This window comes from Burkholderia sp. WP9, assembly GCF_900104795.1.
GTDB lineage: Bacteria > Pseudomonadota > Gammaproteobacteria > Burkholderiales > Burkholderiaceae > Paraburkholderia.
The window spans coordinates 169,409-226,232 of sequence record NZ_FNTG01000004.1 but is presented as its reverse complement, the minus strand read 5'-3'; the positions used below and the strand labels follow the sequence as shown (position 1 = coordinate 226,232).

Genomic DNA, 56,824 nt, shown 5'->3' with positions numbered 1-56,824 from the left:
GATTGCAGTGTGCGCTGCCACCTGAACCCTCGCAGCCCAACTTTGCGCACGACAATGCAGACGGCCCTGGGCGCAGGTGTCGCGAGCTCGTAGAGTTAAGCTCTGCTGGTTCCAGCGGAATCGTCAATCTGATCGCCCATGAGAGCCAGCTACCGGAAGCAGATTGCTACATCTGCGCCCCCATTCCGTTCATGCGGATACAACATGACGCACTGAATAACCCCTGCATCAGTGAGGAAAATATCCACAATGAGGCATTTGGTCCGGATCTGTTCGCGGAGTGACGACACATTCAAGGCAACTCACCCAACCCCGCCGACACAACTGGGGCTTATACAGAAATGAAAGACCGGTCAAATAGAATGCTTCACGCCGTCGTCCTCGGCGCCTTAACGATCACATCGGCAAGCGCACACGCCGCTCCGTTCAGCTTACAGCTTGCAGGCGGTGTCGCGGACCACGACGTAAAAAAGGCAGACCTTGGCGTCGTCTGGGCTCCTGGCCTGACGTGGTGGGAACTCGGCGGATACCATTTCACAGTGGTCGGTGAGGCCCATGTCGCCTACTGGGACATACAGGAAGACCATGCTGCTCATCCGGACATCTGGGAGTTTGGTCTCACACCGGTGTTCCGCTTCGTCAGAAGCTCGGGATGGTTCCGTCCATACGTCGAAGCCGGCGTCGGGGTGAGGATACTTTCGCACGTGCGCGAGACCGAAGACCGGACCGTGTCGTCGTCTTTCCAGTTTGCGGATATGGTGGGTATCGGGGCGCAGTTCGGCGCGCACCAGAACTACCAGGCAGGTTTCCGTTTCCAGCATCTGTCTAATGCCGGTCTCCGGTATCCGAATCCCGGCATTAACTTCAGCCAGGTCTATCTGCAGTACAACTTTTGACCAGATGTCTAATACAACAGCGGACCATAACCGCCCCCCTGTTGTTGACGCCTTTACTCAACCTTGCGCCGCCATCTAGTGACGCTTTTACACCGCCGCTAACACCCGGTAAGCGGACAAATCGCCGAGCCGATAGTCGAGTTGCTCAAGGCTCCGCGCGTATCGCGGCGTCTGTGGCACGATGATCCGACAGAGCAGCGAGATCTGTCGCATCCGTTGCTCCGCTTTTGCAGCGTTCGCCTGCCAGAAGCATCTGCGCAATTTATTCACGTAAGTTTGCAGCGCTTTCTTCGTGTACTGCTCGGCCTCGGACCGTGGCAGCAGACCCCTGACGATCTGTTCGGGATACCGCACCCGCATCGGGATGTGAAACCAGTCAAGGATCGGCGTTGCGCGCTCCGGTATGATCGGCAACAGTGCAGAACGCTGTTTCCAGATACCAGGGCGGCTCACAGGCGCACGACACAATGCGTGGGCTGCGGACGCTGACGGTGCCAGACACGGTGTCGACTTTGCGTTGTCGGTAGTCCTTTAGCGCCGCCCAGCGATAGCATCGTCGACAGATCCGCCGTAAGGCGCAAATTTCGTCCGCCCGGGCTGGGATCACCGCCTGTTGCAGGTTATGCAGCAGTTGCTTTCCGTCCGCCAGTGCGGAGCGATCATGCTGATCGCGCATCGTTTCCGGTACAGATCAGAAAGACGCGCGACAGCATGCTCTGATGATTCCCGAGGTCCTTATTCCGCAGCCGGCTTTACCGAGGCTCGCAGCGACGCAAGAGCAAAGAAGGCCGCAGCACCGAGCATCAGCGGGAAATAGAGCGTCGCGAAGCGCCAAAGGACCAGAGCCGTCGCCATAGCATCTTGCGGAACCCAGTTTGCAAATGCTGCCGCAAGCGCCAGGTCGCCGGCGGCCCCGCCGGCCGGTATCCCTGTCCAAAGCGCCGCATGCAGAACCACAGCCTGCACCGCCAGAACGAATCCGGGTGGCAACAGGTAGCCGAGTTCGAGCAGCACGAACCAAAGGGCGCCATAGCGAGGCAGCCATTGCAGCGTAGTGAACACCAGCAAGCCGGCAAACCGATGGCGAGGCCCCGTCATGAGCAGCGCCGCTTGCTGGCGCACACTCTGGCGGAACTTGTCCCACCGGACTCGCTGTGTCCCGAGCCATTGAATGCGGCCGCATGAGGCATCCAGCGCGCTCGCGACTTTCCGGCGGCACGCCCATAGCGTGCCTATAAGGATCGCGACACCTGCCAGCATCCCGACGACCATAGATACGTTTGCCCTCGGAACAACCTGAGCTAGCGGACCGACAGCGAACGCAATCGCGATCGGCACCGCCACCGTCAAGAAAGCCAGGTCGAGCGCCTGGTCGGCACCGACGACCGTCGTGGCAGTCGCCCACGAGGCTCCAGCGCGCTGCAGCAACCCGATATTGACGCCATAGCCTGCTGCACCCAGAGGCGAGACGAGAAAGGCAGAGTCGGTCACCAGGGCGATTCCATACGTGCGCATGAAAGAAAGACGCAAGCCCAGCGTCGCTTGCATCAGGTACTGCTTGCCAGCCTTACCCAGCGCGCTCGCAGCGGCGCTTGCCGCCAACACCAGGAACATGTGCACCGGGACGGTCCGCAGCCCGGCAAGCGACTGGTGGGAGCCCAGTATGAAAGGCGCGCCCACGGCCAGTCCGACGCCAAGCACAGCCAGCATCGTCGCTGCGTTACGTTTGCGATGGCTGCTCAAAAGAGCCGCCCCAGAACTGGCCGGGGGGCAACGGGGCCTGGTGTTCGCAGGTTGCTCTGCGCTGACGTAGGCGGAAGAATATGCATGCGGATACAGGGATCGTTCCAGCAGCGTCATTACCTGTGTGAGGGCGATGCGAGACAATGCGACGCTGCATAGCACGGCCGGCGGTCGCGATCGTACCAGCTTTCTCAGCGTGATGATGCCAGTCGTAGTGAGCGACATCCAATAACCGGTTGCGGTTCGGATAGGAGCCGGGTGCAGCGGCTCGGCACCGACCATGCCCGACGAATGGTCTTGTGTTCGCGCACTCGCACGACGCGTGATTAATCCCGGACAACGTCTGAAGGATGCGCTCAAGGCTCGCCTTCCCCGGCTGCGGCAGGCTGCGTGCGGCGATCTTGGGACGCTGGCCACGCTCGTGACGCGGACATTCGGACGACAGATAGCGCCCGACGCACCCATCCGATCTAACCGGGCTCCGATCCGCGTTCGGATGAACGTAGCATGCCGTTCCGGTCCACGTAAAAAGTGAAGCCGCGCCAGGTAACCCGGGTCGAACTGTAGCTCGCGAGGAATACCAGGAACAGCGCAATATCCCATATCGGCAGCAGCCACGGCCCGCGATCGGCGTGGCACAACGCCTTGTCCGCGCGAAGCTTCAGCCAGAGGCGCGCCAGCAGGGCGATCGCGGCAAGCGACCACGACCAGCTTGCGGCTCCCGACAGTACGATGGCCAGCGTGGCGAACGGGAACGGATGCATCAGCGCAGAGCCCAGATGGCCTGCCGGATCGATGGAGCGGATCGTGCGGCTCCAGCGCAATTCGTGCGAGACCAGCCTCGTGAAACTCGTTTCAACACAGGCATGGGAAATGGAGAACGGTGGAACCACAACGCGTTCGCCGGCCATGCGCACAGCTTGCCCGATCGCATGGTCCTCGGCGAGGTGATGGGCAAACTGTTCGAAACCGCCGATCTTGTCAACCGTTGCGCGGCGCATTGCGATCGTCGGTCCCATACAGGGTTTCGCCAGACCCATCGTCAGGCCGGTCACCACGCCGGGAACAAACTGATAGTTGATCGCATTGACGGCCAGGCGGGGCCAGAACCCCGGAGCGGCGTTTCCGCGATAGATGCAGGTCACGAGGCCCACGCCCGGCTTCTGCAATTCGCCTACGACGCTGCGCAAATAGTCCGGGCTCACACTGACATCGCTGTCCGCGAAGATCATCACATCATGGGCCGCCTGCGGCAGCATGTTCACGATGTTACTGATCTTCCTGTTCGGCCCGTACAGGCGGGCATCCGCTACCACCGTGATGTGCGCTTCAGGGTACAGCGTGCGCAGCTCGTCGACCGTCTTCAACGCAGGGTCAGCCGCATCATGCACACCGAACAGATATTGCACGTCACCCGGGTAATCCTGCTGGCAGAAGCTCGACAGGTTACTGAGCAGGTTCCACTCGTTACCGTGCAGCGGCTTGACGACCGTTACGGGCGGATAGCTGGAGGCAACTACAGTCGGGCGCGCAAAAAAACGCGAAATCAATACGCTTGCCAGCAACGTATAGCTGATGCCGCCTACGGCCGCCGAAGCCGAGATACCGAGCAGCGCGAGGCGCAGCAGATGGGCCGCACGCATCGGACCTTCGACTGCGACCAGCCCGGTCACGAGCAGCAGACCGGCCGGCAACATGATCCACTCAAGGCGCTTCACGTCGGCGCCTCGCACGGATTGCCCGACGCAGATAAGTGGCGCTCATGCCTGGTGGGCACGCAGGAAACGGAAGAATTCGACGCCTTCACGCAGGCGCCGTTTCATCATGTCCCAGCTCGTCAACATCTCGCGCAGGATCTCCCAGATCTTCGACGGGCGGAAATAGAAACGCTTGTAGAAGTTTTCGAGCTGATGGTAGATCTCGTCGCGCGACAGATGCGGATAGCCGATTGCCGCGAGCTGCACGCCTTCCTTGCTCACGAGATTGATGACCTTGTTCTCTTCGAGCCAGCCGTTTTCGACCGCCTGGTTGTAGAGCGTCGTGCCCGGATACGGCGCGGCGAGCGACACCTGGATCGTGTGCGGATTGATCTCCTTCGCGTACTCGATCGTCTTCTGGATCGTGTCCTGCGTTTCGCCCGGCAGACCGAGAATGAAGGTGCCGTGAATCTTGATGCCGAGCCTGCGGCAATCGTCGCTGAAACGGCGCGCGATGTCGGTGCGCAAGCCCTTCTTGATGTTCAGCAGGATCTGGTCGTCGCCGGATTCGTAGCCGACCAGCAACAGGCGCAGGCCGTTTTCCTTCATGATCCTCAGCGTGGCGTACGGCACGTTCGCCTTCGCGTTGCACGACCACGTCACGCCGAGTTTGCCGAGGCCGCGGGCGATTTCCTCGACGCGCGGCTTGAAGTCGGTGAAGGTGTCGTCGTCGAACATGATCTCCTTGACTTCAGGCATGTTGTCGCGAATCCACTTCACTTCCGCCAGCACGTTCTCGACCGAACGCGTGCGGTAGCGATGCCCGCCCACGGTTTGCGGCCACAGACAGAAGGTGCATTTCGAGCGGCAGCCGCGGCCCGTGTAGATCGACACGTACGGATGCTTCAGATAGCCGATGAAGTAGTTGTCGGTCTTCAGATCGCGCTTGTACACGGGCGCCACGAACGGCAGCTCGTCCATGTTCTCGAGAATCGGGCGCGCTTCGTTGTGCTCGATCGAGCCGTCGCTGTTGCGGTAGCTGAGCCCCTTGATCTGCGCGAACGGTTTGCCCTCGGCGACTTCCTGGCAGGTGAAGTCGAATTCCTCGCGGCACACGAAATCGATGGCCTCGCTGGCGGTCAGCGAATTGTGCGGATCGACCGCGACCTTCGCGCCGACCATGCCGATCAGCAGCGACGGCTTGCGCTTTTTCAGGTCTTCGGCGAATAGCGCGTCGGTCGGAAAGGACGGCGTGCTGGTGTGGATCACCACCAGATCGTAATGCTGCGCGATGTCGAGCGATGCCTCGACGGACAGACCGTCGGCGGGCGCGTCGAGCACGCGGCTGTCGCGCACGAGTGCCGCGGGCTGCGCGAGCCACGTCGGATACCAGAACGAGCGGACTTCACGCCTGGCCTGATAGCGCGAACCCGCGCCACCATCGAAGCCGTCATACGACGGCGCCTGCAAAAATAGTGTTTTCATAGTTATTCGGGCGGACTCTGTTGAGCCTTCTGGCTTGATGAATGAGCTGACAGGCGGCTTGAGTGCTGGGCATTGACCCTGAACGGACGGTCTGCGGACGATCCGCATTCCGGCATCACGTTTTTGCAGCACTCGATAATGCATGGCCCGATCGGGCCACGCTGTGTATAACGCCATCATGGCCTTTCGCATGTCGGGAGGTGATCGAGCCATTCTGGAATGCGTTGCTCGTTCGATCGACCGCCAGTGGCCGATCAGTGCAGCCGAAAAATTTTGACGTGTGGAGGAGTCGAACACTCTCGATGAGTCCGGTGTCGATCAAAAGATCGTTCCGGCTATCGTGAAAACGGCCATGTGTTCTGTCCAGCATGGAACAGGCTATCCTGAAAACTATCCAGGTCGTGGAGAATACGCCAAAACCCTTACATCTTTATTGCCGGATTCTTCTGCTCAGCTTGCGAAGCGTCCCTTAATGGACAAACCGACGCGCAGATATACCCGAGTTTGGAAAAGCGAGCGTCGGATCGACGCTCTCCTCATGCCATCAGTCACCCAGCGATTTTCGCCGCGAGTCCGGCGACGTGCTTGCCCTGATAGCGCGCGATCTCCAGTTCGTTCTGCGACGGTTGCCGGCTGCCGTCAGCGCCTGCCAGCGTGGTCGCGCCGTAGGGGGTGCCACCGGTAATTTCATTCATGTTGGTAAGACCCGCACAGGCATACGGTACACCCACGATCACCATGCCCTGATGCAGCAGGGTGCTATGGAATGACGTGATGGTGGTTTCCTGGCCGCCGTGCTGGGTCCCTGTCGACGCAAAAACGCTGCCGATCTTGCCAACAAGGGCGCCTTTCATCCAGAGTCCGCCGGTCTGGTCGAGGAACGTGCGCATCTGCCCGGCCATATTGCCGAAGCGCGTCGGCGTGCCGAATATGATGGCGTCGTAATCGGCCAGTTCGTCGGGCGTCGCCACTGGTGCCTTCTGGTCGAGTTTGGCGCCGTGAGCCGCAGCCTGTTCGGCCGGGATCGTTTCAGGCACGCGCTTGATCGTCACTTCGGTGCCGGGCACGGTGCGCGCACCCTCGGCAACCGCGTCGGCCATCGTTTCGATATGACCGTACATTGAATAGTAGAGAACGAGTACTTTCGCCATGATTGCTCCTGGAATGAGAGCCGTCCGACGGATTCGAACGGCTGTTACATATCGCCGCAACTCCGCGTGAGAGCCCCGGACACCTTGTGCCGGACACAGGCGAAGCCGCCGTTTACGTCGGTCAGTTCGCTGATACTTCGACGGCACGCAGGTCAAACACTAGCACCTCCGCATCCTGGCCGTCGACAAACGACAGGACTTCTTCTTTCCGTACCCGGGCGCCGTCGCCTTCGGACAGCGGGAGCCATTCATCGTCACATTGGCGCGAGGCGAGCCGGAGTCCACGTAAGACGGCGTTGCGAAGCAGCGATTCCGATATGTGGTCGAATGGCTCGGATGGCCGTCAGGCCGGGCAAACGAGATTCACAGGGAAACGCGATTCGGGTGTGCAGACTGAATGTCGGTTGCCGGCGTTAAACAGCCTGTCATCACGCCCCACCCAGTATCGCTTGCGAGTCGGGTCCGGCCTCACGCTTTTCTCGTAAGCGGCCGTTCGCCAAGCGTAGTCACGTCAAGGCACGAAGGTGCGAATGACAGGCCTCCGCGGCGGTCCGGAGCGAGTACCTTTCAGCAATCTATTCGGGCCGGTTGCGAGTTGCATGCAACCGGTCATCGCTGAAGTGAAGGCGTTGAAGGAGGATCTGCCGGGAATATCAAACAAGGCGAAAGGGATTCAGTTGCAACTATGACAGGCGTTACCGCGAAGCGATCGATTCCGACCAACCCTGGCAGCGTAAAAAAGACGTGTTCCGGCGCCTCTGTCGCGCGTTGCAAGAGGAACGAAAATCCCCTTGTGCAACGCGCGACATCCACCTTCGTTTCACGCGAGATAGCTCAGAACACCGACCCAGAAATACATCGGGACGTGTCAGGATTTCTGTGTGCTGAGGTCGTTATAAAAAAACTCAGCTCATGGCGCGGGTGAACCGCTCGCCGAACAGAATGGCGAACTGGTTGGCGGCTTACCGCCAGGTGATAGGCGGCATCTTCCAATCCTTTTCGATGTTGCGCAAGGCCAGATACAGCAGTTTGCTGGCGGCTTCGTCGCTGGGAAAGTGACCCCGGTTCTTGACGATCTTGCGCAACTGCATGTGCATGCTCTCGATGGCGTCGTATAGATGATCCTGCGTACCTCGGGCGGATACGCAAAGAAGGAAATCACCTGTTCCCGTTGGCGTTGCCACATGGCAGCCACGGTGGGGAACTTCCGGCCCCACCCGGCTTGCGCCAGCAATCATATCCACCCCCGAGCTTCAGGCGCTAACCCAGTCGAAATGTTTTGCTACAGCCTCTTCAGGCGGGGGCGGAGGTCAACAGCAGATCATTGTCCCTGGCGAAGTTCAGGACGAAGTCGAAAGCGTATGGCTCGAGGTCACGCAGCCGGGAGTCAAGCACGACACACTTCACGTTCCCGATGATCATCGGGCGAACGTAGGGCGAGTACCCGAGGTGACGGTCTTCCTTCCTGATACCGTCGGCCGCGGGCCCAAAACACGACATCGCTCCGGCAAGACGTTCCGACCAGTCGCTTGGCCGAAAAGTCTTTCCACTGTTCGTAATACCCTGAATGACGTATTCAATTGGACGTGCGTCGGTCATGTGCAGATCTGTTTTGCCCAAATCGTGTGGCGGCGGGCAAGGTACCCCAGAAAAGGCCGTCGCAATTGCGGCAGCCCGCTGTGCCACGGAACATGCCAAACGGGATCAATCCAGCTGCGGCAGCGCTGCGTGAGCCGAAGCGATTGGGACTCTACGGCACGTAGCGTGTGGATTGTTCCGTGAATGTGCGGGCGATTGAAGCCCCGCTGTCGTAATGGACTGTTTCCTGACGGGACGTTGACTTTTCCGGCCGCGCGACGAATCCCCGCGAGCAATTTACCTGGCACCTGAGCGAGCCACCTGAACAGATTACGTCGGAACGCGTTCGCTTGGCCCTGCATTGAGTGCCCGGACCTTCGAACGCGGTGGACAAGCCATGAAGCGCGAGCCTGGCCGAAACGCCGACGGCATGGGCCTGCGAGGCCCCGGAGCCAGACTACGGACAAATCCGCACTCCACGAGTAACAGACCATTACCGCTCCGCGACTAAATGTAGCGGTGCCGAGGACGTAACATGGCAGCTCATCGGGACAGGCCGCCGAACGGCAAGCAAGTTGCAGAGCCTCCTTTTCGTCACCGGATTCGAGCTTCGAATCGTTTTCGTCGCCCCCCGATGGCGAGCGGAATGAAATCGATGGATATGAAGGCGTTCGGGCAAGACCAGTCCGTGTGAACTTATGGCAAACATTTTGCGTATCAGCTAAGGCGGGTTGGCACTTTGAGCAAAACGACACGAAAAACGTTATCGGAGCAGACCATTTCTGGCACCGCTCGTCCCGGATTTGTCGCTGAGGTCGAGAAGGTCGACGTTCTCCTGGTGGGCGGGGGCATTATGAGTTCGACACTGGGTATCCTGCTACACGAGCTCGAGCCCGAGTGGTCGATGATGATGGTCGAACGACTTGGCAGTGTCGCCGAGGAAAGCTCCAACGGCTGGAACAACGCGGGTACCGGACATTCCGCCTTGGCTGAACTCAACTACACCCCCGAAATCCCCGATGGCGCAATCGATATCGCAAAGGCGGTCCGGATCAACGAGGATTTCCAGTTGTCGCGCCAGTTCTGGGCGTGGCAGGTGAAGCGGGGTGTATTGAAACAGCCACGGACGTTTATCAATTCGACGCCACACATGAGTTTCGTCTGGGGGGACGAGAACATCCGCTTCTTGAAGAAGCGTCATGAGGCACTGCAAGCGAATGCGCTGTTTCGATGCATGAAGTATTCGGAGCACCGTGACGAGATCGCGCAACGGGTCCCCCTCATGATGGAGGGCCGCGATCCCCGGCAGAAGGTTGCCGCGACCTGGTCCCCCATGGGTACTGACGTGAATTTCGGCGAAATCACGCGCCAATTTGTCGGCTACTTGCAGCGTCAGGCCAGGTTCAGCCTCCTCCTCTCCACCAAGGTTCGGAATATCACGCGCAATGTGGACGGCACGTGGCGCGTGTCGTTGGCCGATACCCAATCCGATACACAGACGCGGCAAGTCGACGCCAAGTTTGTGTTCATCGGAGCCGGTGGCGGCTCGCTGTCGTTGCTGCAGGCATCGGGCATCCCCGAAGCCAGAGAGTACGGTGCTTTCCCCGTGGGCGGTTCATTCCTCGTGGCCGACAATCCCGACGTCACGAGCCGTCATTTCGCCAAGGCTTACGGGAAGGCGTCCGTTGGTTCGCCGCCCATGTCGGTGCCCCATCTGGACACCCGTATTCTCAACGGCAAGAAGGCGCTCCTGTTCGGCCCATTCGCCACGTTCTCGACAAAATTCCTGAAGAACGGCTCCTACCTGGACCTGATCGCCAGCACCAACGCGAACAACGTCATGCCGATGGTGCGCGTGGGACTCGCCGAGTATTCGCTGGTCAAATACCTGGCTGGTCAGTTGATGCTCTCGGATACCGATCGCCTCAATGCGTTGAAGGAGTATCTCCCGCTCGCCCGGAAGGAGGACTGGCGCCTGTGGCAAGCGGGTCAGCGCGTCCAGATCATCAAGCGTGACAAGGCGAAGGGCGGCGTGCTCAAGCTTGGCACGGAAATCGTCAGTGCGCAGGATGGAAGTATCACGGGCCTGCTGGGCGCATCGCCTGGCGCCTCGACTGCCGCACCCATCATGCTCGCCCTGCTGGAGAAGGCCTTCAAGGACAAACTTCGCACGCCAGTGTGGCAGGCAAGGATTCGGAGGATCGTCCCGGGCTACGGCACACGGCTCGGGGCGAGTCCCGCCAAGGTTTACGAATCATGGGTCGCGACAAGCGAAGTTCTGCAATTGACGCCACCGCCAGCGATTGATCTGACCGCGCCCGCCGTGCAGAACTTCGATACGGCTTCCTCCAAGCCGACCAAGGCCGAAGTCGAGATGGCGCTTTAGGCGACGCCGGCTGGATATCGGTCAGGTAGGGGTAGGTCATCGAAGTGAACACAGCTGGCTGAAAGCAGCATTGGTGGTACGTTGACCTGCTGACCCAGCCTTGCTTTCACGTGCGGCAACTGCGTAACCCCGCGCAGGCAGACTCGACAAATTCGCGATGCGGTCAGAAAGATACGGTTGCCCCTGCATTTGGTTCGGGCCGTTATGTTCAAGGTAGCCGGTGTTGTGTTTTCAGGATCCGCCTTTGCCGGCCGATCTTACGTGAGTGGGACGAAGTTGGAATTTTTATCGACTGGGAAATCGTAATGGAAAATCGTATCCTTAGTTCACATCTCGCATCCAAAGTGATGCCAGCCGATCAGGCCGCGGCGCAAATTCTCCCGGGTATGACCGTCGGAATGAGTGGCTTCACCGGGTCGGGATACCCCAAAGCGGTGCCCTTGGCGTTGGCCGCACAAATCGAAGATGCTCATGCCCGTGGAGAAAAATTTGCGTTGAGGCTACTGACGGGCGCCTCCACCGCCCCAGAACTGGACGGCGCACTCGCCAAAGTGGGAGGCATCGACTTTCGATTGCCCTATCAGTCCGACCCGGACTTGCGCGCACGGATCAATCGAGGCGAGATTGAGTACATGGACATCCATCTGGGTCAGGTCGCGCAGTACACCTGGTTCGGGTTCCTGGGTAAGCTGGATGTGGCGGTAATTGAGGTTTCCGGGATATTGCCAGACGGTCGCCTAATTCCATCGACATCTGTCGGCAACAACAAAACATGGCTCGACCTGGCCGACAAAGTGATCATCGAGGTGAATTCGGCCCAACCTGCCGGGCTGGATGGCATGCACGACATCTATTACGGTACAGCGCTACCGCCAGATCGCAGACCAATTCCGTTGATCCGGCCGGGTGACCGCATCGGGGAGCCGTACCTGTGCGTCGATCCATCGAAGGTAATCGCCGTTGTAGAGACTCACGGTCCGGATCGTCTTGGTCGATTTGCCCCGCCAGATGAGAGCAGCATCCGGATTGCCAATCATCTGGTAGAGTTTTTCCGTCACGAAATCGCAATGGGACGGCTCGGGCAGCATCTGTTGCCGTTGCAGTCCGGCGTAGGGAATATCGCGAATGCCGTGTTAAGCGGACTGCGTGACGGCGGATTTGAAAAGCTGACCGCCTTTACGGAAGTGATTCAGGATGGAATGCTGGATCTGATCAGGACCGATACCATCCGAACCGCGTCGGCGACCGCGTTGTCGCTGAGCCCGGAAGGTGTCGAGGAATTCGGGCGAAATATCGAGCACTACCGTAGCCGTATAGTGCTGCGTCCCCAGGAGATTTCTAACCACGCGGAACTGGTACGCCGGTTAGGATGTATTGCAATCAACGGCATGGTCGAAGCGGATATCTATGGAAACGTAAACTCAACCCACGTGGCTGGCAGTTCGATCATCAATGGCATCGGCGGTTCGGGGGATTTCGCCCGCAACGGTTTTCTCTCCTGCTTCGTCACACCGAGTACAGCCAAAAATGGGGCGATCTCCTGTATCGTGCCGATGGTCAGCCATGTTGACCACACAGAGCATGATGTATCAGTGGTCGTGACGGAGCAGGGACTGGCAGACTTACGCGGCTTGTCGCCCACGCAACGAGCGCGTGTTGTTATCAAGAATTGCGCGCACCCGGATCACCGTCCTCTGCTTAAGGACTATTTCGAGCGCGCCCTCCGCGACAGTCCCGGCAAACATACTCCGCACCTGCTTGGCGAAGCCTTGTCGTGGCATGAACGGTTCGTCGAAACGGGACGTATGAAACCCTGATCGCGGCAGCTTGGACGGCGTCAAGCAGGAAGTCCTGTCGTAGACGAGGTGCTCGTCACGACTGACGGGAAGAAACACTGGCTGTGGCGCGCGGTAGACGAGTATGGCGCAGTGCTCGCCGTGCTGGTACAAAGCCGGCGCGCCCGGCACGCGGCCGGACGCCCGATGCGCAAGCTGCTCAGGAAGCACGGCCGAGCGCCGCGTGTGCAGATCACCGACAAGCTCAAAAGCTTTGCAGCGGCGAACCGGGATCCCGGTCTGAATGAAGAACACCGTCAGCATAAGGGGCTGAACAACCAGGCGAAAAATTCGCACCAACCGACCCGGCTGCGCGAGAACGTTATGCGCCCTTCCAAATCAGCGAGTCATCTGCAACGTTTCGCTTCTGTCCACGATCAGGTGGCTAATCTCTTTACGCATTGCCGCTACCACACCGGCGCACAGCAGAAGCGGGCGCTCCGATGTTGGAGCACCTTACCGATTGAGTTAGCTATCCTAAAATAACGCATGTTCGAACTGCAGAAGGCTGCCCGCGACAGACAGTGCCGCCTGATCTATTTCGACGATGCCAGCTTCTCGGCTTCGCCCCCGGTTTCACGTGGCTGGTCACCGCACGGCAAGCCGCATTGCGTCGCGCCCAACCCGCCTTGCCGGCGTTCAGTCATGGGCGTGCTCGATTTCGGCGCCATAACGCTGATCCATGAAGCCATCAAGCAATCGGTCAAGTGTCCTGCGGTCGTTCAATTCCTGGATCGCGTGGCTCACGATCAGCGCCCGACGGTCGTCGTGCTCGACAACGCGCCGATCCACCGCGACATCGATCACGAAACGCCAGAGCGCTGGCTTATCGAACATCGCATGATGCAGTTCTATCAGTCGCCCTACAGTCCCGAGCTGGATATGATCGAGATCCTGTGGACGCAGGCCAAATATCACGGCAGACGCTTCGTCACCTGGACGCGCGACACCATCGACTCCGAGATCGACGCGCTGCTCGGTGCCTACGGATCAACTGATCAAATCCGTTTCCGGCGAACACCTAGCTCCTACATGCAAAACATCCTCAAAGTAGAGAGCGTTTCAGACGGGCTCCACGTCGTGAAATTTATCGTAGTCAATCCGATGCACGCCACCCTCGTCAACCTGGATCAATTGCGGGTATCGGTGTTGCCATCGTATATCGCCTGCTGAATAGACATGGCGACTGCGCATGAATTGCTCCGTATTTTCGTCGACCCCGTCGATAGATAAGATAAGAAGTGAGTCGGAAGAAGCCATGGACTCAGCCGATTGATTGAAGAGCGGACTGGATGCATCTATCCGGTGCATGAGATTCCATCCCAAAACGAAAACCGGATGGTGACTGCGCATTAATGCAAGATCGTGAAATTCGCGGACCTGCTCGCCTTCCGGCCCACTTTCGATGCGCATGAGACGTAGCTGTGCAGAGGCCTCGCTTATCACATTAAGTCGCGCATTGGCCACCCGAATCATTAGGGTTTGAACTCCGTCAATAGGACGAACCACAGCCGTCCTCGCGAACAGCAGTTTTGCGTGGGGTCGCGAAAACCGCGCAAATACCAAACCGGTGATCAACGCAGTGCCAGTCATTCCAACAAAGACCTCTATTGTCACAATCACATGACCGTAGACAGTATTGGGGTGCATTGCTCCATAGCCCACCGTCGCAAGAGTTTCCACGCTGAAAAAGAACGCGCCGAGAAAACCCTTAGGCGACTCATCGACGATTGAATGTTGGCCGAAAAGGTATGCCGCCGCAAAAAGCGCGTTGATCGCAAGAAATGCTGATGCGACCAACGAAATAAAGGCCGGCCAGCGAATGGTGAGTAGATGATGATATAGATCTTGCCAAAACGGCTGTTCGAGTCCGCTTGTGACAAAGTCCAGATGTGCAATCGTATGGACATGCCGTCTTTTTGGATCGAACAACCGGTGGCGTCCATTGAGCGATTTATTTCGCATAAATTGGTCAATCATTGGTGCAAATACACGACAATGCAATCAGTCGTTGGATGCGAATCGAAATTCGCTAGAACCCTCTCTGAGCGAGGCACAATTGTTTCCGATCATTTAGCAAGCACAGGATCGTCGTCTGGCGCTACGTGGATCGCGATCCACTGATGTTAAAGGTTCTTCCTCGCCCGCGCATCGGGAAAGTCCGAATACAGTAATTTGATCCGCGAAATAATGAGTGTGATCGCGTGAACGGACCGGCGATGCGGATCGCACGGGGCAACCGCATCACCAGCGGGGTGTAGCGGGCAATAAAAGGGGAGCGCGGTTCAGCGTCGTCGCGCGACGGCCTGCAGCACGGCATCGCCATCGCGGGTGAGCCGGGGGCGCTGGTATCCGGACGCGAGCTGTTCGAGGGCTACCAGCTGGCGCTCCAGCAGGCTATTGAGTTCTGCGCGGGTGATGTCGATCTGGTCCGGCGCGGCCTTGACCAGCATCAGGGTGGCAAATTCATGGGGGCTCTTCGTCGGAAAAATATCGCTGTCGCACCACACATAGGGGTACTCCCTCAGTCTGGAGGTGCGGCATCTGAATCTGGCTTAGAGCGTGTTAGGCACTTTGCATAATAGGTCCGGCATGAACGAGCATGAGCATGGCGAAGACGACGAAGTGCAGGCCTGCCAGGGTTTCAGGCAGGCGTTCGTAGTCGCGTGCCAGCCGCCTGAAACGGTTGAGCCAGCCGAAGCTGCGCTCGACTACCCAGCGGCGGGGCAGCAGCACGAAGCCCTTCTTCGCCTCGGACAGCTTGATGACCTGCAGTTCAATGCCTTGCTCGCGTGCGGCCTGCGCGGCAGTGTCGCCCGTATAGCCCTGGTCAGCAAATGCAAGTTTCACCGTCTGACCGGTTACGTGCTGAACCTGACGCGCGAGCTCGGCCACCTGCGCGCGCTCCTGCTCGTTGGCCGGCGTAATGTGCACAGCGAGCAGCAGGCCCAGCGTGTCGACAGCCATATGGACCTTGCTGCCTCGCTTGCGCTTATAACCGTCGTAACCCGCACGCGGACCGCTTTCGCACGTGGACTGCAATGTGCACCCATCCAGGATGACCGCACTGGGCTGACCCTGACGTTGTTGCGCCACGCGCAGCACCGAACGCAAATCGTTGACCATCGCCTCGAAGCAACCTGCGTTCAACCAACGTTGCGTTTGCTGGTAGACCAGTTCCCACGGCGGGAAGTTGGTCGGCAGCATACGCCACGATGCACCAGCTCGCGCCATCCAGCGCAGCGCGTTGAACATTTCGCGCAGTCCGTATCGGCGCTGCGGTGCTTCTTCGTTCATCAAGGTCAGGTACGGAGCGGCGAAGCTCCATTCCTCGTCCGAAACATCCGTCGGGTATGGCTTGCGTTCTGTCATCCCGCCAGGTTACCAGGTCCGACCGGAAGTGCCTAACACGCTCTAGTACTCCCCCGTCATGTGCCGGCTTGGTGCAACAGGATTTCGCTGACGAAATAGTGGATCGGTACATCGCCCGGCGGCCGGCATACCACGGTTTGACCGCACCGCGCACCGAGTAACACGATCCCCGCGAGCGACAGCACGGACAGACGCCCTCGCAGGTAGTCCGCTTCATCCGGATAGACCAGCGTCCACTGATATGCGTCAGCACGGTCGACCGTTGTGCATTCGACGGTCGTGTTCATCGTGACGACGTGCGGTGGAATCTCGGCGGGGTCGACGATCACGGCTGTTGATTCAAGTGTTTCTACCCACGCGCGTTGCTGGGCCGACACGGTTGGCAGAAGCACATGCCCCGAGTCGATCCACGTCGAGTTCTGAAAGGATCGGAAAGACTTCGACATGTGCTTTCACCGTCACGGGTGACGAGGTTCTGGCAAATGACATGTGTGTCTCCGACAGGAATGCAGGTTACAGATGTCCGCGCAGTGGCTGTCATTCCATATGTCCAGCCACGAATCATCGAAAAAGATGAGACGGTCCATCACGCCGGACTGGACAACTTCGCGTACGACCTCGTAGTTGACGAACGCGCCGGGACGCTCATCCGCGAAAACGACCTGTATCAGGGGGCTGAAACGCAGGGTGACATCACTGAAACTCACAGCCTGTGACGGTTCGGGTATTCCCAGCCAGTACAGGAGCGCTGCCGCCGGAACGACCGGATCCCGAACCACGAAGCGCAATGTTCCCTCACTCCTGTATCCTGATATCGTCTGCAGAACGAAATTCCTCTGTTATCGGGTGCGGCATCAGGACTGCCGCTCGCCATCGTCCAAACGACTGGCGCTGCATGTGGGTTTTTTCAGCTGATGGTCGACCCAGATCCTTCCCCATCTGGTCGCATAACGCAGGGCTTGCCTGGCGTCGTAGAAGTAGTCCAGCGCGCTAAAATGACGTGATGGAAATCCTGCCCGCCCAATCACCAGATCAGCCGCATACAGCCCGTTGTTCGTCGGCCTGGCACAGGCATTAAGACGATAGCCTTCGTGATCAGCACAACAGTTCAGCGGGTCAGTGCGTCCCGTCTGCAAAATGATGGACTGCATAACAGCAGACCGACCCGTGACAGGAATAACGGGTGTCGCGCCAGGTTGCAGCGGCTCGTTTGAACGATTCGTTTGCGTTCCCATGGTTTTCCCGGTTGCTCGCATAGGCCCCCGTTGCGTTTCAGACACGCGGCAAACAGCCGCACATCCGCAGCGCAAAGGGGATCCGGTGGAATGCGTCATACGCCCACGCATGTGCATCCGGTCACGGGCGTCCTTAAGGAGCGACCGTGGATGGTCGTGGGCGGCCAGTTGAGGTTGGAAGCTCGGTCTTCGCTGTACCGTGTGGTGTTATGCGAAGAGCCGGGCAAAAAGAAGTGCCGACTTGTCCGCAGGACCACTGCGGCTCCGGGCGCGTCTCACCATCGCCGCCTTCCTGCGCCAACGGATGCCTCTTCCGGTCTGACCAGGAATAGGGAAGGACGCGAGGAAAGGGTTCGGGATGAAGGACACGGCTATGGTTTCAAAGGGCGTTGTCAGGTTGGCGGGCGGGTCGCGTAAGATGGCGTGATGAAGAAAGCAAAATCGCTTTACCACGGTCGCCGTTTCCCAGCATCGGTCATCTGCCATGCAGTTCGCTGGTATTTTCGATTCCAGTTGAGCTTGCGCGACATCGAGGAACTGCTCTTCGAGCGCGGTGTAACCGTGACATATGAAACGATCCGATGCTGGTGCGACAAGTTTGGTAAGGGCTTTGCGCATCGGGTAAAAGCAGCGCGCCGCAGAGTTATGGTCGAAACTGGTGTTCGGGGTGAGGCAGGGATTTGAAGGCGATGGCGGTTTAGCTGAGAATGTTGCTTGTCTAGAGTAACAACCAGCGAAACCGGGATCCACCACCAATGAAGAAGGTTACAGAAGAAACGAGCGCGGGTAAATCGGAAGCACGGCCCAGCGGCCTTGACGATTTGATTCAGCAAGGCGCGCGGCAGATCATCCAGCAAGCGATTGAGGCGGAGTTGACGACATTGCTTGAACGCTACGATAACGTGAAGACTCTCGACGGGAGGCGGGCCGTAATTCGCAATGGCTACCTTCCTGAGCGCGAGGTTGTCACGGCGATTGGCCCGATCACCGTGAAGGTGCCGAAGGTTCGCGATCGCTCAGGCTCGGGTGTGAAGTTCAATTCGAACATCGTGCCGCCCTATATTCGGAAGTCACCCCGCGTGTCAGCCGCGTTGCCTTGGTTGTATCTACGTGGCGTCTCGACCGGCGACATGAGCGAGGCGCTGAGCGTGCTGCTGGGTGAGGAGGCCAAAGGTCTTTCGCCGAACGTGGTCAGCCGTCTGAAGGCTCAGTGGGCCGAAGAGCACGCCCTTTGGAATCAACGTGATCTGTCAAACTCTCGCTGGATCTACTGGTGGGCCGATGGCATCCACACAGGGCTGCGCAGCGACGATTCGGATGGCCAGTGCCTGTTGGTCATCATCGGCGTGAAGCCGGACGGAACGAAAGAGCGTGTGGCGATCGGCGACGGCTTCCGCGAGTCGAAGGACGCCTGGTGCGAGCTTTTGCTGGATCTAAAGGCGCGAGGCCTACAAAGCGGTCCGCTGCTCGCGGCCGGCGATGGTGCAATGGGTCTGTGGGCGGCATTGGACGAAGTGTTTCCGAAGACGCGGCACCAGCGCTGCTGGTTCCACAAAACCGGAAATGTGCTCAACGCCTTGCCCAAATCACAACACGGGCGGGCTAAAGCGGGCTTGCAGGAGATCTGGCAAGCCGCCACGCGCGAAGAGGCGCTTGCGGCCTTCACCCGCTTTACAGACTCGTATTCAGCCAAATATCCTAAGGCGACGGAGAAACTCACAAAAGACCGTGATCAACTGCTTGCCTTCTATGACTTTCCTGCCGAACACTGGCAGCACTTGCGAACGACCAATCCCATTGAGTCGACCTTTGCCACCGTTCGACATCGAACAACCCGCACGCGCAATTGCGTCTCGCGTCCGACTTTCCTTGGCCTCGCATTCAAGCTGATCGAGTCGGCGGAAAAATCATGGCGGCGCATTCGTGCGCCAGAAAAAATCGCCTCACTGCTCGAAGGCGTCCCTTTCAAAGACGGACTACCGGTGACCGACAGCACACCGGCTCAGCAACCGCTTGCCGCCTGATCAGACCGACCTTCCCAAACACCACATTTGACTTTATCTCCGCGCCGCAAGCCGGGTAGCACGTGGCACCTCGACGAGATGTTCGTCACGCTGCGTGGCGAACCGTACGTGCTGTGGCGTGCGGTCGACGAGCACGGCGCCGAGCTCGACATCCTGCTACAAAAGCGGCGCGACAAGGCCGCAGCCAAGCGGTTCTTCAAGCGTGTGCTGCGCTCGAGCCCGATGCCGCGCAAGATCGTCACCGATCAGCTGCGAAGTTATCCGGCCGCGAAGGCCGAAATTCCAGAGTTGGTGAGCGTGAAGCATGTGTTCGTCAAAGCGGCCGCCCGCCTGAACAACCGCGCGGAGAACAGCCACCAACCAACACGCGAACGCGAGCGTCGCATGCGCGGCTTTCGCGACCCGAAACGCACGCAAGAATTCCTCTCGTGCTTCGGGCCGATCCGGCAACATTTCGCACTGAAGCGGCACCTGCTACGCGCCTCACTTTATCGCAAACAACTCGCAGCCCGGTTCGTTGCATGGCGCGAATTCGCCGAACTCGCCCAAAATCCGTCGACTACCTTCTGACCCGTCGTCGCATCTGCCATCGTGCCGTCTCGCAATCGGCAAGTTGACAATGCCCTTCGTCGGTGTGTCGGCACCGCATCGCGGATCTCCTGCCCAGCACAAACGGTAACCGGCGATCGTTGCAAACCTTGGCCGATAACGGAGAATCGCGACTGGCGTGTTCCAATCCGACCAGGGGCGAAGCAGCATGATTCTTTTGTCACCGCAGCGCGCGAATTCCCAATGGGTAACGTGTGCGGCCAGACATGTCGGCGCGTCTAACCGGCCCGTCACGCTTCAAGGATCTCAAGCCCGTTTTCGGCACACCATTGCCTCAGCGCCCTTTCGACAGAATCGGCTTCAAACGAATACCAGAGTTCGAGAACGCATTCGCGCTCCAGCAAATCCTTGAAGCGCGCGTAAGCCCCTTGCCGTCGAAAAAATCCATCGACCTGGTCGTAACACGCAGGCAACTCTTGTGCGACAAAGCGCAAGGCGAGACTTCTTCCAAGATCGAGCTTGCTCTTATGCGGTATCGCAAGGTAGCGGTCCGAGCTTTCAAGGTCGTCAGGAATATCCTCGTCGAACGCGTCGTTGGAATCGGAAGTCCAGTAGACTGTGCCCGTATCGAGCGAGACATACGCGTTATGCTCCATCGGCGCCGCAAAGCTAACGAAGTCGAAGGCCGTAGAAAGATCGTCGTGTTTGACTGCGACCATGGCTCCACTCCCATAGAGTGTAACGTTCGAGCGTCGACGTACGGCCTACGGGTTTTGTTGGTCACACCCGGAAGTTCGTCGCCAGTAGGCGATCGATTGCCCCCGACTCTGCCCCCGCCCATGAAGATCGCTTAGTCGCGATTGTCCAGGCCCGCAAGTCCGTGGACATCACCTTCCCGGTCAACCAGACGCAGCCACCTTTCCAGGTTCTGGCTGCTGCCGTCAAGTAGCCGATCAGTCAGGGTATGGTCGTTCGCCTTGCCCAGCATATTATGAAGCCCCAGGTACGCGACCAGAAGATGGTGCATGGCGCCGCGCAAATCATCGCGTCCGCCCTGGCAGCGTTGCGCGTGCCGATGCAAATCCTCGATCGCGCGACTGAGTTTCTCGCCGACGTACGACAGCGGCACGCCGTGACGGTCCTGCTGCGACGTGTACGCAGGGCCGTTGGCATTCAACGGCAAATCGTCCGCTCCCTGTGGCATGTCCCTTCTCCTTTAGTTGCGTGGTTGATCAATGCAGAGTCGGCTCGTTTGCGAGGCAGCAATGCTTGTACTTGCGGCCGCTACCACACGGGCACGGTTCATTGCGCCCGACCTTCGGCCCGTCGCGGCGCATGGGAAGGTGACCCGGCATGCTCTCAAGCGCCCGCCGGTGAGGCTCGAAGTAACGGTAGATGTGGGTCAGCCCCGCGATCATCGTCTGAAGCAGTTCCCCGCGCTTTTCGGGAGGAATCGGCGGAGGTCGCATCTGCGGGTCTGGGTCATGCTCGTAACGCAGCATCATGATCGGCAGCATGGGGCCGCCGTGATCCTCGTTGTCGATGAGCTCGCCCCAGCTTGCCGGGCGCGTCTGGACGCCGCGCATGAAGCCGTGGGCCCAATCGTTACCGGGTGCGATGCCATCGTCTCCTTCGAGAAGCACGGGTAGATACACGTCCGGCTCTCCCAAGGTATGGCGCAACTCGGTCGCGATCGTGTTCCAGTGACGCATGAGCAGGCCCATGATCTCGGCAGCCTGCTCATCACTCTCAAAACCGAAATCCTCGCCCCATATTTGGGGCAGATACTCGCTCGGCGGCACCATGTCGGGTCCGCAGATCAACGCCGCAAAGTAACCGTCGAGCATTTCGATGTTCATCGCGCTCGGACCAATAGCATCGAGAAATCCAGAAAGGCGAGCGAACTCGTCATCGGTAAGCGGCTGATCGGTGGTCAGGTTCACAACAGGCCTGTGCGTTCGTGGGCGTTCAAGGGAGGGGCGGCACCCCGCTTCCTGGCGAAGCGGCGTGATCGCGAATCGACCGGCGCCAGCCGGATTCGGTTTGCCGACCGATTATATGCCGTCGACCTCGCTCGGTATCGCCTCGCGTTCGATGTCCCGTGATGTGGTGCCGCGTCTCTCCGCCCGGGATAAAGCCCGGACCGTTACCGGGAACACACTCCCTGACGTCAATCCGGCTGGTCCAGGAGCCGGCGCCGCCCGACACCAATTCTGACGGCGCGCCGTTAGCGTCTCAACCGACCGATCAACCCCTTTCAGGAAGGCCAACCTCATGCCCAAATCATCCAGTAAGGCAACGGAGGCCAATCGCCTCGCAGCAAGCAAAACCACCATGGAAGCGCTAACCGAACTCGCTGGCAACCTGCATGAGATGGTTCTGCGGAACAGCCTTGATCCGCGATTCGCCCGCAAGCTGGTCAAACGGATCCTCGAGGAGGCCGAATGCGTCGCATGGTCGACGGATGAGCAGTCGTCAACGTACCAATCGGCCATGGAACGGCTGCAGACAAGCATTAAAAAGAGTCAGGCGACAGAGTTCGTCGCCGCGGCTGCCGCCCTTCGCGATCTGGACGCCAGCCGCGCGTCAACCTGACGGCGCCTGTCTTACGATCCCTGCTCCGGCCGAAACCGGGGGTGCGCTGCGACATACCGCTCAAGAAAGACCAGGAGGTCGCCCGGCGTGGGTCGGGTGCCCCACAGGCTGGCCTAGTTCAATGAGGCCAGTGCCAGCCATGAATCCGGCGGGTAAATGTCGTCGACAATTGTCGATCCTTCCGTTACACGGAGCCGCCCTGTTGCGACCCTGAAGTTGGCGAGCACCACACGACTCTCCATTCGTACCGCGGCTGATATAGATTGTGACTTCAACGCAGGCTCCAGACTGATCAGTGGATTGGTGCATTGCACAATGAAATAGCAATTTGCACACCCGGCGGGCACACCAGGCGCGTGCATGATCGTGGAAGGCGAAGAACGGGAAACGCTACGTTCGTGTCATGGCCAGCAATCCAGAAGGGATCATGGAAAAGAGCTGAAACTGCCAGGTCACGGCCGGCAAGGCCGACCAGATCCTGCATTCGCCCGTCATCAGCCGCCTGCTGGCTGACCCGCCGCACTCCGACGAACTGGTCAGCACCTACTTCGATACGCCGGCTCTGTACTTCCGGAAAAACGGCGCTTCCCTGCGCGTTCGCGCGATAGGCGAGCGGCGACTGCAGACGCTCATGCTCGACGGGGCGGCGGCTGCCGGGCTGTACGGGCGGGACCAGTTCGACGGCCCGGTACACGGCGACACGCCAGACCTGGCTTCGCTGCGACAGCTCATTCCCAAAGATTCCGACGGCGCCACAGAGCTCCTTGCCGATGACGGTCTCGCAGAACGCCTGCAGCCGCTCTTCGTGACACGCGTCAACCGTTCCGCAGCAGTAATCCGGTTGCCGGACGGAACGGCCATCGAACTCGCTCTGGATGACGGTGTGGTGGAGGCTGGAGCCGATCCTTCAGCAGCGATCCATGGCGTGAAATTGAATTGAAGAGCGGGGCACCGGAACAGCTCTATGCGCTTGCGCTTGAATTGCTGGAGGTCGTGCCGCTTCGTATCGACCATCTCAGCAAGGCAGACCGCGGTTATAACCTGCTCGTACAGGAGCACAGCGAGCCGGTGCGCGCGGAGCCGCTCAGGTTGCGCAAGCGCGACCCGGTCGAGGCGGCCTTTCAGGCCGTCGCCAGAAACTGTCTGGCCCGGATCCATGGAAACGAGCGAGGCGTCATCTCCGGACATGACCCGTCCAGCCTGCATCAGATGCGCGTCGGGCATCGCCGGTTGCGGTCCGCCCTCGATCTCTTTGCGCCTGTCATCCCTGCGCCGGCCGATTTCGACCGCGAACTACGATGGATCGCTGGCAAGCTTGGCGAGGCACGTGACTGGGAGGTTCTGGCCGGGAACACGCTGGAGCAGGCGTTTGGCTCGATCGCGGATGATGTGGATGCGGCGGCTGTCCGGCAGGCAGCCAGCAGCATCGCTGCCCAGAATCGCAAGGCAGCGGTCGTCGCGGTTGACTCTGTCCGCTATGCCAGGCTGATGATCAGGTTCACCCTCTGGATCGAATCGATGGGGTGGCGTGATGGCCAGACCAGCAAGGACCGGGAAACGTTTGAATAGCCCGTTGCCAGGTTCGCAAGCGAGACGCTGATGCGCCGACACAAGAAACTCCTCAAACGCGGCCGTGGTTTGGTCGAACTGGATAATGAAAGGCGACATCGCGCCCGCATCGCCGCGAAGAAGGTGCGGTACGCGACTGAGTTCTTTTCGTCGCTGTTTTCGCGGCGCGCCGTGAAGCACTACATCAGCGCGCTGAGCGAGCTTCAGGACGACCTGGGCTGGCGAAACGACATCGTCGTCGCAGATGGATTGCTGAAATCCTTGACGGCGTCGAAACCTGAGACCGCATCGGGCGCGGCCTTTGCGCGAGGATACTTCGCATCCCGTGCTGCACAGGATCGCGATTCCCTGAAATCGCTTTGGAAGAGGTTCAGCCGGCTGACGCCGCCGCAATGCTGAAGGGGCGCGCGCTCCACCGGTTTGATGCTCGCCCCCAAGGGCAACACTACGATTTGATCATGCCTGCACCGGCCAACGACAAGGTCACCGGCACAACGGAGAAACGTGTCCGTGGCCGGCCACGGAAGCCGGATGCGCTGTCGAACGCCGAGCGCCAGGCCGCGTGGCGGACCCGCCATGGAACCCGCACAAAATCCGTTACCGTAACGAAAAATATCCCCTTGCCTGCTGAAGCCCCTGACGCCCTGGTGCGGGAGTGCGAGCAGCTGCGTGGCGAACCGGCGCGGCCGCGGCGCGAGCTTGAGGCGATATCGCGGGGGACGCCGTCAAACCAGGCTCCTGCGGACGTGGCGGCGGTCCTCGGACGACTTCCGCGTCCGGAAGATACCGCTTCTGGCGAGCGGCGCCTGCGCCTGACGATGAATGGCACCCGGATTTTCGCGCTGGAGCGGCTGGTCGCGCATTTTGGCCTGTCCCGGCGTGCGGTGATCGAGCGCCTGACTGACTGGGCTGACGACACGCTGGCCAGGTCCCTTTACGACGACGAGGCCGCATTTAACCGTTACATCGACCGTGCCCGTAACTAAAAATAGTCCCCCGACAGCAGGGTCGAAGAGGAAGCGCCGCCACGGTGACATCGATGGCAGCTGGGAGCAGCAACAAACCGGTCAGTATCCCGATATTGACCGGTTTTCGCGTTCCTTCGTCACTCTCAGGTCGACCGGCTTGAGCTGGCCCAGATTTCCCAGTTATCGGGCGTAATTAGTCGCGATTGCACGCGGCACACAACCGCTTTTCCTCCCCCGTCAGATTCACCGTCACGGCGGGCATTGCCCCGCACTGCTCGCACGGCATCACAACATCACGACATCTTCAGGCTTCCGGCCCGCGTCAAACAGCCCGTCCACGCGATCATCAGTCAGTCCCGGTGGTAATGTCATGTCGTACTCCTTATTCTTATAACGAAAGAAAGACGCCCTTCCCCTGTCCTTTGACGAACGGGCCTAGAAGAGCGCCGGCTGCCGTTCCGATGCGATTGGCATCACATGCAGCTGTGCGAGCCGCTTACGCGCCTGCGCGAGGTCATGTAGCAGTTGCCGCTGCAACCAGGTTTCCGCCCCGCCACCGAATGCCAGATCGAGCCGTAACGCCATTTCAGGCGAAATGCCGCCCTTGCCGGTGATCAGGTTCGTCAGCGCCTGGCGGCTCACGCCGAGCACGCGCGCCCCCTCGGTGACGCTCAGCTCGAAGCGCTCCAGACATTGCTGGCGCACCAGCTCGCCCGGATGAGAAAAGTCAGGATGGGTCATCAGCACACAATATCGGTTCTCGCCCCCAATGACAAGTGACAATTGACACTTATTTTTGACCATGCTGCCGACCTTAAAGTCGCCGTGGTGACGCAGCCGGTCAAGTGTGGCATTGCCGCGATGCGTCCCGGCGAGCGGCGAAACCGAAGGACTGCGGCCGGGAAGACGCCATGCGCAACACGCGTTGCTTCATTTGGAAGGAGACGCGAAATGAAGGACGCAAACAAGGTCTGGCCGATGCTTCCGGCGCTGGTGCTTCTGCTCGCTGGCTGTGCCACAGGCAGCATGTAGACTGGCACGCAGACGCACCTTAGCGCCACGCAATGCCACGTCCTGACCGAGCTCAGAAACAAGGCACCTGCCACACGTGAGCGCAACATGAGTGAACTGGCAGCGTTGGAACAGGCGGGCTATCGCCCCGAATGGACTTTGGATCCTTTCTACCCGGCCGATCTTGAGGCGGCGCAGCGTCAGGTCGCTATCTGGTACCAGGCGGAATGCCAGGCGGGGACCGACTGAGCGCACACCGGCTTCACGACGTGAGCGCCCTGTGCGGTTCGAATGGCACTAGTCGACCCACAACCGCCGGTCGCGCTGCCCGGGGGGCAACGTCGGTTAACTGAGTGGTCCGGTCATCCACGCCAGCTTTCCAGGACCGGCGGTTCGGCCATAGCTGCCGCGGGCGGGACCATTGACAAACGGCGGCTACGATCAGCTTTGTCGACGTGAGAGCCGCGAGCAGCTTGAACGGCAGCGTTGCACCCAGCTCGGCCACCCGAATCGCGAATCCAATGCCAGGTTTCAAGTCGTGACATAGTCATTCGCATAGCCCTATGCAGACCGAAGTACCGAAAGACTGGCTCATCCAGCAGGAAGCGAAACCGTTGCCCAGCGCTTGGCTTGACCGTTTCAAGTCCATTTATATGATCGTACTGCGGCGCCTCGTCGATGAGGCGTCACTGCATCGGATGAGCCGCGAGTGGACCGCCGACGAGATGGACGAACATTCGTGCGTGATTTTCTCATGTTCCGGTGAAATCGGATTCGGGAGCGGTACCCCCGTCTTAATGCACGTCCCCTCGGCGATCATAAAAACTAATCGGGCGGTTAGCATAAGAATCCATAGCCACACGAAAAAGCCGGGTATCCAACTAACAAAGCTTATGCCCCGCTTCCGATTTTTTATTTTTCCACCTCCGGAAATGCCGGGAAAGATTCTAAATTTAATCTCTTGCTCCGGTCGTACTTTGCTTTGATAATAATAAATATTCCAATGATCCTCTAGTGCCAAGATAGCCTTCTTTGCGGCTCCAATGGAGATTCTACCGATTAGGCTGGTGGCTAAGCCGACAAGAACTATAATTAACAGATAGCAGTTGAATTCGAGCACCACCAAGTCTTGAAAATTTTCGGGAGGGAATAGTTTAGGCAGTACTTCTTGGATCGTGTCAATTGGATGCAACAGCTGATCTCTAAAGTCACATGAAAGTTTGGCATCCACCTTTTCGTAGAATTTTTGAAGACCAAAACCAAAGGCGGCTAGCAAGAGTCCTTGAATTGTTACCATCAAGGTCGTTCTTTGGTTAACGAGATTATCTTCGTGCTCTATGTAGGCGCGGTGAATTTCGTAAACCTTATCCGGGCTCAGTCTCGGCTCTCTAACTGGCCGCGTCGATGGAGTAATCTCCTTGCGCCACAGAAGTTCGCTGATCACATATAGGATAAGCGACCTGAAACCAAGGCCGGCGCCAAGTAAGATTGCGACAATTCCGAGCACAACAGGGGCAATCGAAAGCGCAGTTGCGGCAATCGGAAGGAAGTCCATAAGGTTCCTTGCAAAGGCATCGAGGTCGATGGTGTCCTCCTATCTTCAAACAACGCTGCGGAATTTCTGGTTGGCTAACGAAAATGCCAGTTTTCCTTTTTTTTTCGATCCCAAGGGTGATAAGTGCAGAGTTGTGGTACGCGTTACCGATTTGTTCGTTGCCAAATGTACGTCGTGTATTTCCTTCGTAAACTTGGCAATGGAGTCTGATTCGCATCGCCGCCCGTTTTAAGTGTTTGTATGCATCAGCCGTCGTTATGTCAAGGCCAGTTGATTGGTGTGTGCAAAGTTCGAGGGCTTCATATCCTTCGACAACTCACCGTTTGATAACAGCCGTTGGTCTCCCGGTCGTTTGATGTTCGCAATGGCCGAACTGCGTTCAGTAGCTCGTCTGTCGGGTTCCGGATGTAAAGCTGCCAATCCGATGGCAGGTCTCCCGCTTTCCCAAATGGCTGATTGTGGCCGCACTGAGCCGCACGGCCAACCAACGCCAGCAGGCTTTTTCTTTCCGGCGACCGATTTCCTGGGCACCGGGGCAAACTGATGGTCTTTCGGCCCGAATCGAGTCTATGCCTGCCCAGTTCAGACCCACGCCAGAGCAACAGGCCATCGTAGATGCGGCCAGCAGCGGCGACAACCTCAAGATTAAGGCTTACGCGGGAAAAACATCGACGCTCCGTCTGGTCGCGCATCAACTTGCTCCACAGCGCGGTACCTACCTCGCGTTCAACAGGGAAATCGCTGAGCATGCGCGGCGGGGCTTTCCGGATAACGTCGTTGCGCGGACTGTCCACTCGCTCGCGTATGCCTCCACACCGCCCGCCTTGACCTCGCGGGTGAGCCTGCCCGCCGAGCCACCGCATGAGCTTGCGGCGCGGTACGGGCTGAGCTCCGTGGAGGTGCCATCTGTCACTGGCAAGGCTCTCGAGTTGACCCCCTTCGACCTGGGGCGTATGGTCGCCGACGGACTTGGACGCTTCTGTCGTTCCGCGAGTCCGGTACCCGAGCCGGCTCACATTCCCGTCGACGAGAAAATCGACACCGGCGCCGCAGAGTGGCTCCGCGACGGACTGCTCCCCTCCGTTTCTCGCATGTGGAGGGAGAGCACTGAACGAAACCGGCGCAGCGCGATCATGCCGGACGTATACCTGAAGGTCTGGTCACAGATGGATCCGCGCATTGACTCGGACTTCATACTGTTTGACGAGGCGCAGGATAGCGACGGCGTCATGCTGCAAATACTGGCGCGTCAAACTCACGCGCAGATCATCTATGTGGGCGACCCCTATCAGCAGATTTACGAGTGGCGCGGTGCACTCAACGCGATGTCGCAAATCGACGCCCCGGAGCTTGCACTGACCGAGTCGTTCCGTTTCGGCGCGCTGTTCGCTACGCTGGCCAGCAGGCTGCTCCAGCTGCTGGGCGAACGCACGCCATTGCGCGGGCAACCCGGCATCGGCTCCATCATCTCTGACGACCCGGCCATTGCACCGCCTGTCGATGCCATCTTGTGCCGAAAGAACGTCTCCGCGATCTGGCACCTCGCGGCCGGAATCGAGGCAGGCCATCGCCCCTCAATCCGCATGAGTCCCGCTGAGATTGTGGCGTACGCCGACGGCGCTGACGCGCTAATCGCCGGACGTCGCGCATTCCGGCCAGCGGCATTTTCGCTGTTCGAAAACTGGAAGGAGGCACAATCCTTTGCGCGCAGCGCCGCCGGCGTCGATCTTCTACCGGTCGTACGAATCGTGGATGAACTCGGGACCGACTACCTGCGCTCGCTCGCCCAGCGAATCACAGCAGATGCCGAAGCGGACTACGTGATCTCGACCGTCCACCGGGCGAAAGGCCTTCAATGGAAACGTGTAAAGGTCACAAACGATTTCCTCTTCAAGATGGAAAACGGTCGACTCGTTCTGGACGACGACGAATTGCGCCTTCTGTACGTGGCCATCACCGCGCCCAACACGTGCTCGATGTCTCCGCGCTTCGCGAAGAATTGATCCGGCTGCAGGGCTCCCCTCGGTGAAACCGCTGCGCATCGTGCGTCTCCGGTCGACCCACAGCGGACAAAGAACTTTGCAAGGCACGACGACCGCTTTCAGGACGCAACGGACGCTCAGCCGAAAGCCCCGTGGCATTTGTGCCGTGTCGGGTACTTCAACTTCCTCCGGACTTGTTGCTTTCTTCGAATTTGTTCGCCAACTGTGTCTTAGCAACTGCTTTCCGATTGTCGCATACTGGTCACGTGCGAGCCACAGACACAACCCGTCAACAAAGCGTGGTAGATCATGACAGCGGCAAGAGTAGCGACGCGATTTGAATGTCAAGCCAGTGTCAAAAGCGAAAATGCAGGTCCCGAAACTATCAGAGCGAGCCAAGCATGTGCTCGAACGCCATCGAGTCATGCCGGTTCACACCTGCAAGCTCGATAGCAAAAGGGATTGCCACTAGCGTCTACGGCGAAGTACCTTGAAGTATGAGATCAGCGAGCAGCATCACCGCTCAGAACATACGCGCCCCAAAAATACGGATGACGATAAAGCGCCCCATCTTTGCCGGCGGCCATAGCGCGCTCTGCGCGCGCGAGTGCATCGGCCTTTGACAGCGACGGATCGTCGGCATAAGTTCGGAACACGCCGGTTGTGACCTCGGTCGCTGAGCGCGATTCAACTGCCCACTGAGTGACGAGCATCGAACGCGCGCCTGCCGCGAAAAACGCCCTGGACAATTCCGAGATTGCATCACCAGCGGTGCCGGTAACGAATCCCGTATTGCAGGCGGACAGAACGACCCAGTCGGCGTTCAGCCGCAACGTCACGATATCGTCCGCAGTGAGAATAGAATCGGACAGCCCGCTCCCCTCGTAGGCCATCGCAAGACCCGCCTTGCGCCATCCCGGTACTTCGCCCGCTACGATGCCGTGTGTCGCGAACAGCACGACGCGCTCATTCGACATATCTGTCTTCATCGCTTCACTACGCGAGGCTCGCGTACCCCGGAGCACATTTTCATCAGAGGCACCAAGCGTCGTGGCGATGGAGTGCGCTTCGGCCATCGTTTCGGGTAACGGCATCACGCGATGGTAGTCGAACGCCCGAGCACCCGTGTCGACGGGAAAAGCGCGCGCGGCAACGCTGGCGGTTGGCGTGCCCACGGCTTGCGAATCGCGACCGTCGAAGCTCGGGTCGGCGAACGCAATCAGCGGTTCCTTGGCGTGCGTGGCGGGATGACTCCGTGCGAGTGCGAGTGCAGAGGCGCTCGGTACGCGCACTGGAGTTGCTGTATCGATCCACCAGTTGGCGTCTGCAAGACTTGACGCGGGACGCGTAGTCAGCACGTCGAATGGGACGCTCGCGAGGACTCCGCTCGTCCCGATGTACACCGTCGTCGCAGCGTGAATATCGTCCTGCACCGGGAAGATCAGCGCCTGGTACAGGCTCGCCGCCGCGCCCAGATCGAAGCCTGCCAGATCGCCCGCGTGCTGCGGTGGCACCCCTGCATCAAAACCGGCTCGCAATGCCTTCACCTGTCTCGCGAGCTCGGCACGTGTCACGCTCAGGCGGACCGCGCGGAGGGGATGCGCCCGGACGTACCACGAACGCGTAGCTCGCATCGTGCCCCGCGTAGAAGTCCACATAGACCTCGCCTTCGTGAAGTGCCTTGCCGAGGGCGTCGGGTGTCGGGATTTCTGGCGACACCAGTTGACGATAGAGGGGAAATTGCGCGGCGATCTGCTGACGCAGTCTGGCCAGCTTTCCGTCAACGGCCTTGATGGCATTCTCTTCATGCTCGACATTGGCACTGGCAACATTCTGCCGCCCTTGCGAGCCGCCTTGCGTTTGCTCCGCTTCGAGCCAGTTGGTCGAGCGTGCCAAGGCGAGGTGTGCGGTGTTCTGCTCGTGGCGCAGCGACTGCTCCTGCTCGATCAGCGCGCGCAACGCTGGCGTCGACGCCGCGAGGCGCGCCGCGCCATCGGCCATCGCGCCCTGGGTTGCGTTCATATGGAACAGCTCGGCGATCTGAAACGCGAGGACCTGCCCCTGCTCACCTTCGCTCATCGCGCGGCTCAGCGATTGGGCCAGAGCCCCGTCTTCGCCGTAGGCGCCCCGCGTACTCGAGTCGTTCCAGTCGTCCTGCGTGCCAACGAGGGGTTTGACATAGGCGGCGATCTCCGCCTCGCCAACGTTGCCGGCAGGATCTTCCAGCCGGTACAGCATCTGCATTGCCGCCTGGTACTTGTAGAAAGGGCTTTCGGGCCCCTGGCTGACCAGATTCCTGGCCATCGTTGCCCTGATCCGCCTGTCAGCCTCCTGCCAGTTTCCGTGCGCAGCGAGTACCAAAGACTCGCGTTCGTCATTGCTTATTGTGTGGGCCACTACCGGATTGATGCTTGCTGCGGACTCGTAGGCGTCTGCGTCCGCCTGATAGTCGCCGATGCGCCCTGTTGCAAGTGCATACATCAGACGTAAACGTAATGCGTTCGCGACGTACCCCGAATACGGGGCGAGGTTTGCCTTCCGGTAGCCTGTCATCGCTGCATCGACGGCCGACATCGCGCCATCGTAGTCGTCGTTCGATGCAAGCGCCATCGACCGGCCGATCTCAACCTCCGCACGCTGCGTGACATTCGCCTTCATGTCGGGACGATTGTCGATATCCCATCGAATCTCGTTCGCATAGCTAAGCGCCTCCGTCCGGCGATTGTTCTGGACCATCTCGCGGATCAGTTCGGGAAAGTTGTCGAGGAGTTCGTTAACTGCTGCCTGGTGTCGTCTGACACTGAGTGCCGGATCGTTGATGTTACGCCAGGCGAGTTCCGCGCTTTCCCGGCGCTTTAGCAGCGCGAGGTCATGCCGGTTAAGGTACCGACGGTCGATTTCCGATTCAGCCGAGAAGTAAGCATAGGATGGCTCGCGCGGCAATGTCTCGAGTTCTGCCGGAGTTGTGTCGCGCGCCAGCGTCTGCGCGCGCCCAAGTAGGCGCTCGCTACGCGCGTGGTCGAAGCCCTGCGCGTACCCTCCGGCTAGCGATGAAGCGGTGAGCGAGCGTCGACCAGCCGGAATACGCGAGTCCTCGACGATCTGCTCGCGGATCCGCATCGAGTCTGCCACCATTCCCGCACGAAAATAGTCCGACGCCAGACCGTCGAGCAACGCATAACGCGCGTCGTCATCAGTCGTGTCGGTCAATTGATGTCGCACCGCCTGTTCGCGGTCCCGTAGCGTCTGTTGTTGGGGACCCTGTGCACCCGACGACGTGGGCGCCGACGACGCGAGGGAATTGCCGGATTGGGAGGTCCGGGACGAGTCGTCCGACGCGCACGACAGATCTGCCAGCGTGAGCGGGATCAACGAAATCAGAAGGATCAGCCGACGGCAGCGTATCTCCATGTCCCTGTCTCCATAGGACTGGTTCGGCTTCGCCATATAAGACGATGGTCGGCCGCTCTAGTAGAGCTTGTATTGAAGCAGCAGTAAAGTAGGGATGCAAGGCGTAAAGCGCCCCGGACTGCCGGAGATTCATTCTGACGGGAGCCACGCTACTTGGATTCGTCAGCAGCGCCGGATCGCGGCCAGGGTTGCGTCGGGTCGACGCTGGGTTGAGGGCCATTCGGAAACAGGCTGCGTGTGGCGGGTGGCGCATCCCCCTGGTCAGGGTTCGAAGCGGCGCCGCTTGCCGCGGATGCCGGTTGTGCATACGCGGCGCTTGACGGAATCGGCCTTCGTGCTTTTTGGGTCGCCGCCTTTCCTGATACCGAGGTATTTGTTTCGGGCACCTCGGCCTTGGTGAGAGTCGACAAGCAAAATAGCGCAGGTAGCAAGACAAGAATGCCTCTGCTGTGTTTCTTGACTATCATTATTTTGCTCCGCACGTGTACGGGGGAACCATGGGACGCGAGAACCATCCAGTCTGGGCGGTGTATGACAAGCTTCGTACCGCTCGGCTCAATGTCCGATATTACAGTGAACGGCTGCGCCGTCTGGAACTTCTGGATAAAGCGATGGACTTGGCGCTCGTCATTGCGGCCCCGACATCGGCGGTCGCCGGCCTGTGGTTTTTCAAAACTGACATGGGCAAGCACGTATGGCAAGGCCTCGGAACGGTTTCCGCCTTCATTGCTGCCATCCGGCCGGCGATTCAGTTTAGAAAGACGCTCAAAACGTATGAAATGACGATCGTTTCTTATCAAGCCCTCGAGTACGACCTCGAAACGATACGCCGCAAAGTCGAACAGCGCGGGGTCTACGACGAGGAGTTAAAGGCTGACTTTTTGCGTGCGCTGGAACGACAACGCCACATCGATATTTCCAGTCCGGACAAGATCGCTAATTCACGACTTCTGAACGCCTGCACTACCGCAGTGCTGTCTGAAATGCCGTCGAGTGCTTTTTTTATTCCGGAACGGTAATGGCGACAGCGCGGTCTTCGCGCTGACAGAAATCTGGCGGGACAACCTCGCAGCGCCCTGCCTGATTCGCAATCGATAAGGCGAATCAATTGCCTTTTGCCATCTTCGGGCGGTGAATGCGACTATTTTCTGTCACGCTTCATTAACAACTCATGTTATTAACGCGAGGCCAGATAATTGGCACGTCCAATCCCGTCGCGAGCGTCGGCTGCGTGTAACGGCCCCCCGCTCAAAGTGTAATAAACGATGACGAACTGCAGAAGCTGGCCCATAGCAGACAGGGTTATTTTTCTGTCACAAGCTATTGTTCGTCCTTGGATGGCTGATGCCATATTTCCGTCTTTGTGCCTGGTACTCCTGGGCAGCGGACAGTCTTGGTATGAATTGCGTGGAGGCAGCGCTGCTTGGCGATTGCACTCGCACGGTACTGACCGATAATACCGTGGACACGCGCCATGCATGAGCACCTACACAACCGAGGTCTGCAACGACGTGTGAAGCGGAGGCAAGGATGATCATCCGATCCGAAAATACATCGCATGCCGTGTGGTGGTGTCTAAGAGACGGATTCAAAAAGGCTGCTCCGTCCGTCTGAATATATTCCAGCAGACGAGGGAGCAACCGAATTTGAGAAGTGCTTCGTGAATGTCGGCCCGACGTTCGAAGCGAATTCGAAGACGACGGAAGTTGTGAAGCCACGCATGAGTACGTTCGACAACCCAGCGGAATTTGCCCAGACCACTGCCGTGCTCTGTCCGACGCTTGGCGATCACCGGCTTGATGCCGCGCTCGCGAAGTTTCTGGCGATGTGCCTCGGAGTCATAGCCACGGTCTGCGTAGACGACCTTGGGCTTCTGAAGCGGTCGGCCACGTACGCCACGAATCGGTGGAATGGCGTCAAGCAGCGGCAGCAGCTGGGTGACGTCGTTGCGATTCGCGCCAGTGAGGATCGCGCTGACAGGAACGCCATTGGCGTCTACGAGGATGTGGTGCTTGGAACCTGGTCGCGCACGATCCGTGGGGTTCGGACCAGTTTTTCGCCCGCCCCAACAGCTCGCACAGTTGAAGAGTCGACGGCTGCTCGTGAGAAATCGAGTTCGCCTGCCTCGCGTAACTTCGCCAGCAGTAGCTCGTGCAATCGCTTCCACACGCCGACCTTCTGCCAGTCGCGCAACCGTCGCCAGCAGGTTGAACCCGATCCAAATCCCAATTTGGTCGACAGGTCGCGCCAGCGGATACCGGTCTTGAGCACGAACAGGATGCCGTTCAGTGCAGCTCGGTTCGCAACGGGCAACCGGCCTGGATACTTCTTGCGCCGGGGTTTGGGCGAAGGCAGCAATGGCTCGATCAGTGTCCACAGTCCGTCATCAACAATCGGCGCGCCCATCCTTGGTTCCAGTTGTTCAGGTGGCCAAGGTTAACAGCTTGCCGAAAAGGTTAACAGCCCCCACGGGTCTTTTTGATTCCATCTCTAAGGCCTATGCTGTGCATCCTGTCGGCAGCTCTCCTCGGATCGTCTTGCGGGTTACTCCGAATTGCGCTAGCGGGTGAACCACAAGGCCTGAACGCGTCCGTTGCAAAAATCTACAAGACGTCGGGACAACCCTCCGTTGCCGATGAAGAGAAGGCCATTCGTAAACTGCTGGATGAGAATTTAGACGGCGATATACGACTTTCGCTGCTGATTGTCCTCGTCCAGGATTATTTTGACGCGGATGACCCTGCGGACGCGAGGCGGGTGATGGAAGACATCGTTAATGACAGGCTAATCCCGCCTGGCCAACGCTCGCTGACAGCCTCGGGACTCGCCCTTGTGTATGCGTTGGAAAACGACTTCGTGCGAAGCCAGAGGCTGGCGAATCAGGCGAAGAAACTGGCCGACCAGACGCCCGCTGCCGAACTTGAAACGCTGTCGGAAGAACCGGCCTACGAATATCTCTCTGCCGAGGCGGAGCTTGCGCGCCGTGCGTTGAATCAACATGACACGGCGTTACGCCTGGTGCGCGAGGCGTCCGATCTTGCCAGAAAGAACCTCGACAACCCGTCGCTCAGTGAACATCGTCACGAGGAAGCCGCCAATCAACTGCTCGACGAAAGTGTGCATCTCGTTGACTTGCTAACGCAGAATAACCGGCGCACCGAGGCGCTGAACTACGCGAACGGACTGCTTTGGGACATCGACCACGATCCGCGACTCAAACCTGGCCCCTTGCAACGCGCGCTCGTCCAGGTTGCAGTCTCGATCGCGCTCATGTCCAACGACGACTATCTCATCTCTATGATGGCGCACTCTTCTGGATTGACAAAGCCATCAAAGGGTATCGGGATGCCGGCGCGCTCCCCTATTCCTACCCCTATGCGCAAGCGCTCCGCACACGGTTGATGATTGCGCTTGCGACGAATCGCCTTGCCGATTACAAAGCCGATGCCGAGGCGTTCCAATACGCGGCTTCGATCAATCCTGTCGTGGCCAAAACACCGAGCTCGGACGAGCGGCTGTCTGTGATACTCGCGACGCAGGGGAACTGGTCGGGAGCCGAGTCGAGCATTTCACGCGTGCTGGGGTACAACCTAATGCATCAGGGTGCGCAGAGTCCATTCGTCAAGTATCAGTCTGCAATGTTGATGCTCTATCGCCTTGAGGATCCCGACAGAAAGGTCAGCGAAAGTGAGATCTCCCGATACGTGATGCCCATGCTTGGCCAAAACGACGATTGGGACGCTTCCGGTAGCGCGGGGGCTTTTGTCGAGGACGGTGCGGTTGCAATGTGTCTGAGCCGCCTCATGGACGACGGCGCAGAGGGTCAGGCGCTCGCCTTCCGTATTGCCGAATTGTTTCACATGAATGCGACCCAGGGCGCAATGAGCGATGGTGCAGCGCGATTGGCGGCGGTCACACCGGAGCTGCGCAGCCTGGTTGAGCAGGAGCAGATGACACGTCGTGCCCAGGATGCCGAACGGATGGGGCTCTCGGGGCTGAGCACACGCCTTGCCAAAGTCGACGCAGAAAATACCGTAGATAAGGGGAATGCGATCGCTAGTGTCAAAGATGCCGAGGAAGCTATGAATGCCTCGGCCAAGGATCTGGCCACACTACACGACCGCATCAACAAGCAGTTTCCCGAGTACCGGCGGCTTGTATCGTCCGCTGTTCCAACGCCGGACCAGGTGGGCGCGGCGCTGCATGCCGATGAGGTTTATGTCGACTTCTACGTCGGGCGCGGTGCGACCTACGCATTTGTCATTAACGCCAAAGGCTCGCTGCATGCGACACGACTCAACGTAACGCGTGCAGACCTGAAAAAGCAGATCTTGACGCTTCGCAACGTGTTTGATGCGGGCGTTCCGCCACGTAAGGCGGGTGATCTGGCCGGGTTCGACACAACAGTGGCATCGGATCTCTATCGCTTGTTGATCTCTTCGATCCAGCCCGACCTCGAAGGGGCGGCCACCGTGTACATCGCCACGAGCGGCATTCTCTCCAGCCTGCCGTTCGATGTGCTCGTGACGGCACCCGCAACGGATCTTGCGAGTACACACTGGTGGATCGCCAGCACAATGCCGGTACGTATTCCGAATTCCGCAGCTCTCATGCTCGCCCGTAGTCATCCAGCAGCGCACGCTGGCGAGGCGCTGATCGCATTCGCAGATCCGAGCTTCGACGGCCGCGACTCAGCCAGGATTGCCGCCCCCCCAGTTGATAAGACTCCCGCGCGAGCCTTTCCGGTTGATGCGGGTACAGCTTCGTTCGACTACCATCGCGTCGCACCGCTACCTGAGACGCTCGACGAGGCGACCTCAATCGCGAAGACGCTCAATGCCTCCGGGCACAGCGTGCTGTGGGGAACCAGCGCCTCGCGTAGCGAAGTCATGAAGCGGGATCTGTTGAACGATCGGGTTGTTCTGTTCGCTACACACGGCATTGTCGCGGGCGAAGTGCCGGGCTGGCACAAGGCGGGGCTCGCGTTGGCCTATGAGGGAAACGGGCTGCCAGATTCGGTTCTCACCGCGGACGACATCGTAACCCTGCGGTTAAATGCCGACTGGGTGGTACTGTCCGCCTGCAACACGGGACTTGTCACCGGTAATGCGGGAGATGCAATGTCGGAACTATCCCGCGCCTTTTTTTCAGCGGGGGCTCGCTCGATTCTCCTCACCCAGTGGGCTGTCGAATCTCGGTCGGCGACAGACGTGACAACCGGTGTATTCCGCACCTATGCCAGTAATCCCTCGCTGTCAAAAGCGGAGGCACTAGCGCGTACCGAACGCGACATGGCCAGCGGCAAGGATGGAGAACTCTACCGTCACCCGTATTTCTGGGGTGCATACGTTCTTGCCGGTGACGCGGCCCGCTGATCTTCGACAATGCTTCCTTAGTGGCAAACTTCAGGCTGCGGCCTGCGTCTTCAAATCCGATGGTTCGACAGATAAAACGGGACAATAAAACGTGTTCGACTCAGGCGGAAGTCGGAACATGCACCTCGCGGTCGAGGAACGATCCGCCGTGGCCATACCAAGGGAAGCTTTTCGCCAACGGTTGAACAGTCGCGCGGCCCTTTCAGAATATAGGGCCGATTGGTGCCTCTTGAGCAGGCTCTGCGCACGGCGTCCACACCATCGCTCTTAACGCCGGACCGTTGCCATCAGGCGGAATTTCAGATGACGCGGCCGCTCCAATGTCCGACCTCCTGTGCAGGCGAATGGCGTCTGATGGCCGAAAACGGAAGTGCGAAGAGAAGCAGCGCACCGGCACCACCGAGTCAACCCTGAATTTGCAAATCAATGCGAACCTCGCTGTATGTCACGTGAGCATTGCAAGCCCTCACATCGTATGTTCGTTAGCGCACATACAGCACTAGATGACGGCCGCGCTCCCGGCGATATTGTCTAGCCTCGTTACACAGCGCCTCCGCGTGTCCTCTGCGGGCTCCGTTGCGACCGCGCTGCGATGTATCCGCGAGGCGTGGCGCCAAGCCGTCACCGGGAGGAAACTGATGAGCGATGCCATGAAAGCTTGTTGCTCCGCGCCACATATCTTCCGTGTTCTCTCGACAGCGCTCCTGCTGCTGGCCTTACCGTCTGCTGGCTGGGCGGACGACGGCACCGGTAAAGCCGATGGCGCGAGCGCCATAACCACTGAGACAAACAAGGACTGGGCCGAAGCAGTACGACAAACCGAAATTTACAAGGACGAACCCCTCTTGCTCATCATGCATTCGGCGAAAGACTGTGAGTGGTGCGCCCGGTGGAAGGGCTTCCTTGGCGGGAAGCACGACTTCGAATCGTGGGCCCAGAACCATCCAGGCGATCGTCTAGTCATCGTAGAACGTTCGGCGATAGCCGCCACTGAGGTGGCCGATGACTACCCGGACGAGCTCCAATGGCTTTATCAACGCAACTTGCGGCGTGGCCATCTTAAATCCCGGACCCCGATGTTCGAAGTTGTTGTTGGAAAGCACGTGGTCTGGCACTGGCCCGGTTATTATTCGTGGGACAAAGCGGTATTTCCCGCGATAAAAGATTTAGACAGTCGCCGCCTAGTTCGATCCGAATGAACGAACCAGCGACGAGCGTTCGGCGACACCTGAACCGGGGCGGAATTCGTCGAAGGAACTCCTGCGGCAGGATACTGGCAGAAGCAGTGACCTGGTAAGTGGCACGACGCCATCCCCATGCAGCGTAACGAGGCTTTTAGTGTGCGGTCCTGCTGCAGGTAAAATGCTGTCTTTAGAGATTACTAGTGGTCCAACGACGGCACAGCAACCCATAGCGGCCCGCGGCAAGCGATCGACCCAATGAGCAGAATGTCCGACGACGCAACGTACACGGCCGGCGCGCGAATGTCAGATGTCTGGGAGAAGCCGACGTTTGAGTGTCTGTCTGTGCGCGCTTGCGAACGGCGGGAGATGGCCGGTCCCTGCCTGTCGGCGATCGGCGGCACGCGACCCACGTCTACCGCCTGACGACCAGTTTGACCGGCTGGAGCTTGCCGTATAGCAGACCGCTAGCAATTGTTCCCGTGCCATGGCCGCATGCTTCGACGTGATTGACGCGGTATCTGCCATCGGTGTTCGAAACGAGCTGAACGCTGTTCGCGGTGCATTGCTGCGGCTTCACGCTGCCGCAGCGGCCACACATGACGGGGGCAGCTAGGACCAGGATGAATGGATCAGCTACGGCGTCTTGTAAGCAGGTCTGCCACCCCAGCACGAATGGCAATTTTCAGGATGTATCCGCGAGTGTAGTCGACGCCGACCCGCTGACGAATCACGGTGCGCAATCGCGCGTTTGTCCAGTTATCAGCGTCTATGCCGTGTGCTCGCGGCAGCTCCTTCAGCGTAGCGGCAACCCATGCCAGCACTTCGTCATCGATCGTCAGCCGCTTTTTCTCCGTGCGCTGCTTTGGCGGCCGCATCCTGTGCTCCAGCCCAAGCTTTCCGACGATCCTTCTCACATGACCGTGTGAGTGGTAGATGCCGAACTTTTCCTTGATCAGCTTTTGAACATCCCCGCTCCTCCATAGTTCGGTTTCGAAACCTTGCGCCGTAGGATTGGCCTCCAATTTTCCACGTAACCAATCAAGGTCTGCGGCGGAAAGCGTCGCTTTGCGCCCGGATGACCTGAGCTTCTCGACAGCGTCAATTCCACCGGCACTTACCATGGACCTATATTTTCGAACTGTGGGCACGCCGATGGCGAGCGTTCTAGCCACGATCTCGACACTGTTTCCATCTAGCAGCATCCTCGCAGCGACTGCTCGGCGAGCAGCATATACGCCACCCTGCGATTTCTGAGCAGTATTGGGAGGTGCCTTACTTGACGGCGAATAGCCGAGTCGGTATGCGAGGCCATAACTGCGAACGAGGTAACCGACATGTGAAGATGAAAACTGGATGCCGAGGCGCTGGAAGATTACTTCCCGTAGCTGGCTGATGGTCCAGGTCGGCCCCGGATAGCCGTAAAGGCCTGGTGAGTGTTTGATAGCGCTAACGAGCCAGCTTTCCGAAGCATTGTCCAGTCGCGGGACGCCCCCGTGGATGCGAAGGTGAGCCAGGGCCTCCGGCCCGCCCCTCTCAACCAGGTTCTTATATTTGCTCACGGTGGGAAGGCTCAGTTGAGCCACCCTTGATACTTCGCTAATCCCCACACCTTTCAGCAGAAGCTTGACGGCAAGAGCCCTTCGGTCTGGAAGAGGGAGATCGTCTATCAGTTTGCCCATCGTCGTCGCAAATTAACGCTTTTTGTGCCGCATCACGGTCCGATATTTATACACGATCCAAACCAAATTTCGGGAAGGCTTGACGGTTTCTCGACCAGGTATGCGCCTGGAAGGTCTAACGAAAGAAATGAATCATGCCCACTGGCATCGCAACCGCATCATGCCGGGACTTTGAATGTCTTGAGCCGAAAGCTCTTCGGTCGTTCAATCCCTCCAGGCGGGTGCCGGTTCATGGCCGACTACTGCCGGATGCGGTCGGCCGTTGTCGACCCATCTCTGGCACTCGAGAATCGAAAACTGGATACCGTAGAGCAGCCTTCGAGCAACCGCTTACAGGTGTCGGCACTGTCGTTGACCCAACGCAGTCTGCTCTATGACGCGCGCCAAAGCGCGTGACGGAACCCATTGGCCTCCCTGTGCAATGAATCGGGAGGTTGCGTCGACGACCGTCTGGTTGCTGTCGTCAGCGAATGGGGCAAAGACAGGTGCGACGGCCAACTCCACGAGGGCAAATTGCTGCTTTTCGAATCTGCCCGGGTCAATGCGGCCTTCGGCATCGAACGTAAGAATGGAAAACGTATTCCGAACGACGCGCACTGGGTTTCTGGCCACAAGTTCGACCACGACGCTGGCCATTCGCGCTCGTTGCCCCGCAAAAACGGGCAGACAGTGACTTGCCGGATCTCGCAGCATCCGGTCGAACCTGGTGCCTGACAGCCGCCAGAGGGTATCGTCACGAGCGATCAGAAACCTTCGGCAAGAAAAACCCATGGTTCTGCCCCTTGCATTAACCGCGATACTCACCACGCGCGGCAAGATCCAGCAACGTGCCTCCCCAGCAGGAGATTCACCACTGTACGTTACACCGCGCGCATGACCAGGCTTCGTGTCGTTCTGGTCGATGCCCGGCTCTGTGAACCCTTCCCTCCACGTGAAGCACCTCGCAGTCATCGCGCTCGCGGAATCGAAGTCAGTCGCGGAGGTGATCACGGTGGCGTGGAACCACGCCACGGGCTTGGCCGCGCCCCGCTAAGGGCCATACGCGACCTTCTCGTCCAGAAAGTGTCCTGCGTCAATGAATGCATGACTACGGTCGGAATGAGGCCAGTAAGGAACGCCTTAACGCGAGGATGGAAGCGCTTGCCTCCTGACGTCTCACTGGATGATCTCGCCGCTCCACCGATCACGGTTGGCCCAGAACGAACACCGCGTGCATTTTTCGCCTTCCGGGTAATCGATGCCTTCCTCATGCGGGCACCCGATGATGCGATCGAAGGCCACCACCGATTTGGCACCATGATGATCGATGAATCGAACGATTGCTTCCGTGACTTCTGGATCGATTCTCGCATCGGTTGTTTCGCAGAACCACCGCTCAACAGGGTTGTAGGACACCTGCCCCGAACCGCGCGCAAGAGAACTCGTGCAGGAGCCGGCGGGCAGGCGTCCTACAAGCCCCAAGGGAGGAAACCGCGGGATGTTCCGATGTGATCAGAACGTTCCACCGCTATGAGGATTTGTCCGGCCGGAATGCGGTAATCGCGTGCACGGTCATCTGAAGTTCCCGCTGGCTGGAGAAATCGCGGGATACAGCAACGCCCGCGGCTTTTCAGCGGCGGTCAGGCATCGACCAGGAAGCGGACCAACGCGGTGCCCGCGATGCCGGCATCAGCCCGGATCGTCGTCCGCCGCGTAATACTGCGCGGCCGCCTCGAGCATGCGCTGCTGCTCGGCGCGCACATAGATCGACGTCGTCTGCAGCGATGCGTGGCCGAGAATCGTCTGCACCACATCGACCGGCATGTCACGGGCGACCGCGCGCGTGCCGAAGGTGTGCCGGAACGCGTGCGCCGAGGTATTCGCGAGCTGGACCAGCGCCTCTTTCGGGATGTCCGCCCGCGCGCCAAACTCAACGGTCAGACGGCGTATCGCCTGACGGACCAGATGCCCGAAGGCATCGGCCGTGTACGGCGCCTCGACGGCGCCGCCGTGCTTCTTCAGTGCCGGACCAGTCGCGGGAATCACCAGCGGCACGATCAGCGGCGCGGAGTCGAGCGTCGCATCGAAGTCGCGCCCGCGATCGGCCCAGTGTTCGCGCAGCGCGCGCACCGTGGCCGCACTGACCGGCACCGTGCGCTGTTTGCGGCGCTTGCCGGTGACCGTCAGCGCCCAGACCGCAGCCGCATCCGGACCCTGCGGCGACCGGGGCAGGTCCACACGCGGCAGGTCCACCCGCCGCAGGTCCTCACGGCGGGCGTGCGCCGCCTCGTCGCGCCGCAGCCCGGAGTCGCCCATCAGCAGGATCGCCGCGCGCGCGGTGCGCCACTGCCGGGCGTCGGCCTCCGGCCCCTCCGCCGCGTTCCCGTGCCGTGCACAGCGGGCGTCGAGCGCGGCCCGCAATTCCGTCCACAACCCGGCCGGCAGCGCGCGCCCGACCTGCACCGCGACTTCGCGGGTCACCGTCACCGGATCGTGCACCGCGGCCCACGGATTGCCCGCCAGATAGCGGACGTCGACGAGCCACGCAAACGCCGCGCGCAGCACCCGCACCGCATAGGCCTGACTGTCGGGCGCCAGGCCCCCGGGGGCAAACGGCCGCCAGCGTCCGCCCGCGCGCGAGCGCTTCGGACCAGTGAACGCCGGCGACGGCGCCGCGAGGAAATCCTTGTAGGCTTCGCAGTCCTCGACCGTCATCGACGAGACAGCGGTGCCGCGCACGATCACCGCCCACAGGATCAGCCGTTCGAGTTCGCGGGTGTAGGCCCGCAGCGTGGCCGGCCGGTCGCGATAGCGGTGCAGGTACGCATGGAGCGCCGCGAGGTCGTGCGGCGCACGGATGAACGCAAACGCGGTCGCCCGGTTGGTGCCGCGGGTCGCGCTCCCCTGCGTCGCGGCGCCGCCCGCGCCCCCCTCTCCCCCCGACAATGCGGCCGGCACCGCGAGCCGTTCGAACGGTGCCAGCCGCGGCGCGAGCGGACTGCCGCCGATGACCACCAGGTCACCGGTGCCGCCCTTCCCGTCCGGTGGCCCCAGCGCACCCGGACCGGGTCCGGCATCGACATCATCAGCGACGCGCACGCCGAGGGTCTTTTCATGGCGGCGCAGCCACGCGACGAGCGTGGCCGCGCGCAGCGGCCCGATGCGCGGCACCGATCGCCACCAGCTGCCGCCGCGCGCGTTGCACCAGTCGATGAGCGCCCCCAGCGTCGCGATCCCCTCCCCGGCGAGGCGCCGCGCGACCAGCGGCCGGAACCACAGGTGCACCGGGTGAGCCACGGCCGGCACGGCGGCGGCCAGCGTCGACGCCTGCCCGACCATGCGCAAGGTGACGGCGGTCAGTTTCGCGCTGCCGTGCTGCCGGATCGACGCCTTCAGGTGATCGGCGAGTACTGGCGAGCCGTGCAGCAGCGCGAGCTGCACGAGGTCGTCACGCATCGTGCGCAGGTACCGCTCCATCGCGTCGGGGGTCGCCGCATGCGGGGCCAGCTCGGGATCATAGTAGAGCCGCGCGATGGTCGCCGCGGGCAGCCGCTGCACGAACGCGCGCAGCGCGGTGAAGTCGGTGCGCGTGTAGGTACGCGGTGGCGGCAGGGTCAGCGTTTGCGGCTGGTTGGCCATGGCGTTCAGCGTCCCTTGCGCGCTGCGGGACGGCCCGCGCTGTGGGCCGCCTGCGCGGTGGCCAGCGGCAGGAACAGCATCAGCGGCGAATCGGGAAGCGCGATCAGGCCGTGATGGCGGTAGAACGCGGCGGCGGCCTCGTCCTTGGCATCAACCACGAGCGCCCAGGCGGCGATGTCGGCGGCCATCACACGTGCGAGCGCATCGGCGAGCAGCGCCCCGCCGAGGCCCTGTCCGCGGAAATCCGCGTCGACCGCGAGGCGCCCCATGCGCACCGCCGGCACCGACGGGTAGCGTGGCAGCTTCCTGCCGAGCGCGGCGGGTAGCGCGGCGAGCGACACGCTGGCCGAGGCGAGCGTGTAGTAGCCGGCGATACGGGACTCGCCCAGCGCGACGAAGCAGGCGGTCACGCGGCGGCGCACGTCCTGGGTGACCTGGTGGTGGAAATAGTGATCGGGCGCCGCGGCGCCACTGTGGAAATGCTGGCGCTCATGGCTGGCATCGAGCGGGGCGAGGTGAAACGGCGCCTCGCCCATTTAATGCGGGTCATCAACGCGCACGAGCTTCCGCCGGCGCGCAAAGGCGCGCGTGAGGGCGGCCGCCGGCGCCGGGGGCGCGAGCAGCGCGTCGGCAAACGCCTGCTGGTCGGCCTGCGACAGGCGGATCACGTCGGCCTGTTCGATCACGTGCTGCGCGGCGTCCTGCACGGCCGCGATCACGAAGTCGGTCATCGTGCGGCCCTGCAGTTCAGCGGCGCGCCGCAGCAGCGCGTGCAGCTCGGTGCTCACGCGCGCTTCGAGCCGGGCCGTGGGTGGGGTCGGGGTTTTCATGAGGGATCCTCCTGTCGCAATGGTACGGCTAATTGCCGTATGCATCAAGACCGCTGGTGTTTTACGTTGCGCGGATCCGCCCGGAACAAGGGGTCTGAGGCTCAGTGGAACGGTTATCGGAAGAATCCATAACTGTTCCACTGCACCTCAAACCCCAACAACGCTCCACAACCCAGGCACCTACGTTGTCTTTGGCGCTTCATGATCTGCCCCCTTGCGCCGATCATGCACGGCCACCGCGGGCAACCTTGGTGGCCCAACTCCGAATAACACGACAAACAAGGGAAGAAAACGCAAAAAAACGAAGAAGAGCTACGTCTTAGATAGATAGATAACCTCGAAGAAAACCAACGAAGAAGACGAGTTTCAGACCGGCAGATCTAAACGACTTTCAGAACGCCGATGACAGAAAATGGAGAGCCGGGTTTTCGCGCGGCTTTCCGAGCTCGGCAAAGACGCGATTGCGATGTCGAGCGTGCATCTGAGCCAGTTCTACGGAATCGAACTGGCCGACTTCGCTGCGAAAACGGCAAAGCTCTCGCTGTGGATCGCCGAATATCAAATGAACGAGCAGTTCAAGCAGCAGTTCGGCACGGCGCCGCCCGCGCTCCCCTTGCGCGACAGCGGTAACATCGTTCACGGTAACGCCTTGCGTCGTGATTGGCTCGCCGTCTGTCCACCGTCGGCGGAAACGGAAATATACGTCGTCGGCAATCCGCCGTATCCGGGCCGCGCGTTGCAAACCGCTAGCCAGAAAGAGGATTTGGGCCGGGTCTTCGAGCCCTTGGGCGTGCCTGATCTTTCTGCCCGACCAGCGGGCCGGACTGCTCGAAGATCCGCCGGAGGCGGAGCGTTTCCTGCGCCGTCTTCAGTCAGGCGGTAACCCCGGCCAGGCGCTGCCGACCGGATACGGATAGAGGATACCGAGCGCGTGACGTTCCACAAAAATGAGGTCGATCCACCGGATGGTGGTTTCGCGGCGGGCCGTCATTCGCGCAAGCAGTCTGGCGAGGGCTTCGGCCGGTGAGAGCGTCGTGTGAAGCGTGACCGGTTTGCGCTCACGCCAGCGCGAGAGCGCGGCCTCGACGTGGGCGATGGTGAGCCGGTGGCCGGCTTTCGCTGAGATCGGAAAATCGGCTGGGGTCATGGAATTTCGAGAAGCGCTGGACATCACCGGCCTGTGTACCGGTCCTGGCGCGCGGACGGGCCGCTGCGGCTAGCAAGACCTCCGGAATCGGTTCAAACAGCGCGTCGAGATCACTGGCCGGGAACTTGACGGCGCCCGCGGCGTCCCCGGCAACACGGCCGCCAACGAGCGGCCGCTTCCACGGCCTGCGCGGGGTGTGCGACTCAAATATCTCCGACCGGCCCGCTATTGAGCTGCTGTGAGCTTGAGTCCCGGCCGCGACACCTGTGTGGACTCAAGGTGACCTTTGCGCTGGTCGGCGACCTGCTCGATACCGTCCTTGATGACCTGCTCACAGAAAGCCAAACGTGCCCGGTAGTAATCCGCGTGCATCTGCGCATCGAGGATCCGCTGTTCCGCCTGGAAAAGCTCCAGACGCAATTGTCGCAACGCTCTTTCAGCCTGTTTCTCAGGCGTGAGCGCATTGTGCACAGCCCAGTTTGCGAGCCATTTCAGCATGGCAAATTCCTCCCGTCGTTGGATGCCCATCCTCTGCTACGGCAAAGGCTACCAAAGTCTGGGACAGAGTGTCTTCAAGAGTGGGCATCGCCTGTTGCAAACCGCACACAGTTCTGTCCGATCCTGGGTAGTGCGGAAACGGTCGTTTGCGGTAAACGGCGCGCCCTATGGGCGCCCGACTGCGTCATCGGATCCCGGAAAGGCTCACCTATAAAGGAAGGCGCCGCGCCCTGTAAGCGGTGAGCGTCCCGTCAGGAAAACAGCCTTGACATCTCACCGGGAAAAGAGCACCCGCGCCCAGCGACGCCAGGCCGTGCGACGCGCCGGGCTGCGGCCAGTCACGATTGGGGTGCCGGACACGCGCGCGCCTGGTTTCGCCGAGGAATACGCGCGCCAGTCCCGCGTGATCGCCGGGAGCGCAGCGGAAAAGGACGTATGGACTTTATCGGGCGGCTGACCAAGGACGAGTGGGAATGAAGCGGGACGTGACGGCACCCCAGATAGCGGTCCATCGCGTCGGCACTTGCCGCGTGTGGGCCGCATGCGGCGCCAGCTCCGGATCGTCGTAGAGCCGCGCGGGGGTCGCTGCAGGCAGCCGCTGCACGAACGCGCGCAGCGCGGTGAGGTCGGTGCGCGGTGGCGGCAGCGGCAGCGTTTGCGGCTGGTTGGCCACGGTCAGAGGGCGGCCTTCAGGTCGACCAGCGTGATCATCAGCGTCAGGGGATCGAGCGCGGACGGCTCGAAGCCGAGCTGCACGTAAAAGCCCTGGGCGTCGTCGGAGAGCGCATGCGCGATCAGCCCGCGAATGCCGATGGTGTCGGCCGCCTGCAGCACGCGCAGTCCCGCATCGCGCATCAGCGCCCGGCCGACACCCCTGCCCTGCAGGGAACGGTCGACGGCCAGACGGGCGAGCACCACGACGGAACCGGTTCGGGCAGGTTGCGCCGGAACCGGCCCGGCGCCTCAGCCACGGCCACCGGCACCGGACGCGAGCGCATAGTAGGCCAGCACGCGCGCGCCCTCGCAGACGACAAAGTGCGCGATGCGCCGCTGGCCTGATTTTTCAGGGCCCGGCGCGTCAGCCACCGGTCGAGACTGGCCACGCCCGAGGCGAAACGGTCCAGCTCATGCTGGCTGCCCAGCGGTTCAGGCGCGCCCAGCGTCATGCGGCGTCGCCCGGGGTATCCCATGGCGCGACGGTCTGCATCGCGCGGCACAGCTCACTGGGTTGCGGCGGCAGATCGAGCCGTGCGAGAAACGCCGCATACGCTGCGGGGCTGGCCGTCATCACGACCTGCTCGAGCAGCGCTTCCTCGGCCGCCGCGCGGGCCGCCTTGAGAATGAAGTCAGTGCGGTTCTTGCCGCGGCTCGCCGCCCGGTCGATCAGCCCCCGCTCTTCGGGCCGGATGCGGATGTTTAGCGTCTCGCGCTTCGGGGGCAGCGCATGGGTGGCGGACATGGGAAACCTCGCTCGGAAACCGTGGGAAGGCCCAGTCTGGCAGAAACGCAATGAAATTGTCATTACGCCGGCTCTGGAACACGCCCTTTTTCGCGGCTCCCCGCCATTTAACCCATTAAACCCTTCACTGCTAATAACAATTATCAGTGAAGACCGGCGGCGACAGAACGGCACCGCCGCCCCCGATCCGGCCGCTGCGCCGTGCCGGCGCCCCTGCCCCGCTCCTGTCATCCCGCGGCCCGGCGCGTCTCCACCTGCGGCCGCGCGAGGATCTGCCGGATCGCCGCCAGATGACGGTCGCCGATCTCGATATGCGCGGCGGCACCGGTGACCGCCGCCCGCACCGGCCACGGCGGCCGCAGCCCGAGCTGCCGGCACAGCTGCGAGACGTACGGCTTGCCCGGCAGGCCTGGCCCGATGCAGGCCTGCGCGGCCGTCCACCGAAGCAATAGTGAGAATGCCGGAACAAACGGAATCTCCCTGCGTCATATCCTCGACGAACTTGCCGTGACCGAGCCCGCCCTGCGCGTTCGCTTCGAGAAGGACGCGCGCGAGTTCGATGAGGTCGTCCAGACTCGGATCGAGCTTGCGCGGGCGCTCGTCGGGGCCCTGCCCGCTGCCCAAATGGGCAGGGAAATTCCGCGCGTGCGGCCAGCAGTTGTGCCCAGACCCAACTGCCACGATGCGGTCGACGCGTGGGTGGCCACGCATTCGGAAACGCAGGCCGTGCAGGGCTGGCTCGCTTTGGTCACCTTCGGGCCGCAGTTGCTCCTCTGCGCGCACTCGGTTGTCCGCCATGCGGATAGAGGGCTCATCGACGTCACTTTCAGCGAGCACGAACCGGCGCTGCAGTTCGTCCCGCACCCGCGCGCGGCAGCTGGCTTTTTTCGTTCCTGTGCGCGGCGCCGTCGGCGCACGAGCTTCGCATCAACATGGGCCGTGGGGAGGCTGCGCCGTGAGCGAGCTCGCCGTTAAACTGCTCCCAATCTTGACGGGCCCCCACTGCGTTGCAAGGCCTTACGGCCACGCGTAAGCGGGCTTGCGCGTGGGGGCGAAGCGCAGGCCGTTAGTTGCGTTGCTTACGTCAACCCGGTTCGTCCCGGAGCACCTCGATGAGCACGATTGACCGTTTTGAACCGGACCCAGCCCTCACGGCCGCGAGCGCCTAGCCGCAACCACGCTCGCACAGTACCGCATCTGGGCCGAGCGCCTGTTCTGGTATTCACGGAAGGTGAATGCACCGATTTCGGCGTGGGGGCTGGATGAGTTTTCCGCATACATCGACTTCCTGCAGGCGCCAGCGCCGTGGTCGATCCGCGTGCGCGGGTTGCGGTGCGGCGGATTGGCGACCGTTCCTCCGGCCACTGACCGAGCGCTCGGGGGGCCAGACCCAGAAAATCGTCACGTCGCTATTCGACTGGCTGCGCGACGTCGGCTACCTGCAGCTGAATCCGGCCACCGGGCTGCCGACGGTGGGCCGACGCGGGCCGGAAAAGCCGGGGCGTTTCCGGTCACCTGACGACACGGCGCTCCTGCGTGAGGCGATTGCCGCCCGCCCGGGCGCGGAGTCCGGCCGCAAGGCGTGCCTGGCGAATGCGCGCGACCTGTTCGCGGTGGACCTGTTTGAACGGACCGGCCTGCCCACCACCGAGGTGATGCAGTGCCGGATGGGCCATGTGTGCATCGAACCGGTGCCGCATGCTCTCCGCCGTGAGTTTCCGGACGCCCCGCTGGGTGCCGTGCGACGAGCTTGGTTGTCGCTGCAGGCCTACCGAATAGCGTTTGGCCTACCACCGGTGCCGCTGCCGGACGAAGACCTGCCGCTGCTGTTGTCGGTGCGACGCTCCCGCTGGGGTGAACGCAAGGGCATCCGCAGCCGCACGGCGATTTGGAAACTGGTCACCGGACTGTGCAGTGAGGCGTTTGCCTACGCCCGCGCCCACGGCCGGCTCGTCGATGCCGACCGGTTTGAACGCGCGTCCACGCACTGGCTGCGTCACACGTACGCCAAAGGGCTCGCTCAGGCGGTCCGCGACGGCCTGGACGCCTCTGCGGCGCTCGAAAACACGGACCATAGCGATCTACGGACCTTCCGCCAGTACGTCGACGACGAACCGCTGAAGCGCGCGCTGGAGACGCAGCGGGCCCGTTCGCGCGTGACACGATAACAGTCGGCGTCCCACGACTCCCGGGTGGCGCCGCACAATTAAGATCTCCTCGTCGCTATGATCGCCGCAGCGAGCATTTTCGATACGCAGGACCTTCACGAAGGCCGCTTGCCCGTGCTACGCCGCAACGCGCGGCGTAGCTTCAAGCCCGTCATGAACTGTCATTGACGCGGCGTCCCTCGCCGATCACGATCCGGCGCTCACCGCAAACGTTAGAGAAATTGTCGCCTGCGCAACTGGCCAGTGCGTTACAAACCGCGGAGGCCTTGCGCCGCTGACGACCGGCCTATTGGACAGCCGCCTGTCCGGCCCGAGCCTGATGACTGAAATCGTCGGTGCTACGAGAGAGAGGGGATCGGTGTGTGGACCGGTCTGAATCGCTGTCAGGTAGCATCGCCGGCCAACTGGAGGAGGGAGGTTCTAGTGCGGCGCTACTTGAGCACGCAGAAATATGGACACGTCGCTATACGGTCATGGTAATCACGCCTGCTTGATCCACAAACGTATGGACACAGTTGCAAGAGGAAATACCACGACCTGAAACAACATCAAGGAGATGGCCGCGCTCAGAGTCGAACATTGCTGACCACTGTAGTCTGATTCGTCGCGATCTTAGGGCTGCCGCGGGGGCGGGGCTTTGTCCTTCAAAGGGCACCAGAGCACCGCAAGTGAATGTCGCGGTGGATGCTCGTCAGGCATCTTCTCGAATCCGAAGCCGGTTGCGAGAGCGGGTTTTGCTCAACAATCAGCAACTTTCAGGACGAAGGTATGGTGAACAGGTACGCTTACTTGCCCGCCGCGGATGAATGCTTGTCGCAAGTTTGGGTCTACCATGAAGGCTCCTAGGGCCGTACGCTTTTCGCATTCAACTTGATCAGGCTACTGCGCCCGCGCTGATTTGCTGACTCTCGTGCCCAGCTTCTCAATAGCAGCCTAGCTCCTGTGTAGCTGTTGCCATTGAAGGGGCGCGTCGAGAGTCTAGACCCGCTCAAGCCTCGTCCGCAACCATCGCCGCTTACGGGAACCGCGAATTGCTGAGATGCAAACCGCGCTGCTCGGAACCGACAGCTGTCCTCGTGCGTGTCTAGGCTCTAGACACGCCGAAGGGTCCGCAGCCCTTCATTGGTCCTCGCGTGGCCCCATGGTGTCCGCTCACCGCTACCTAATCTCGTGTCTAGAGTCTAGACACGCATGCTCTGGGCCGGACAGCCTCGCAGCCGGCGATGTGCCTCGACTCTAGACACTTTCAGAGCGGCTGGACGAAAAAAAACCCGCGCAAGGCGGGCTTGGTTAAGGGTAAAGCGTTCCTCAGTTTGTTTTCGGCTGATCGTGGAACATCCGGCTGATAAGCTCCCGAATCTGCGTCTCCTGCGCGTCCGTGAGCACGCCGGCCTTAATTTTCACCGTGATACCGCTGATGTCCTTGGTAATGGAGCCCGCGTGTTCCTTGCCAGAGAAAAACTTGTCGATGCTCCGCTCGCTTGCAGAATTCGTCGTCGTCGTTCGACGAGTTGCCAACGCCTTAATCGCCGCTGCCACCTTCCCCTGGTCCATGTCGCCCTTTACCACGAGCGGCCAGAGTTCCATTGCTGCGTTCACACCGTCTTCGCCGTGTTTCTTGATGGCCGCAACAATCGCTTGGGCAGCAGTCCCGCCAAGCAACCGCGGCTGAATGTCGAGGTCCTTCCTGATGAAGTCCGGTAAATTTTCAAACGAGAGGAACTGGTAGAGCCCGCTGCGGGACATACCCAGTGCCTCGGCCATCCGCTTACGGTCAGGGAACTCCTTCTCCGTCTGCCTCATGGACATGGCAACTTCATAGTCGGACAAGTCGTCACGACTAACATTTTCCACGAGGGCTAGCACAGCCATGTCTTCGTCGGAGCACTCCACAACGACAGCCTTGATGGCTTCGAGTCCCACCATCTTATGTGCGCGCCACCGACGTTCGCCCGCCACAATCTGATAGATATCGTCGGCGCGGCGGACCACGATGGGCTGCATAAGCCCGACTTCACGAATGGACTCGGCCAGCTCCGACAGCTTCGCCTCGTTGAATACTCTCCGCGGCTGCCAGGGGTTCGGTACGATGTCGGACACAGACAATTGCGACGCGGCGCCAGTGGACTCCAGCTCTTGGACACGTAGTTGCGCTACCGCAAGCGCACCCGCGAGGCCAGGCGCCGTCTGCGTTCGGTTGCTACGCTTGACCTCATCTTCCTTGATAGATGAGGTCGTCCGGATCCCGGACGTCTTGGCCAGCAGCTGCTCTCGCATGTTGCTCATTGCGCGTTCCTCCATTTTTCTGCATAGATTTCGTCCACCCACCGGCAGTAATCGACAAGGGGCTGTCGTACACGCTGCAACGACTTAGCTGCGCTATGGGTACTGCTTACGTCGAATACCGTTGAAAATGCCAACGCTCCTGTGCTCATCACCGAACTGGCCGGCACTTCAATCGAATGCAGCCAGCTCTCGTATGCGCTCTGTGCCCATGCACGCACGATAGGTGCGGACGACGTGCGCCCGTAATCGACCCTCGAAAGCATCAGCGAAATAAAGTCGTATTTCTTGTCCTGCTCGTACTTGATAAAGCTCTTGGATACATCTGAAAACAGTCGCCAGAACGACAGCGAGCTGATGAAGTCCAGATTTTCGGGAACCATCGGCATGACCATGGCATCCGCCGCCAGCAGTGCATTCAGGTTGAGGTACGACAGCGAAGGCGACGTGTCCATGAGGATGTAGTCGTAGCGCTTGCGCAGTGGCTCGAGACCTTGCCGAAGCACCGTCCAGAACCGGAAGCCGGGCCTCATCTTCTGCATCGCCGGCAAATGGAACTCCGCACCAATCAATTCGGTGTGAGCCGGAATCACGTCAAGCCCATCCCAGTAAGTCGACTGGACCCTTGTTTCCAGGCCACCCTCGACGTCCTGGTCGTAGATATACGGCAACACGGTGTCATCCGGCGTCACATCCTTTTCCGCGTACAAGCCGCATAGTTCGGAAAGCGAGGCCTGAGGGTCAAGGTCGATGACAAGCACCTTGCGCCCGCGCAACGTCAGTCCTTGTGCGAGACACATAGTTGTGGTTGTCTTTGCCGAGCCGCCCTTCAATTGGGCCGTTATGACGATTTTCCCTTCCGGTTCACGTGTTCCCGTAACGAGTGGAGTCTGATAGATGTCGGAGACTTTCTGGACCCAAAGGCGCGCTTCCTCCAGAGTGAATGTGCGGGTCCGCCCGGTACCGGCAGCGGTGCCTGGCGGCAAATCTCCGTCGCTCTTGGTTGCGAGGTATTGGACCTGGGAATGAGAGATGTTGCACATCTCAGCAATTTCCCCTGTTTTGAAAACAGGAGCAGCTTTTCGCGGTCGGGGTGCAAGAATGGTGTTACGCAGCTCATCCGTGAAAATTGACACCTTTTCAGCGAACTGGCTAATCTGCTCAAGAGGAACCGTTCGGTCTACGGCAGGAAGTTGGCTCGTTTTCACCATTCTGAGGTTTATCCGTAAATTTCGATGAACCTCAGAATACATGAAACACATGAAAATAGCTCTATAAACGGCTGTTTTTTATGAAGACTTTCTGAAAAACCATGCGTCATTGCGCGTTTTTGGTCGACTGGAGTGCGGCCGACAAGCATAGAAGAGACACTTCCTGCTCTTCCAGACCGCTGCCATTCGGCAGAATTGTCGCCGATAGGCACTGTAGTTCGCGCGCCGGTCGCCAGATGGTCGTTCAAGGTGAGGTCGCTTGTGCTAATTCTGAAAGCAGTATCGCCGCGCACATCGACCTTTGCACAAAAATACGGCACATGGTGAGGTCAATTGTGCTGCGAGAGACAACTCGAAGCGCGCCGATGTGTTCGCAGCACAATGGACCTCACCTTCCTCTCTGATTTTCAGCGCCTCGCACGCGCGGCGGTTTTTATACAGGTGTCTGCGCACACGCCTGCACAATGAACCTCACCTTCAATCGGGTGCTTTACGAATCGAAAACGTGTTTCTGTTGAAACGGAACAGGAGCTGGACCGAAACTGCTGCTCCGCACAATTAACCTCACCATCAGGGACGCTCGCCAAGTTGCTTCCTGGTAACCGGTTTGTTTGTTTTTTTAAAAAATCAAACAATCCAACAAACCAACAGAGGCACGTGACTTTGTTTAATTTCAAAGTCTTAACCTTCAAAAGGTGAGGTCCGTTGTGTCAATGGTGAGGTCAGATGTGCACCAAGGTGAGTTTTGTTGTGTGGGCAAGGTGAGGCCGGTTCCACACGAAGGTGAGGTCAGATGTGCGGGATTCGCTGGCGCGTACCACGGTGAGGTTGGCTGTGCATAGCGGCGCAGGAGCTAATTCCAATCACACGGGATAAGGGCTTGATGGGAGATACGGGTTCATCGTGGTGAGGTTGATTGTGCTGCGGTGAGGTTCATTGTGCATGGCGGAAGAGCGTAGGCCGCAGACAGCCAGTGCGACCGGCTGATGGTGAGGTTGTATGTGTTGACAGCTCACCCACGAATGCTACATTCCCGAAAGCGAAAATGAAGAACGGATGAGAATATGGCGGCGGAGGACAATCCGGAAGAAGGCAAGTCGAAAGTGACACCGCGACAGATGGCGCTCGCGCTGTTCGAGGACATGTTCGACTTGGGTTTGCCCATCAGCGAAGCCAATCGTGAAATCGGATACCAGCGCAACAACTTCTTCACTCAAGTCGTCAACATGGGGTTGCCGGCGCGGCGCTTTCTTGACGCCGCGTATTTCATTGTCGCCCAGGAGCAGGAAGCACGGGACCAGTACGACGTTGAACTGAACTACTTCAAGTGGTTGATGCGCTATGACAGCCGCAATCTAAAGCACTTGCGCACTATCGCGGAAGAAGCTCAGGACGCGAAAATTCAGGTTACCGATACACCAATCGATCGGGATCCCAACGAAAACGATCTGTGGGTATCAGTCCAGTTGATGGGCATGGTCGGCTTCCACAGGGGGCGCATTCGATTCGACGTGCACCCTCGCCTAGTCCCGCAAATCCGGGACCCAAAAAAATCCCACTGGTTGAGCCTGCGTATATCGACGGCTTTTACACGCAGCCTAGCGCGCGCGATCTATGACCAGGTCCTTCCCAGTGTCCCAAATGGCAGAACCGAATGGATACCGCTGGAAGACATGCGAAACTGGCCCGGCAGAATGGGAGCGAACGCCGCCATCTTCAAATACTTCAAGCGTGACTGGCTAGAACCGGCTGTGCGTGAAATCAATGAGGTGTCGGACATCGAGCTGTCCTATGAGACCAGGACCGAGTCCAGCACGTCGAAGAAAATCGACCGCATAAGGTTCCTGCTCAAGCGCAAGGATACCGCCGACGCTGCGCTGGCCAGCTTGGCTGACGCCAGCCACCTGTACAAAATTCTCAAAGAAGAATTCAACCTGTCTACCACGCAGTTCAGCGAGATTTCCGAGAACCGCGAAGTCTGGACCGATGCGCACATCCAGCAGGCTGTCGAATACACGCGATTCAAGCTCAATCGTGGACAGATAAAAAGGAGTCCCGCCGGCTACCTGATGCGAGCCCTACGCGATAACTGGAAGATGTCTGAAGCCGAGCGGAAGATGGTCGAGGTTCAGGCGAAGCTACTTACCGAAGAGACTGAAGCGGATGTCGTAAAAACCGAGATCCAGACTTCGGTCGCACGCAGCATCGCTTCGCGCGAAGAAGAAGTCCGTGCACGCATGAACGAGGAGTCGCGTAAGGGCCGCGAACACTTCAACGCGGCGGACGCTAAAACCCGCAAAGAACTGGTCCGCGCATGGGTTGCGTCGAGG

50 protein-coding genes and 9 pseudogenes (1 of these 59 only partly in view) are annotated in these 56,824 nt (G+C 60.1%); 26 read left to right on the top strand and 33 right to left on the bottom strand.

Annotated features, from left to right (window positions below; genetic code table 11):
• Positions 1 to 122 precede the first annotated feature (122 nt).
• Positions 123 to 284, top strand: a pseudogene (locus BLW71_RS42685) (nitric oxide dioxygenase); the annotation flags it as partial.
• A 78-nt stretch (positions 285 to 362) separates the two neighbouring features.
• Positions 363 to 896 (top strand): acyloxyacyl hydrolase, encoded by a 534-nt coding sequence (locus BLW71_RS39430; RefSeq protein WP_502686874.1) that lies wholly within the window; start codon positions 363 to 365, stop codon positions 894 to 896.
• Between the two features lie 87 nt (positions 897 to 983).
• On the opposite strand, the gene BLW71_RS39425 is transcribed toward BLW71_RS39430, so the two are convergent.
• From BLW71_RS39425 to BLW71_RS39395, 8 genes and pseudogenes are all read right to left on the bottom strand, one after another.
• Positions 984 to 1,349, bottom strand: coding sequence for a hypothetical protein (locus BLW71_RS39425; RefSeq protein WP_143048462.1), 366 nt, complete (start codon positions 1,347 to 1,349; stop codon positions 984 to 986).
• Between the two features lie 282 nt (positions 1,350 to 1,631).
• Positions 1,632 to 2,606 carry a lysylphosphatidylglycerol synthase transmembrane domain-containing protein gene (locus tag BLW71_RS41945; RefSeq protein WP_177205243.1) on the bottom strand — a complete coding sequence of 325 codons (975 nt, stop codon included), beginning with the start codon at positions 2,604 to 2,606 and terminating at the stop codon, positions 1,632 to 1,634.
• Positions 2,607 to 3,109: 503 nt separating this feature from the next.
• The gene (gene hpnI / locus BLW71_RS39415) at positions 3,110 to 4,336 is read right to left on the bottom strand and encodes a bacteriohopanetetrol glucosamine biosynthesis glycosyltransferase HpnI (protein ID WP_502686876.1); all 1,227 of its coding nucleotides are present in this window, start codon (positions 4,334 to 4,336) and stop codon (positions 3,110 to 3,112) included.
• Positions 4,337 to 4,399: 63 nt separating this feature from the next.
• Entirely contained in the window at positions 4,400 to 5,821 is a 1,422-nt protein-coding gene (gene hpnJ / locus BLW71_RS39410; RefSeq protein WP_091810088.1) for a hopanoid biosynthesis associated radical SAM protein HpnJ, read from the bottom strand.
• A gap of 548 nt (positions 5,822 to 6,369) precedes the next feature.
• Positions 6,370 to 6,972, bottom strand: coding sequence for an NAD(P)H:quinone oxidoreductase (gene wrbA, locus BLW71_RS39405; protein ID WP_091810086.1), 603 nt, complete (start codon positions 6,970 to 6,972; stop codon positions 6,370 to 6,372).
• A gap of 121 nt (positions 6,973 to 7,093) precedes the next feature.
• A pseudogene (locus tag BLW71_RS42680) lies at positions 7,094 to 7,210 on the bottom strand (pirin family protein); the annotation flags it as partial.
• A 724-nt stretch (positions 7,211 to 7,934) separates the two neighbouring features.
• Positions 7,935 to 8,188, bottom strand: a pseudogene (locus BLW71_RS39400) (transposase); the annotation flags it as partial.
• Positions 8,189 to 8,265: 77 nt separating this feature from the next.
• Positions 8,266 to 8,571 (bottom strand): DUF3579 domain-containing protein, encoded by a 306-nt coding sequence (locus BLW71_RS39395; protein WP_091810084.1) that lies wholly within the window; start codon positions 8,569 to 8,571, stop codon positions 8,266 to 8,268.
• Positions 8,572 to 9,289: 718 nt separating this feature from the next.
• On the opposite strand from BLW71_RS39395, the gene mqo reads away from it, so the two are divergent.
• The 4 genes and pseudogenes from mqo (at position 9,290) to BLW71_RS39375 (ending at position 13,944) form a co-directional block, all read left to right on the top strand.
• Positions 9,290 to 10,936 carry a malate dehydrogenase (quinone) gene (gene mqo / locus BLW71_RS39390; RefSeq protein ID WP_091810082.1) on the top strand — a complete coding sequence of 549 codons (1,647 nt, stop codon included), beginning with the start codon at positions 9,290 to 9,292 and terminating at the stop codon, positions 10,934 to 10,936.
• A 305-nt stretch (positions 10,937 to 11,241) separates the two neighbouring features.
• Positions 11,242 to 12,753: a succinyl-CoA:acetate CoA-transferase ScpC gene (gene scpC / locus BLW71_RS39385; RefSeq protein ID WP_091810079.1), complete on the top strand. Its 1,512-nt coding sequence runs from the start codon at positions 11,242 to 11,244 to the stop codon at positions 12,751 to 12,753.
• 39 nt (positions 12,754 to 12,792) lie between these two features.
• A pseudogene (locus BLW71_RS39380) lies at positions 12,793 to 13,257 on the top strand (IS6 family transposase); the annotation flags it as partial.
• Between the two features lie 3 nt (positions 13,258 to 13,260).
• The gene (locus BLW71_RS39375; protein ID WP_143048460.1) at positions 13,261 to 13,944 is read left to right on the top strand and encodes a transposase; all 684 of its coding nucleotides are present in this window, start codon (positions 13,261 to 13,263) and stop codon (positions 13,942 to 13,944) included.
• On the opposite strand, the gene BLW71_RS39370 is transcribed toward BLW71_RS39375, so the two are convergent.
• The 4 genes from BLW71_RS39370 to BLW71_RS39355 all read right to left on the bottom strand — a co-directional run bounded on the left by BLW71_RS39370 (position 13,834) and on the right by BLW71_RS39355 (position 16,589).
• Entirely contained in the window at positions 13,834 to 14,751 is a 918-nt protein-coding gene (locus BLW71_RS39370) for an ion channel (RefSeq protein ID WP_286162280.1), read from the bottom strand. The genes BLW71_RS39375 and BLW71_RS39370 overlap by 111 nt on opposite strands.
• A gap of 305 nt (positions 14,752 to 15,056) precedes the next feature.
• Positions 15,057 to 15,281: a hypothetical protein gene (locus BLW71_RS39365; protein WP_143048459.1), complete on the bottom strand. Its 225-nt coding sequence runs from the start codon at positions 15,279 to 15,281 to the stop codon at positions 15,057 to 15,059.
• Positions 15,282 to 15,336: 55 nt separating this feature from the next.
• Entirely contained in the window at positions 15,337 to 16,143 is an 807-nt protein-coding gene (locus BLW71_RS39360) for an IS5 family transposase (protein ID WP_091810075.1), read from the bottom strand.
• 56 nt (positions 16,144 to 16,199) lie between these two features.
• Positions 16,200 to 16,589, bottom strand: coding sequence for a GreA/GreB family elongation factor (locus BLW71_RS39355; protein WP_286162279.1), 390 nt, complete (start codon positions 16,587 to 16,589; stop codon positions 16,200 to 16,202).
• 60 nt (positions 16,590 to 16,649) lie between these two features.
• Here BLW71_RS39355 and BLW71_RS39350 point away from each other — a divergent pair, with 60 nt between their 5' ends.
• Positions 16,650 to 16,859 carry a hypothetical protein gene (locus BLW71_RS39350; RefSeq protein ID WP_091810073.1) on the top strand — a complete coding sequence of 70 codons (210 nt, stop codon included), beginning with the start codon at positions 16,650 to 16,652 and terminating at the stop codon, positions 16,857 to 16,859.
• Positions 16,860 to 16,997: 138 nt separating this feature from the next.
• On the opposite strand, the gene BLW71_RS39345 is transcribed toward BLW71_RS39350, so the two are convergent.
• Positions 16,998 to 17,378 (bottom strand): hypothetical protein, encoded by a 381-nt coding sequence (locus tag BLW71_RS39345; RefSeq protein ID WP_177205242.1) that lies wholly within the window; start codon positions 17,376 to 17,378, stop codon positions 16,998 to 17,000.
• A gap of 426 nt (positions 17,379 to 17,804) precedes the next feature.
• Here BLW71_RS39345 and BLW71_RS39340 point away from each other — a divergent pair.
• The 3 genes and pseudogenes from BLW71_RS39340 to BLW71_RS39330 all read left to right on the top strand — a co-directional run.
• Positions 17,805 to 18,020, top strand: a pseudogene (locus BLW71_RS39340) (IS6 family transposase); the annotation flags it as partial.
• 113 nt (positions 18,021 to 18,133) lie between these two features.
• Positions 18,134 to 19,402 carry an IS256 family transposase gene (locus BLW71_RS39335; protein WP_091810069.1) on the top strand — a complete coding sequence of 423 codons (1,269 nt, stop codon included), beginning with the start codon at positions 18,134 to 18,136 and terminating at the stop codon, positions 19,400 to 19,402.
• A gap of 42 nt (positions 19,403 to 19,444) precedes the next feature.
• Positions 19,445 to 19,972: pseudogene (locus BLW71_RS39330) on the top strand (IS6 family transposase); the annotation flags it as partial.
• A gap of 269 nt (positions 19,973 to 20,241) precedes the next feature.
• On the opposite strand, the gene BLW71_RS39325 reads toward BLW71_RS39330, so the two are convergent.
• The 3 genes from BLW71_RS39325 to BLW71_RS39315 form a co-directional block, all read right to left on the bottom strand.
• Positions 20,242 to 20,670, bottom strand: a complete 429-nt coding sequence (locus tag BLW71_RS39325; RefSeq protein WP_091810067.1) for a hypothetical protein — start codon at positions 20,668 to 20,670, stop codon at positions 20,242 to 20,244.
• A gap of 131 nt (positions 20,671 to 20,801) precedes the next feature.
• Positions 20,802 to 21,155 carry a hypothetical protein gene (locus tag BLW71_RS39320; protein ID WP_091810065.1) on the bottom strand — a complete coding sequence of 118 codons (354 nt, stop codon included), beginning with the start codon at positions 21,153 to 21,155 and terminating at the stop codon, positions 20,802 to 20,804.
• Positions 21,156 to 21,183: 28 nt separating this feature from the next.
• Complete coding sequence (locus BLW71_RS39315; RefSeq protein WP_091810062.1) at positions 21,184 to 21,894, bottom strand: YecA/YgfB family protein; 711 nt, start codon at positions 21,892 to 21,894, stop codon at positions 21,184 to 21,186.
• A gap of 331 nt (positions 21,895 to 22,225) precedes the next feature.
• Between BLW71_RS39315 and BLW71_RS39310 the strand changes: the two genes are divergently transcribed.
• The 4 genes and pseudogenes from BLW71_RS39310 (at position 22,226) to BLW71_RS39300 (ending at position 25,101) form a co-directional block, all read left to right on the top strand.
• The gene (locus BLW71_RS39310; RefSeq protein WP_091810060.1) at positions 22,226 to 22,546 is read left to right on the top strand and encodes a hypothetical protein; all 321 of its coding nucleotides are present in this window, start codon (positions 22,226 to 22,228) and stop codon (positions 22,544 to 22,546) included.
• Between the two features lie 475 nt (positions 22,547 to 23,021).
• A complete protein-coding gene (locus BLW71_RS42675) occupies positions 23,022 to 23,486 on the top strand; it encodes a CYTH domain-containing protein (RefSeq protein ID WP_353615915.1) in 465 nt (154 codons plus the stop codon).
• A gap of 53 nt (positions 23,487 to 23,539) precedes the next feature.
• A pseudogene (locus BLW71_RS42670) lies at positions 23,540 to 24,514 on the top strand (CHAD domain-containing protein).
• 59 nt (positions 24,515 to 24,573) lie between these two features.
• Positions 24,574 to 25,101, top strand: a complete 528-nt coding sequence (locus BLW71_RS39300; RefSeq protein ID WP_177205241.1) for a hypothetical protein — start codon at positions 24,574 to 24,576, stop codon at positions 25,099 to 25,101.
• 417 nt (positions 25,102 to 25,518) lie between these two features.
• On the opposite strand, the gene BLW71_RS39295 is transcribed toward BLW71_RS39300, so the two are convergent.
• Positions 25,519 to 25,824 carry a HigA family addiction module antitoxin gene (locus BLW71_RS39295; protein WP_091810055.1) on the bottom strand — a complete coding sequence of 102 codons (306 nt, stop codon included), beginning with the start codon at positions 25,822 to 25,824 and terminating at the stop codon, positions 25,519 to 25,521.
• A gap of 210 nt (positions 25,825 to 26,034) precedes the next feature.
• Here BLW71_RS39295 and BLW71_RS41940 point away from each other — a divergent pair.
• Positions 26,035 to 26,343, top strand: a pseudogene (locus tag BLW71_RS41940) (hypothetical protein).
• 400 nt (positions 26,344 to 26,743) lie between these two features.
• Here BLW71_RS41940 and BLW71_RS39285 read toward each other — a convergent pair.
• The gene (locus tag BLW71_RS39285) at positions 26,744 to 27,649 is read right to left on the bottom strand and encodes a hypothetical protein (protein ID WP_091810052.1); all 906 of its coding nucleotides are present in this window, start codon (positions 27,647 to 27,649) and stop codon (positions 26,744 to 26,746) included.
• A 569-nt stretch (positions 27,650 to 28,218) separates the two neighbouring features.
• On the opposite strand from BLW71_RS39285, the pseudogene BLW71_RS39280 reads away from it, so the two are divergent.
• Positions 28,219 to 29,678, top strand: a pseudogene (locus tag BLW71_RS39280) (UvrD-helicase domain-containing protein).
• Between the two features lie 456 nt (positions 29,679 to 30,134).
• Here the strand turns inward: BLW71_RS39280 and BLW71_RS39275 are convergent.
• Together BLW71_RS39275 and BLW71_RS41935 are read right to left on the bottom strand one after the other, a co-directional pair.
• Positions 30,135 to 31,178, bottom strand: coding sequence for a CHAT domain-containing protein (locus BLW71_RS39275; RefSeq protein ID WP_177205240.1), 1,044 nt, complete (start codon positions 31,176 to 31,178; stop codon positions 30,135 to 30,137).
• A complete protein-coding gene (locus BLW71_RS41935) occupies positions 31,153 to 33,042 on the bottom strand; it encodes a hypothetical protein (RefSeq protein WP_177205239.1) in 1,890 nt (629 codons plus the stop codon). Before BLW71_RS41935 ends, BLW71_RS39275 begins: the two co-directional genes overlap by 26 nt.
• Positions 33,043 to 33,539: 497 nt before the next feature.
• On the opposite strand from BLW71_RS41935, the gene BLW71_RS39270 reads away from it, so the two are divergent.
• The gene (locus BLW71_RS39270; protein ID WP_143048456.1) at positions 33,540 to 34,061 is read left to right on the top strand and encodes a hypothetical protein; all 522 of its coding nucleotides are present in this window, start codon (positions 33,540 to 33,542) and stop codon (positions 34,059 to 34,061) included.
• A 569-nt stretch (positions 34,062 to 34,630) separates the two neighbouring features.
• Here the strand turns inward: BLW71_RS39270 and BLW71_RS39265 are convergent.
• A protein-coding gene (locus tag BLW71_RS39265) for an IS5 family transposase (RefSeq protein ID WP_286162278.1) occupies positions 34,631 to 35,448 on the bottom strand; the annotation gives its coding sequence in 2 pieces (ribosomal slippage) (positions 34,631 to 35,100 and positions 35,100 to 35,448; 819 coding nt in all).
• A gap of 93 nt (positions 35,449 to 35,541) precedes the next feature.
• Between BLW71_RS39265 and BLW71_RS39260 the strand changes: the two genes are divergently transcribed.
• The 3 genes from BLW71_RS39260 to BLW71_RS39250 all read left to right on the top strand — a co-directional run bounded on the left by BLW71_RS39260 (position 35,542) and on the right by BLW71_RS39250 (position 39,616).
• Positions 35,542 to 36,444, top strand: a complete 903-nt coding sequence (locus tag BLW71_RS39260; protein WP_091810045.1) for a hypothetical protein — start codon at positions 35,542 to 35,544, stop codon at positions 36,442 to 36,444.
• Positions 36,444 to 38,417, top strand: a complete 1,974-nt coding sequence (locus tag BLW71_RS39255; RefSeq protein WP_091810043.1) for a CHAT domain-containing protein — start codon at positions 36,444 to 36,446, stop codon at positions 38,415 to 38,417. Before BLW71_RS39260 ends, BLW71_RS39255 begins: the two co-directional genes overlap by 1 nt.
• 638 nt (positions 38,418 to 39,055) lie before the next feature.
• Positions 39,056 to 39,616 carry a hypothetical protein gene (locus tag BLW71_RS39250; RefSeq protein WP_143048455.1) on the top strand — a complete coding sequence of 187 codons (561 nt, stop codon included), beginning with the start codon at positions 39,056 to 39,058 and terminating at the stop codon, positions 39,614 to 39,616.
• A 614-nt stretch (positions 39,617 to 40,230) separates the two neighbouring features.
• Here the strand turns inward: BLW71_RS39250 and BLW71_RS39240 are convergent.
• Positions 40,231 to 41,280 (bottom strand): helix-turn-helix domain-containing protein, encoded by a 1,050-nt coding sequence (locus tag BLW71_RS39240; RefSeq protein ID WP_091810036.1) that lies wholly within the window; start codon positions 41,278 to 41,280, stop codon positions 40,231 to 40,233.
• A 513-nt stretch (positions 41,281 to 41,793) separates the two neighbouring features.
• Here BLW71_RS39240 and BLW71_RS41930 point away from each other — a divergent pair.
• Positions 41,794 to 41,994 (top strand): hypothetical protein, encoded by a 201-nt coding sequence (locus tag BLW71_RS41930; RefSeq protein WP_177205238.1) that lies wholly within the window; start codon positions 41,794 to 41,796, stop codon positions 41,992 to 41,994.
• Positions 41,995 to 42,435: 441 nt separating this feature from the next.
• Here BLW71_RS41930 and BLW71_RS39230 read toward each other — a convergent pair whose 3' ends face one another.
• The 4 genes from BLW71_RS39230 to BLW71_RS39215 all read right to left on the bottom strand — a co-directional run bounded on the left by BLW71_RS39230 (position 42,436) and on the right by BLW71_RS39215 (position 45,728).
• On the bottom strand, positions 42,436 to 42,675 hold the full coding sequence (locus BLW71_RS39230; RefSeq protein WP_286162277.1) for a hypothetical protein: 240 nt from the start codon (positions 42,673 to 42,675) through the stop codon (positions 42,436 to 42,438).
• 273 nt (positions 42,676 to 42,948) lie between these two features.
• Positions 42,949 to 44,898 carry a site-specific integrase gene (locus BLW71_RS39225; RefSeq protein WP_091810030.1) on the bottom strand — a complete coding sequence of 650 codons (1,950 nt, stop codon included), beginning with the start codon at positions 44,896 to 44,898 and terminating at the stop codon, positions 42,949 to 42,951.
• A 5-nt stretch (positions 44,899 to 44,903) separates the two neighbouring features.
• Complete coding sequence (locus tag BLW71_RS39220; RefSeq protein ID WP_091810027.1) at positions 44,904 to 45,434, bottom strand: GNAT family N-acetyltransferase; 531 nt, start codon at positions 45,432 to 45,434, stop codon at positions 44,904 to 44,906.
• A complete protein-coding gene (locus BLW71_RS39215) occupies positions 45,435 to 45,728 on the bottom strand; it encodes a type II toxin-antitoxin system TacA family antitoxin (protein WP_091810024.1) in 294 nt (97 codons plus the stop codon).
• 412 nt (positions 45,729 to 46,140) lie between these two features.
• Between BLW71_RS39215 and BLW71_RS39210 the strand changes: the two genes are divergently transcribed.
• On the top strand, positions 46,141 to 46,611 hold the full coding sequence (locus BLW71_RS39210) for a DNA methyltransferase (protein ID WP_091810021.1): 471 nt from the start codon (positions 46,141 to 46,143) through the stop codon (positions 46,609 to 46,611).
• Here the strand turns inward: BLW71_RS39210 and BLW71_RS39205 are convergent.
• Together BLW71_RS39205 and BLW71_RS39200 are read right to left on the bottom strand one after the other, a co-directional pair.
• Positions 46,597 to 46,875 (bottom strand): DUF3717 domain-containing protein, encoded by a 279-nt coding sequence (locus tag BLW71_RS39205; RefSeq protein WP_091810019.1) that lies wholly within the window; start codon positions 46,873 to 46,875, stop codon positions 46,597 to 46,599. The two genes, BLW71_RS39210 and BLW71_RS39205, sit on opposite strands and share 15 nt — an antisense overlap.
• Before the next feature lie 225 nt (positions 46,876 to 47,100).
• Positions 47,101 to 47,373, bottom strand: coding sequence for a hypothetical protein (locus BLW71_RS39200; RefSeq protein ID WP_091810016.1), 273 nt, complete (start codon positions 47,371 to 47,373; stop codon positions 47,101 to 47,103).
• 265 nt (positions 47,374 to 47,638) lie between these two features.
• Here BLW71_RS39200 and BLW71_RS39195 point away from each other — a divergent pair, with 265 nt between their 5' ends.
• Positions 47,639 to 47,830: an antitoxin MazE-like protein gene (locus BLW71_RS39195; protein WP_091810013.1), complete on the top strand. Its 192-nt coding sequence runs from the start codon at positions 47,639 to 47,641 to the stop codon at positions 47,828 to 47,830.
• 218 nt (positions 47,831 to 48,048) lie between these two features.
• Here BLW71_RS39195 and BLW71_RS42665 read toward each other — a convergent pair whose 3' ends face one another.
• The 3 genes from BLW71_RS42665 to BLW71_RS39175 form a co-directional block, all read right to left on the bottom strand.
• Complete coding sequence (locus tag BLW71_RS42665) at positions 48,049 to 48,291, bottom strand: GNAT family N-acetyltransferase (RefSeq protein WP_286162276.1); 243 nt, start codon at positions 48,289 to 48,291, stop codon at positions 48,049 to 48,051.
• A 244-nt stretch (positions 48,292 to 48,535) separates the two neighbouring features.
• On the bottom strand, positions 48,536 to 48,832 hold the full coding sequence (locus tag BLW71_RS39180) for a type II toxin-antitoxin system TacA family antitoxin (protein WP_091810009.1): 297 nt from the start codon (positions 48,830 to 48,832) through the stop codon (positions 48,536 to 48,538).
• A 227-nt stretch (positions 48,833 to 49,059) separates the two neighbouring features.
• Positions 49,060 to 49,281, bottom strand: coding sequence for a CppA family protein (locus BLW71_RS39175; RefSeq protein WP_091810007.1), 222 nt, complete (start codon positions 49,279 to 49,281; stop codon positions 49,060 to 49,062).
• Positions 49,282 to 49,339: 58 nt separating this feature from the next.
• Between BLW71_RS39175 and BLW71_RS39170 the strand changes: the two genes are divergently transcribed.
• Together BLW71_RS39170 and BLW71_RS39165 are read left to right on the top strand one after the other, a co-directional pair.
• Positions 49,340 to 49,807, top strand: a complete 468-nt coding sequence (locus BLW71_RS39170; RefSeq protein ID WP_143048452.1) for a hypothetical protein — start codon at positions 49,340 to 49,342, stop codon at positions 49,805 to 49,807.
• Positions 49,808 to 50,094: 287 nt separating this feature from the next.
• Entirely contained in the window at positions 50,095 to 51,000 is a 906-nt protein-coding gene (locus BLW71_RS39165; RefSeq protein WP_091810001.1) for a site-specific integrase, read from the top strand.
• Positions 51,001 to 52,308: 1,308 nt separating this feature from the next.
• Here BLW71_RS39165 and BLW71_RS39160 read toward each other — a convergent pair.
• Both BLW71_RS39160 and BLW71_RS39155 read right to left on the bottom strand, forming a co-directional pair.
• Positions 52,309 to 53,286 (bottom strand): ParB/RepB/Spo0J family partition protein, encoded by a 978-nt coding sequence (locus BLW71_RS39160; protein ID WP_091809998.1) that lies wholly within the window; start codon positions 53,284 to 53,286, stop codon positions 52,309 to 52,311.
• Entirely contained in the window at positions 53,283 to 54,494 is a 1,212-nt protein-coding gene (locus BLW71_RS39155; protein ID WP_177205237.1) for a ParA family protein, read from the bottom strand. The genes BLW71_RS39160 and BLW71_RS39155 overlap by 4 nt, the downstream gene beginning before the upstream one ends.
• Before the next feature lie 1,064 nt (positions 54,495 to 55,558).
• Between BLW71_RS39155 and BLW71_RS39150 the strand changes: the two genes are divergently transcribed.
• Positions 55,559 to 56,824 carry the 5' portion of a replication initiation protein gene (locus BLW71_RS39150; protein ID WP_091809995.1) on the top strand. Its footprint extends 141 nt past the window's final position, so 1,266 of the gene's 1,407 nt are visible here — the first part of the coding sequence; its start codon is at positions 55,559 to 55,561; the stop codon falls past the right edge of the window.

Bases quoted from the DNA above. Each gene is read 5' to 3' on its own strand.
- BLW71_RS39430 (WP_502686874.1), top strand. From the start codon at position 363: ATGCTTCACGCCGTCGTCCTCGGCGCCTTAACGATCACATCGGCAAGC.
- BLW71_RS41945 (WP_177205243.1), bottom strand. From the start codon at position 2,606: ATGCTGGCTGTGCTTGGCGTCGGACTGGCCGTGGGCGCGCCTTTCATA.
- hpnI (WP_502686876.1), bottom strand. From the start codon at position 4,336: ATGTTGCCGGCCGGTCTGCTGCTCGTGACCGGGCTGGTCGCAGTCGAA.
- hpnJ (WP_091810088.1), bottom strand. From the start codon at position 5,821: ATGAAAACACTATTTTTGCAGGCGCCGTCGTATGACGGCTTCGATGGT.
- wrbA (WP_091810086.1), bottom strand. From the start codon at position 6,972: ATGGCGAAAGTACTCGTTCTCTACTATTCAATGTACGGTCATATCGAA.
- BLW71_RS39395 (WP_091810084.1), bottom strand. From the start codon at position 8,571: ATGACCGACGCACGTCCAATTGAATACGTCATTCAGGGTATTACGAAC.
- scpC (WP_091810079.1), top strand. From the start codon at position 11,242: ATGGAAAATCGTATCCTTAGTTCACATCTCGCATCCAAAGTGATGCCA.
- BLW71_RS39375 (WP_143048460.1), top strand. From the start codon at position 13,261: ATGTTCGAACTGCAGAAGGCTGCCCGCGACAGACAGTGCCGCCTGATC.
- BLW71_RS39370 (WP_286162280.1), bottom strand. From the start codon at position 14,751: ATGATTGACCAATTTATGCGAAATAAATCGCTCAATGGACGCCACCGG.
- BLW71_RS39360 (WP_091810075.1), bottom strand. From the start codon at position 16,143: ATGACAGAACGCAAGCCATACCCGACGGATGTTTCGGACGAGGAATGG.
- BLW71_RS39355 (WP_286162279.1), bottom strand. From the start codon at position 16,589: ATGTCGAAGTCTTTCCGATCCTTTCAGAACTCGACGTGGATCGACTCG.
- BLW71_RS39350 (WP_091810073.1), top strand. From the start codon at position 16,650: ATGCAGGTTACAGATGTCCGCGCAGTGGCTGTCATTCCATATGTCCAG.
- BLW71_RS39345 (WP_177205242.1), bottom strand. From the start codon at position 17,378: ATGGGAACGCAAACGAATCGTTCAAACGAGCCGCTGCAACCTGGCGCG.
- BLW71_RS39335 (WP_091810069.1), top strand. From the start codon at position 18,134: ATGAAGAAGGTTACAGAAGAAACGAGCGCGGGTAAATCGGAAGCACGG.
- BLW71_RS39325 (WP_091810067.1), bottom strand. From the start codon at position 20,670: ATGGTCGCAGTCAAACACGACGATCTTTCTACGGCCTTCGACTTCGTT.
- BLW71_RS39320 (WP_091810065.1), bottom strand. From the start codon at position 21,155: ATGCCACAGGGAGCGGACGATTTGCCGTTGAATGCCAACGGCCCTGCG.
- BLW71_RS39310 (WP_091810060.1), top strand. From the start codon at position 22,226: ATGCCCAAATCATCCAGTAAGGCAACGGAGGCCAATCGCCTCGCAGCA.
- BLW71_RS39300 (WP_177205241.1), top strand. From the start codon at position 24,574: ATGCCTGCACCGGCCAACGACAAGGTCACCGGCACAACGGAGAAACGT.
- BLW71_RS39295 (WP_091810055.1), bottom strand. From the start codon at position 25,824: ATGACCCATCCTGACTTTTCTCATCCGGGCGAGCTGGTGCGCCAGCAA.
- BLW71_RS39285 (WP_091810052.1), bottom strand. From the start codon at position 27,649: ATGGACTTCCTTCCGATTGCCGCAACTGCGCTTTCGATTGCCCCTGTT.
- BLW71_RS41935 (WP_177205239.1), bottom strand. From the start codon at position 33,042: ATGGAGATACGCTGCCGTCGGCTGATCCTTCTGATTTCGTTGATCCCG.
- BLW71_RS39270 (WP_143048456.1), top strand. From the start codon at position 33,540: ATGGGACGCGAGAACCATCCAGTCTGGGCGGTGTATGACAAGCTTCGT.
- BLW71_RS39260 (WP_091810045.1), top strand. From the start codon at position 35,542: ATGCTGTGCATCCTGTCGGCAGCTCTCCTCGGATCGTCTTGCGGGTTA.
- BLW71_RS39255 (WP_091810043.1), top strand. From the start codon at position 36,444: ATGATTGCGCTTGCGACGAATCGCCTTGCCGATTACAAAGCCGATGCC.
- BLW71_RS39250 (WP_143048455.1), top strand. From the start codon at position 39,056: ATGAGCGATGCCATGAAAGCTTGTTGCTCCGCGCCACATATCTTCCGT.
- BLW71_RS39240 (WP_091810036.1), bottom strand. From the start codon at position 41,280: ATGGGCAAACTGATAGACGATCTCCCTCTTCCAGACCGAAGGGCTCTT.
- BLW71_RS39225 (WP_091810030.1), bottom strand. From the start codon at position 44,898: ATGGCCAACCAGCCGCAAACGCTGACCCTGCCGCCACCGCGTACCTAC.
- BLW71_RS39220 (WP_091810027.1), bottom strand. From the start codon at position 45,434: ATGGGCGAGGCGCCGTTTCACCTCGCCCCGCTCGATGCCAGCCATGAG.
- BLW71_RS39215 (WP_091810024.1), bottom strand. From the start codon at position 45,728: ATGAAAACCCCGACCCCACCCACGGCCCGGCTCGAAGCGCGCGTGAGC.
- BLW71_RS39210 (WP_091810021.1), top strand. From the start codon at position 46,141: ATGGAGAGCCGGGTTTTCGCGCGGCTTTCCGAGCTCGGCAAAGACGCG.
- BLW71_RS39205 (WP_091810019.1), bottom strand. From the start codon at position 46,875: ATGACCCCAGCCGATTTTCCGATCTCAGCGAAAGCCGGCCACCGGCTC.
- BLW71_RS39200 (WP_091810016.1), bottom strand. From the start codon at position 47,373: ATGCTGAAATGGCTCGCAAACTGGGCTGTGCACAATGCGCTCACGCCT.
- BLW71_RS39180 (WP_091810009.1), bottom strand. From the start codon at position 48,832: ATGTCCGCCACCCATGCGCTGCCCCCGAAGCGCGAGACGCTAAACATC.
- BLW71_RS39165 (WP_091810001.1), top strand. From the start codon at position 50,095: ATGAGTTTTCCGCATACATCGACTTCCTGCAGGCGCCAGCGCCGTGGT.
- BLW71_RS39160 (WP_091809998.1), bottom strand. From the start codon at position 53,286: ATGAGCAACATGCGAGAGCAGCTGCTGGCCAAGACGTCCGGGATCCGG.
- BLW71_RS39155 (WP_177205237.1), bottom strand. From the start codon at position 54,494: ATGGTGAAAACGAGCCAACTTCCTGCCGTAGACCGAACGGTTCCTCTT.